The organism is bacterium (assembly GCA_026416715.1).
In the GTDB taxonomy this organism is placed as follows: Bacteria; UBP4; UBA4092; order JAOAEQ01; family JAOAEQ01; genus JAOAEQ01.
Genome location: JAOAEQ010000006.1, coordinates 1 through 57,671, shown reverse-complemented (window position 1 = coordinate 57,671; position 57,671 = coordinate 1). Strand labels below are relative to the sequence as shown.

At 42.1% G+C, this 57,671-nt stretch carries 47 protein-coding genes, 1 tRNA gene and 1 other RNA gene (1 of these 49 running past the window's edge); 28 read left to right on the top strand and 21 right to left on the bottom strand.

Annotated elements, in window-relative coordinates; translation table 11 throughout:
* The 13 genes from N3A72_03740 to N3A72_03680 form a co-directional block, all read right to left on the bottom strand.
* Positions 1-163, bottom strand: partial view of an electron transfer flavoprotein subunit alpha gene (locus tag N3A72_03740; protein MCX7918721.1) — the start only. Its footprint begins 1,103 nt before the window's first position; 163 of the gene's 1,266 nt are visible here — the first part of the coding sequence; it begins with the start codon at positions 161-163; the stop codon falls past the left edge of the window.
* A gap of 50 nt (positions 164-213) precedes the next feature.
* Positions 214-999, bottom strand: coding sequence for an electron transfer flavoprotein subunit beta/FixA family protein (locus N3A72_03735; GenBank protein ID MCX7918720.1), 786 nt, complete (start codon positions 997-999; stop codon positions 214-216).
* 108 nt (positions 1,000-1,107) lie between these two features.
* Positions 1,108-2,268: an acyl-CoA dehydrogenase family protein gene (locus N3A72_03730; protein MCX7918719.1), complete on the bottom strand. Its 1,161-nt coding sequence runs from the start codon at positions 2,266-2,268 to the stop codon at positions 1,108-1,110.
* A 20-nt stretch (positions 2,269-2,288) separates the two neighbouring features.
* Positions 2,289-3,338, bottom strand: coding sequence for a radical SAM protein (locus N3A72_03725; GenBank protein MCX7918718.1), 1,050 nt, complete (start codon positions 3,336-3,338; stop codon positions 2,289-2,291).
* A 51-nt stretch (positions 3,339-3,389) separates the two neighbouring features.
* Positions 3,390-4,091 (bottom strand): ribonuclease III, encoded by a 702-nt coding sequence (rnc, locus tag N3A72_03720; protein MCX7918717.1) that lies wholly within the window; start codon positions 4,089-4,091, stop codon positions 3,390-3,392.
* Between the two features lie 5 nt (positions 4,092-4,096).
* Positions 4,097-5,353, bottom strand: a complete 1,257-nt coding sequence (fabF, locus tag N3A72_03715) for a beta-ketoacyl-ACP synthase II (GenBank protein ID MCX7918716.1) — start codon at positions 5,351-5,353, stop codon at positions 4,097-4,099.
* Positions 5,354-5,555: 202 nt separating this feature from the next.
* Positions 5,556-5,798 (bottom strand): acyl carrier protein, encoded by a 243-nt coding sequence (locus tag N3A72_03710; GenBank protein MCX7918715.1) that lies wholly within the window; start codon positions 5,796-5,798, stop codon positions 5,556-5,558.
* 102 nt (positions 5,799-5,900) lie between these two features.
* Entirely contained in the window at positions 5,901-6,641 is a 741-nt protein-coding gene (gene fabG / locus N3A72_03705) for a 3-oxoacyl-[acyl-carrier-protein] reductase (GenBank protein ID MCX7918714.1), read from the bottom strand.
* Positions 6,632-7,585, bottom strand: a complete 954-nt coding sequence (gene fabD / locus N3A72_03700) for an ACP S-malonyltransferase (protein MCX7918713.1) — start codon at positions 7,583-7,585, stop codon at positions 6,632-6,634. The genes fabG and fabD overlap by 10 nt, the downstream gene beginning before the upstream one ends.
* A gap of 6 nt (positions 7,586-7,591) precedes the next feature.
* Positions 7,592-8,623, bottom strand: coding sequence for a ketoacyl-ACP synthase III (locus tag N3A72_03695; protein ID MCX7918712.1), 1,032 nt, complete (start codon positions 8,621-8,623; stop codon positions 7,592-7,594).
* Between the two features lie 15 nt (positions 8,624-8,638).
* Positions 8,639-9,649, bottom strand: coding sequence for a phosphate acyltransferase PlsX (plsX, locus tag N3A72_03690; protein ID MCX7918711.1), 1,011 nt, complete (start codon positions 9,647-9,649; stop codon positions 8,639-8,641).
* 106 nt (positions 9,650-9,755) lie between these two features.
* Entirely contained in the window at positions 9,756-9,935 is a 180-nt protein-coding gene (gene rpmF / locus N3A72_03685) for a 50S ribosomal protein L32 (protein ID MCX7918710.1), read from the bottom strand.
* A gap of 114 nt (positions 9,936-10,049) precedes the next feature.
* Positions 10,050-10,601, bottom strand: coding sequence for a DUF177 domain-containing protein (locus N3A72_03680; protein ID MCX7918709.1), 552 nt, complete (start codon positions 10,599-10,601; stop codon positions 10,050-10,052).
* A gap of 696 nt (positions 10,602-11,297) precedes the next feature.
* Between N3A72_03680 and N3A72_03675 the strand changes: the two genes are divergently transcribed.
* The 14 genes from N3A72_03675 (at position 11,298) to N3A72_03610 (ending at position 30,671) form a co-directional block, all read left to right on the top strand.
* Positions 11,298-14,462: a PAS domain S-box protein gene (locus tag N3A72_03675; protein MCX7918708.1), complete on the top strand. Its 3,165-nt coding sequence runs from the start codon at positions 11,298-11,300 to the stop codon at positions 14,460-14,462.
* Positions 14,463-14,473: 11 nt separating this feature from the next.
* Positions 14,474-14,836: a response regulator gene (locus N3A72_03670; protein ID MCX7918707.1), complete on the top strand. Its 363-nt coding sequence runs from the start codon at positions 14,474-14,476 to the stop codon at positions 14,834-14,836.
* Between the two features lie 156 nt (positions 14,837-14,992).
* On the top strand, positions 14,993-16,537 hold the full coding sequence (locus tag N3A72_03665) for a response regulator (GenBank protein ID MCX7918706.1): 1,545 nt from the start codon (positions 14,993-14,995) through the stop codon (positions 16,535-16,537).
* 457 nt (positions 16,538-16,994) lie between these two features.
* Positions 16,995-17,465 (top strand): MarR family transcriptional regulator, encoded by a 471-nt coding sequence (locus tag N3A72_03660; GenBank protein MCX7918705.1) that lies wholly within the window; start codon positions 16,995-16,997, stop codon positions 17,463-17,465.
* A gap of 14 nt (positions 17,466-17,479) precedes the next feature.
* Positions 17,480-18,817, top strand: a complete 1,338-nt coding sequence (locus N3A72_03655; protein MCX7918704.1) for a TolC family protein — start codon at positions 17,480-17,482, stop codon at positions 18,815-18,817.
* A gap of 100 nt (positions 18,818-18,917) precedes the next feature.
* A complete protein-coding gene (locus N3A72_03650) occupies positions 18,918-20,150 on the top strand; it encodes an efflux RND transporter periplasmic adaptor subunit (protein MCX7918703.1) in 1,233 nt (410 codons plus the stop codon).
* A gap of 84 nt (positions 20,151-20,234) precedes the next feature.
* Complete coding sequence (locus N3A72_03645; protein ID MCX7918702.1) at positions 20,235-23,297, top strand: efflux RND transporter permease subunit; 3,063 nt, start codon at positions 20,235-20,237, stop codon at positions 23,295-23,297.
* Between the two features lie 135 nt (positions 23,298-23,432).
* A non-coding RNA gene (ssrS, locus tag N3A72_03640) (6S RNA) lies at positions 23,433-23,615 on the top strand.
* 97 nt (positions 23,616-23,712) lie between these two features.
* A complete protein-coding gene (locus N3A72_03635; protein ID MCX7918701.1) occupies positions 23,713-25,512 on the top strand; it encodes an ABC transporter ATP-binding protein/permease in 1,800 nt (599 codons plus the stop codon).
* Entirely contained in the window at positions 25,512-26,615 is a 1,104-nt protein-coding gene (locus tag N3A72_03630; GenBank protein ID MCX7918700.1) for a glycosyltransferase family 4 protein, read from the top strand. The genes N3A72_03635 and N3A72_03630 overlap by 1 nt, the downstream gene beginning before the upstream one ends.
* A 119-nt stretch (positions 26,616-26,734) precedes the next feature.
* Positions 26,735-27,520, top strand: a complete 786-nt coding sequence (locus N3A72_03625) for a glycosyltransferase family 2 protein (protein ID MCX7918699.1) — start codon at positions 26,735-26,737, stop codon at positions 27,518-27,520.
* Positions 27,520-28,473 carry a glycosyltransferase family 2 protein gene (locus N3A72_03620; GenBank protein ID MCX7918698.1) on the top strand — a complete coding sequence of 318 codons (954 nt, stop codon included), beginning with the start codon at positions 27,520-27,522 and terminating at the stop codon, positions 28,471-28,473. The genes N3A72_03625 and N3A72_03620 overlap by 1 nt, the downstream gene beginning before the upstream one ends.
* A gap of 33 nt (positions 28,474-28,506) precedes the next feature.
* Positions 28,507-29,718: an O-antigen ligase family protein gene (locus N3A72_03615; GenBank protein ID MCX7918697.1), complete on the top strand. Its 1,212-nt coding sequence runs from the start codon at positions 28,507-28,509 to the stop codon at positions 29,716-29,718.
* Positions 29,719-29,720: 2 nt separating this feature from the next.
* A complete protein-coding gene (locus N3A72_03610) occupies positions 29,721-30,671 on the top strand; it encodes a hypothetical protein (GenBank protein ID MCX7918696.1) in 951 nt (316 codons plus the stop codon).
* A 67-nt stretch (positions 30,672-30,738) separates the two neighbouring features.
* Here the strand turns inward: N3A72_03610 and N3A72_03605 are convergent, their stop codons facing one another.
* A complete protein-coding gene (locus N3A72_03605; protein ID MCX7918695.1) occupies positions 30,739-31,266 on the bottom strand; it encodes a hypothetical protein in 528 nt (175 codons plus the stop codon).
* Positions 31,267-31,430: 164 nt separating this feature from the next.
* On the opposite strand from N3A72_03605, the gene N3A72_03600 reads away from it, so the two are divergent.
* A tRNA-Glu gene (locus tag N3A72_03600) sits at positions 31,431-31,506 on the top strand.
* 175 nt (positions 31,507-31,681) lie between these two features.
* On the opposite strand, the gene N3A72_03595 is transcribed toward N3A72_03600, so the two are convergent.
* On the bottom strand, positions 31,682-32,560 hold the full coding sequence (locus N3A72_03595; GenBank protein ID MCX7918694.1) for a hypothetical protein: 879 nt from the start codon (positions 32,558-32,560) through the stop codon (positions 31,682-31,684).
* Between the two features lie 291 nt (positions 32,561-32,851).
* Between N3A72_03595 and N3A72_03590 the strand changes: the two genes are divergently transcribed.
* From N3A72_03590 to N3A72_03540, 11 genes are all read left to right on the top strand, one after another.
* Positions 32,852-34,198 carry a TolC family protein gene (locus N3A72_03590; GenBank protein MCX7918693.1) on the top strand — a complete coding sequence of 449 codons (1,347 nt, stop codon included), beginning with the start codon at positions 32,852-32,854 and terminating at the stop codon, positions 34,196-34,198.
* A 106-nt stretch (positions 34,199-34,304) separates the two neighbouring features.
* A complete protein-coding gene (locus N3A72_03585) occupies positions 34,305-34,847 on the top strand; it encodes a prepilin-type N-terminal cleavage/methylation domain-containing protein (protein ID MCX7918692.1) in 543 nt (180 codons plus the stop codon).
* Positions 34,828-35,280 (top strand): hypothetical protein, encoded by a 453-nt coding sequence (locus tag N3A72_03580; protein MCX7918691.1) that lies wholly within the window; start codon positions 34,828-34,830, stop codon positions 35,278-35,280. The genes N3A72_03585 and N3A72_03580 overlap by 20 nt, the downstream gene beginning before the upstream one ends.
* Positions 35,258-35,992, top strand: a complete 735-nt coding sequence (locus N3A72_03575) for a prepilin-type N-terminal cleavage/methylation domain-containing protein (GenBank protein ID MCX7918690.1) — start codon at positions 35,258-35,260, stop codon at positions 35,990-35,992. The genes N3A72_03580 and N3A72_03575 overlap by 23 nt, the downstream gene beginning before the upstream one ends.
* Complete coding sequence (locus N3A72_03570; protein MCX7918689.1) at positions 35,989-37,911, top strand: helix-hairpin-helix domain-containing protein; 1,923 nt, start codon at positions 35,989-35,991, stop codon at positions 37,909-37,911. The genes N3A72_03575 and N3A72_03570 overlap by 4 nt, the downstream gene beginning before the upstream one ends.
* A gap of 9 nt (positions 37,912-37,920) precedes the next feature.
* Positions 37,921-38,763: a hypothetical protein gene (locus N3A72_03565; protein MCX7918688.1), complete on the top strand. Its 843-nt coding sequence runs from the start codon at positions 37,921-37,923 to the stop codon at positions 38,761-38,763.
* Positions 38,764-39,774: 1,011 nt separating this feature from the next.
* A complete protein-coding gene (locus N3A72_03560) occupies positions 39,775-40,374 on the top strand; it encodes a prepilin-type N-terminal cleavage/methylation domain-containing protein (GenBank protein MCX7918687.1) in 600 nt (199 codons plus the stop codon).
* A gap of 54 nt (positions 40,375-40,428) precedes the next feature.
* Positions 40,429-41,124, top strand: a complete 696-nt coding sequence (locus tag N3A72_03555; protein ID MCX7918686.1) for a type II secretion system GspH family protein — start codon at positions 40,429-40,431, stop codon at positions 41,122-41,124.
* Between the two features lie 6 nt (positions 41,125-41,130).
* Entirely contained in the window at positions 41,131-41,847 is a 717-nt protein-coding gene (locus N3A72_03550) for a prepilin-type N-terminal cleavage/methylation domain-containing protein (GenBank protein MCX7918685.1), read from the top strand.
* Positions 41,848-41,894: 47 nt separating this feature from the next.
* Complete coding sequence (locus N3A72_03545) at positions 41,895-42,461, top strand: type II secretion system protein GspG (GenBank protein MCX7918684.1); 567 nt, start codon at positions 41,895-41,897, stop codon at positions 42,459-42,461.
* A 229-nt stretch (positions 42,462-42,690) separates the two neighbouring features.
* Positions 42,691-43,380, top strand: a complete 690-nt coding sequence (locus N3A72_03540; protein ID MCX7918683.1) for a type II secretion system protein GspG — start codon at positions 42,691-42,693, stop codon at positions 43,378-43,380.
* A 263-nt stretch (positions 43,381-43,643) separates the two neighbouring features.
* On the opposite strand, the gene uvrA is transcribed toward N3A72_03540, so the two are convergent.
* The 6 genes from uvrA to N3A72_03510 form a co-directional block, all read right to left on the bottom strand.
* Positions 43,644-46,595, bottom strand: coding sequence for an excinuclease ABC subunit UvrA (uvrA, locus tag N3A72_03535; protein ID MCX7918682.1), 2,952 nt, complete (start codon positions 46,593-46,595; stop codon positions 43,644-43,646).
* Between the two features lie 225 nt (positions 46,596-46,820).
* A complete protein-coding gene (locus N3A72_03530; protein MCX7918681.1) occupies positions 46,821-48,056 on the bottom strand; it encodes a type II secretion system F family protein in 1,236 nt (411 codons plus the stop codon).
* 85 nt (positions 48,057-48,141) lie between these two features.
* Complete coding sequence (gspE, locus tag N3A72_03525) at positions 48,142-50,049, bottom strand: type II secretion system ATPase GspE (GenBank protein MCX7918680.1); 1,908 nt, start codon at positions 50,047-50,049, stop codon at positions 48,142-48,144.
* 98 nt (positions 50,050-50,147) lie between these two features.
* On the bottom strand, positions 50,148-51,218 hold the full coding sequence (locus N3A72_03520; GenBank protein MCX7918679.1) for a type IV pilus twitching motility protein PilT: 1,071 nt from the start codon (positions 51,216-51,218) through the stop codon (positions 50,148-50,150).
* A 162-nt stretch (positions 51,219-51,380) separates the two neighbouring features.
* Positions 51,381-53,081 carry a type II secretion system ATPase GspE gene (gene gspE, locus N3A72_03515; protein MCX7918678.1) on the bottom strand — a complete coding sequence of 567 codons (1,701 nt, stop codon included), beginning with the start codon at positions 53,079-53,081 and terminating at the stop codon, positions 51,381-51,383.
* 359 nt (positions 53,082-53,440) lie between these two features.
* The gene (locus N3A72_03510) at positions 53,441-54,850 is read right to left on the bottom strand and encodes a family 10 glycosylhydrolase (protein ID MCX7918677.1); all 1,410 of its coding nucleotides are present in this window, start codon (positions 54,848-54,850) and stop codon (positions 53,441-53,443) included.
* A gap of 721 nt (positions 54,851-55,571) precedes the next feature.
* Between N3A72_03510 and N3A72_03505 the strand changes: the two genes are divergently transcribed.
* Both N3A72_03505 and N3A72_03500 read left to right on the top strand, forming a co-directional pair.
* The gene (locus N3A72_03505) at positions 55,572-57,362 is read left to right on the top strand and encodes a hypothetical protein (protein MCX7918676.1); all 1,791 of its coding nucleotides are present in this window, start codon (positions 55,572-55,574) and stop codon (positions 57,360-57,362) included.
* 117 nt (positions 57,363-57,479) lie between these two features.
* Positions 57,480-57,671: hypothetical protein (locus N3A72_03500; protein MCX7918675.1), on the top strand; the 192-nt coding region annotated here is incomplete at its 3' end.

Genomic DNA, 57,671 nt, shown 5'->3' with positions numbered 1-57,671 from the left:
CCACTTTTTTCGATAACTTACGCGTCGTCGGCGTTACCGCAGAAGAAGCAGGAATCGCTTCCGGTACCGAGTCCCGGTCAACCATTTGCATTGCGCTAAACGGACATACTTTCACACATAACGTACATCCGGTACATTTGTCAAAAAGTATTTTAATACTCATATAGTCGTATAAATCCTAAAGTTAAAAAATTTAAATTTCAAACAACATTGCTAAATTATTTTTTGCTCACGTAACTTTGATATCAGCGTTTCGACCTGATGTTCAATTGTTCCGCTTAAAATTTCACCTTTTCCTTTCGGTTGCGGCGTGAATATCCGCGTGACTAAGGTCGGTGATCCTTTCAATCCAATTTCATCCGGATTAACCGCCAAATCGTTTGCGGTAAAAACTTTCGGTTCAAATTTTTTTGCCCGCATAAGCCCTTTGAGCGAAGGAATCCGCGGTTCATTAATTTCTTTAACTACGGTGATTAACGCCGGTAGCGGCATCTCGATAACATCATATCCTTCTTCCATCAGCCGTTGGACTCGAATGATTCCATTGTTAACATCTTCTACTTTTTTAACATACGCTACAAATGGAATCTGCAGATGTTCAGCTATTCCTGGACCAACCTGAGCTGTATCTCCATCCATCGCTTGTTTTCCGCAGATAATCAGATCGATATTTCCGAGTTTTCTGATAGTTGCAGCCAATGTTAACGACGTTGCCCAGGTATCAGACCCAGCAAACGCTCGGTCTGAAACTAATATTCCCTCATCTATCCCCATAGAAATTGCAGTTCGTAACGCTTCTTTTGCTTGCGGTGGTCCCATCGTGATGACTGTAGTGGTTCCGCCGAACCGCTCTTTCAATCGAATCGCTTCTTCGATTGCATACATATCAAACGGATTCACTATACTCGGAACCCCATCACGGATTAAGGTGTTAGTTTCCGGATTAATCCGTACTTCTGTAGTATCAGGCACTTGTTTTATACTCACGACAATATTCATAGTTAAAACCAACTGAAAAACGTAAAAACATAAGAACGTCAAAACATACCTGCGAAATCTTATGATATTTTCCGGTTCTTTTGTTCCTGCGTTCCTCTGTTCTATCGTTTACTTTTCCTTGCTTGCGCTTTCTTTAATTAACGCTAATGCGATGACATTCCGCTGAATTTCATTTGTCCCTTCATAGATCTGGGTGATTTTTGCATCCCGCATCCGTTTTTCCATAGGATAATCCCGCATATAACCATAGCCACCGAAAATCTGCACCGCTTCAGTAGTAACCCGCATACAGACATCTGAAGCAAACAATTTACTCATCGCGCATTCTTTCGAAACATTTTTTGCACCGCTATCAACCATACGCGCTGCTGCATATACCAATGCGCGCGCCGCCTCAATTTCAGTTGCCATATCCGCAAGTTTATGCTGAATCGCTTGAAAACTTGATATCGGTTGGTTAAACTGGACTCGGGTTCGGGCATACTCTATCGCCGCATCAAGCGCACCTTGTGCAATTCCAACTGCTTGCGCCGCGACACCAGGTCGTGCATTATCTAATGTTTTCATAGCTACCATGAATCCCATACCTTCTTTTCCAAGCACCGCGGATTTATGAACCCGACAGTTATCAAAAATCAATTCGCGCGTCGCGGAACAACGAATTCCCATCTTCTTTTCTTTTTTCCCGAAAGAAAACCCAGGCGTTCCTTTATCAACAATAAATGCGGTAGCACCGCGCGCTCCTTTCGTTCGGTCAGTCATCGCAATAATAGTATAAACTTCTGCTTCGCCGCCGTTGGTAATCCACTGTTTAGTCCCGTTGAGTATGTAATAATCGCCATCTTTCGTTGCAGTGGTTTTAATTCCCCCGGCATCGCTACCGGCATCCGGTTCAGTTAATCCGAACGCTGCAAGTTTTTTCCCCTTAGCGATGTCAGGAAGATATTTCCTTTTCTGTTCCTCGTTCCCAAAAAGAATTATCGGAAACGTACCGAGCGCGGTTGCCGCATAGCATACCGCTACCCCACCACAAGCACGCGAAATCTGTTCAACCGCTAACGATAACTCAAAACAACCGCCACCAAACCCGCCATACTCCGGTGCTATATATAACCCGAATAAATCCGCTTCTGCCATAACTTTCATTAAATCCCAAGGAAACTCTTCAGTTTCATCTAACTGCGCAGCGACTGGCGCAACTTTATCAATTGCTATCCGATACGCCAACTCTTGAATCATTTTTTGTTCATCAGTTAAAAAATAATCCATAGTTTTTAACTCCTTTTATTTTATATAGAAGAATAATTTAACATTGATATTTTTTCACCGGATTCTATACCTTTATGATTATCCCGCATTGCTTTTACCATAAGATTATCAATACGCCAGAGCTGTTTTAAGCGAGTGATATTCTGGTTATGTTGTCCACGGTAGATTGACAGTTCGTTTGCCGGGACATAAAATGATATTGTGCTGCTTGTTTGCCGGGCGCCGAACAGATTAGCCAACTGTTGATGCATTCGGTCAAACGCTATCGCTGATTTAACTAATTCACCAAATGCAGGATGGAATGGTCCTGCAATAATGGTTCCGGGTTTACCGAGTTCCGGGGTTGGCTGCAAGCCAAATCGCACAATAGGCACAGCTGATTGTTCACAGCGAATCGCTATCTCCTTACACCACGCTATAGCTTGGTCAAGAGATAACGGTTGATATTTCCCAGTATAATATAGTTCCGCTAACTCGGTATCTCGTAAAACGAGAGTCGGATGTAAACGAATAAAGTTTGGATGAACACTAAGAATTTTATCTATAGACTGCAATGCAGTTTCTTCAGAATCATAAGGCAATCCGAGCATCAAATGAACCCCGAGCTGAAATCCGGCAGAGATAACGTTTCTACAAGCAGCCAAGGCGGTTTCTGCGGTATACCCTCTTCTACTCGTTGCAAGAACCTCATTTGACAACGATTGAATCCCTAATTCAATGGTTGAAACATTATATCGTTTTAATCGAGCAAGGAGTGGTTCGTTGATATAATCTGGTCGAGTTGAAATTCTAACCGTAGCATTTTTTCCAGTCTTGCGGTTGGCTCGTTTAACCAGTTCGAGCAATTCTTGCTGCGTTGACCAGGCAAGGCCGGTAAAATTGCTGCCGTAAAACGCTATTTCTGGTTCAATCGAAGTTCGTTCTCCAGCGAGAAAAGAAACAATCTGGTCTTGGATTTCATTGTAGCTCGGACTTGACTTTATCCCGGTCACTGCCACTTGGTTACAATAGATACATTGGTTCGGACAGCCTTGTTGTGGTAAAAAAATCGAATAAATTCTAGGTTTCATTTAAAAAATTTAAACAATGATTACAGCGATAGATGTATCGCTTATAACCATTCAAATCGTTTTTCTAAGTTCTCTCCGTAATTTACGAAACCCCATCCGTGCAGCTTTTTGTTCCGCTTCCTTTTTACTTTTCCCTTTACCCATACCATAATCGAGCCCGCGAATTGTTACCTTAACCACGAATAATTTATTATGGTCGGGACCGCTTTGTCGAACCACCTCATAGCGCGGAGTAGCGCCACTTTCCGATTGGGCGAGTTCTTGCAGTAGCGATTTATAGTCCTTCGTATATGCATCATGGAGCACGGCATCCATTGTGCTCTGCAATTGTGACAGTATAAATTGTCGGGTTATTTCGATACCACCGTCAAGATACATCGCACCGACTACCGCTTCAAACGCATCGCCTAAAATGGATGCACGACTAGCGCCACCAGAACGCAGTTCGCCTTTTCCCAGGCGGAGAAATTCACCTAATTTAATTGCCCGCGCTTGTCGTGCTAATACCGCTTCACTTACCACCACCGCTTTCAATTTTGCTAATTTTCCCTCGTCCAGTTCCGGTTGCAGGTGATAGATATAATCTGAGATAATGAAATTAATCACCGCATCACCAAGAAATTCCAACCGTTCATTATCCTGGGTTACTCCCGGATGCTCTTCGTTCACATAGGAGGTATGCGTTAACGCTAGATTTAGCGTTTCCCGATTCCGAAACGTATATCCTAATATTTTTTCCAACTTGCTAAGCATACGTTCTATTCTTGAAACCGTTTAGCTAATATCGTAGCGTTATGGCCTCCGAAGCCAAGTGAGTTTGAGAGTATGACATCAACCTGTGCGTCACGGGCATGGTTTGGAACATAATCCAAATCACAATCCGGATCGGGAAATTCATAGTTTATCGTTGGCGTTAATTTATTGTTTACTATCGACAGGACACTCACAATAAACTCGACTCCACCCGCAGCGCCAAGTAGATGACCAATCATTGATTTTGTTGAACTCACCGCTAGTTTATATGCATGGTCGCCAAAAACCTTTTTTATCGCCATCGTTTCGAATTTATCATTTAAATCGGTAGAGGTACCGTGTGCATTGATATAATCTACGTCTTCCGGTTTCAAACCCGCATCCTGAATAGCAAGCGCCATCGCCCGCGCGGCTCCTTCTCCCTCAGGAGCAGGAGCAGTGATATGATATGCGTCTGCGGTCATCCCGTATCCAGAGATTTCCGCATAAATCCGCGCGTTTCGTTTCATTGCGTGGTCTAATGATTCAAGAACAACAACTCCGGCACCTTCTCCCATAACGAAACCATCCCGCTGCGCATCAAACGGACGACTGGCTTTTTCCGGTTCATCATTTCGCGTGGACATGGCTTTCATCGAACAGAATCCGGCTATTCCTAATGGCGTAATGGTTGCTTCTGCACCACCACAAATCATCACCTCTGCATCGCCGCGTTGTATGATTTTAAATGCATCACCGATCGCATGCGAGCCGGTAGCACAAGCGGTAGCAATAGCCGTATTTGGTCCTTTCAGCTTAAAGAGCATCGAAATCATACCACTTGCCATATTAATTATCATCATCGGGATTAGGAATGGAGAAACCCGTTTCGGTCCTTTTTCGAGCAATATACTATGTTGCCGCTCAAGCAAATCTAATCCACCAATCCCCGAGCCGATGATTACCCCGATTCGCGTTTCATCTTCCTGGTCTAAATTTAATCCTGCATCTTGAATCGCTTCTTTTGTCGCAGCAATCGCGAAACAAACAAAACGTTCGAGCCGTTTTGCTTCTTTAGCGTCAATATAATTTTCAGGCGCAAACCCTTTAACCTGTGCGGCTATTTTCGTCGGATATTCAGTGGTATCAAAATAGGTTATCATGCCAACGCCGCTTTTTCCTGCAACCAGCGCGTCCCACGTTTCCTTAACTCCTAAACCAACTGGGGTGATTAAACCTAATCCGGTTACTACCACCCGGCGTTTATTTGTATTCGTTACCATAGCTTATGAATTTTGATTACACAGATTACCTAAACAGAGTACCCGAATTGTACCCACCGTTAAACTGTGTAATTGCGTTTTGAAACATTATAAAGATAATTGATGAATGCGTAAAAGCGTACTGAGAATAGATTCTCTATTTACGATTCATACTATACCCAGCACGCTTCACAATCAAAATACTATCTTTCTCAACAACCACTTATTTTGCGGTTTTGGACTCGATATATTTAACTGCTTCATCAATCGTAGCGATTTTTTCCGCATCTTCGTCCGGGATTTCGATACCGAATTTCTCTTCGAACTCCATAATCAACTCAACTTGGTCTAATGAATCCGCACCGAGGTCATCAACAAATTTAGCGTTGCCAGTCACTCGGTCAGCATTAACACCGAGTTTATCGACAACAATTTGTTTCACTTTTTCAAAGATTTCCTCTGCCATAAGTGTTCTGACTCACCTCCCCCTTTAAATATCAAGTACTAAGTAGCAAGTACCAAGTACCTAACATATATGGTGTTTTGGACTTTATACGATGTTTTTTGCTTACATTACCATACCGCCGTCAACTTGGATAACTTGGCCAGTAATATAACTCGCTGCATCTGAAACTAAAAAGAGAACCGTATTAGCGACATCATCCGGGGTTCCGAACCGCGCGAGAGGAATATTTTTTAACATTTCAGATTTCACCTGCTCGGAAAGAACTTCGGTCATTCGGGTCATGATAAATCCTGGCGCAATTGCATTAACCAGAATTCCGCGAGATGCAAGTTCTTTTGCGGTTGATTTCGTTAGAGCAATAACCCCAGCTTTACTCGCGGCATAATTCGCTTGACCAACGTTTCCAATTAACCCAATAATCGAGGCAATGTTGACAATGCGACCACTCCGCTGTTTTACCATAATTTTACTAACTGCACGGGTACAGTTAAATGTTCCGGTTAAATTGATTTTCAAAACAGTATCCCAATCCGCATCTTTCATTCGGATTAATAACGTATCCCGAGTTATACCCGCATTATTAACCAGAATATCTATTCGACCGAATCGCTCAGCTACGGTATTAACAAACGATTCCACAGCCGCTGAATCGGAAACATCCGTCTGAGCAAAATAAGTTTTTCTTCCGAACGATTCGATTTCCCGTGCGGTTAATTGAACCGATTCAAGGTTGATATCAGTTAACGCCATATCTGCGCCTTGTTTCGCTAACGCAAGCGAAATCGCTTTTCCAATTCCAGCACCAGCTCCAGTTACAATCGCTACCTGTCCAGTTAAGAACATAGGTTATTCTCCTTAATTATTTGAATCGCAGTGTTTAATCCAGCAATGTTCTCGACAGTCAAGGTCATTACTTCTCGGTCAATCCGTTTAACCATACCACTTAATACTTTACCAACTCCAGCTTCAATAAAACACGTTATGCCGTTATCTATCATTTTCCGAACTGACGCTTCCCAGCGCACCGGCGATAACATTTGTTGCGTTAAATTCGATTGAAGTGTTTCTGCGTCTAGTGTATATTCTGCAGTAACATTCTGTACTACCGGAATTTTCGCCGGATTAAATTCGGATTGATGAATCAGCTCGGTTAATGTCCGAGCCGCTGATTCCATTAAGGGCGAATGGAACGCCCCACTTACCGGTAATAAAATCGCTTTTTTCCCTTGCGCAGAAATTAATTCGATTGCTTTCGCCACACTGGCGACACTTCCGGAAATCACGATTTGCCCCGGACAGTTATAATTTGCTACGCCTACATATCCGGTTCCTGCCGATTCTGCTTGCCGACAAATTTCCTGGACTTCCGATTCAGTTAGACTCAACACCGCTGCCATACTGCCCGGATTATCGGTTCCTGCACGTTGCATTAATCGCCCGCGTTCCGCAACGAGTTTTAATGCAGATTCAAAACTTAAGACAGCAGCAGCCGCTAATGCTGTATATTCGCCAAGACTATGTCCAGCAACAACCGCAGGGTGAACTCCTTGATCTACTAACAACTGAAACGCAATATATCCCACCGTAAATAGTGCCGGTTGCGCAAATTCAGTCTGTTTTAATTTCTCTTCCGGACCAGAGAAACATACATCGGTTAATGACCAACCTAATATCCGATTCGCTGATTCAAAAATCTCTCTAGCGGTCGGAGAAGAATCATAAAAATCTTTACCCATGCCAACCGATTGAGAACCCTGTCCCGGAAAAATAAATGCTAGTTTATTCATAGTAATCTACCACCTTATAACGCAGGACCCCCAAGTTAATCCCGCGCCAAATGCAACGAGAACAATAATATCATTTTCTTTAATTCTACCGGATTGTACCGCTTCATCTAGAGCAATGGGAATTGATGCCGCTGACGTATTCCCATATTTATCAATATTCACATACACTTTTTCCATCGGAATATTAAATCGTTCTGCTGAAGATTGAATAATTCGAATATTTGCCTGATGGGGAATCATCAATGAGACTTGGTCGCTATGAATCTGCGCATCGGCAAGCGCATGTTTAATAGATTTACCCATTGCTAAAACAGCAAACTTGAACACTTCGTTTCCTTTCATTTTAATAAACTGCTGCCGCTGTTCGAGTTGTTCTGCTGAAATTGGCGTTTTCGCTCCGCCCGCAGGAATAAAAATCAGATCCGCTGCGGAACCATCACTGCCCAGATATTCGGTTAGAATTCCTTTCCCATCAGGAACAGGTTTCAAAATTACGGCACCGGCGCCATCTCCGAAAATAACGCAGGTGTTCCGGTCTGTCCAGTCAGTAAACCGGCTTAATTCTTCTGCGCCGATAACCAAGGCATTTTTGACCATCCCCGTAATAATAAACCGTTTGGCGATAGAGAGCGCATATATGAATCCGGTACACGCGGCGCTGATATCAAATGCGAACGCATGTTTCGCACCAAGTTTTTGCTGAACATAACATGCGGTTGCTGGAAATAGAACATCACCGGTTATGGTAGCGACAATAATCAGTTCAATTTCAGCGGCGGTCATTTTTGCTTTTTCAAGCGCACGCTGTGCTGCGATTACTGCAATATCCGAAGTCGTTTGGTCTGGAGCAGCAATTCGTCGTTCTTTAATGCCGGTTCGGGTAGTAATCCATTCATCGCTGGTTTCAACCATCTTCTCTAAATCATGATTGGTTAATATTTTCTCGGGGACATACGAACCGACAGCAACTATGCCAACGCCACCCTGAATTTTTGCAGTATGTCCTGAACCTGAATGATGTGAAGTATCAGTTGTCATAACGATAAATCCCTATTATTTGGTTTCATTCTCAATATGTTGTTGGACTTTTCGAAGCTCTTCGATTATATGCTGATTGACTTCATCGGTAACAAACTCTGCGCCAACCCGAATTGCGTTCATAATCGCTTTCGGAGACGACCCACCGTGACTGATAACGCAAGTTCCGTTTAATCCAAGCAACAGAGCGCCGCCATATTCAGAATAATCCATTTTTTTCGCAAACGACCGAAATGCTTCTTGAACCGGTACTTGCGCAGAATCGGTTCCAGCTAAAAAGAACTGTTTTGCGGTTGACATAAACATTTCAGCAAAACCTTCTGCAAATTTCAGAATAACATTTCCGATAAACCCGTCGCAGACAACAACATCAACTTCACCGCTAACGATATCTCTTCCTTCAACATTGCCAATGAAATTTATCGGTGCTTTTTCTAACAGTTCGTAGGTTTGGAGCGTTAATTCGTTTCCTTTCGTTTTTTCCTCGCCAATACTTAACAATCCGACTCGGGCATGCTCACGCTGGAATACTTTTTCCGCAAACACTTTTCCCATTACCGCAAAATGTACTAAATGCTGCGGACGACAATCAACGTTCGCTCCGACATCGAGAAGAATACAGAATCCCTTTCTAGTGGGGATCGGTGCCGCTATTGCCGGTCGGCTAACCCCTTCTAACCGACCGAGGGTAAAAAGCGCCGCCGCCATAACCGCGCCGGTATTCCCTGCGGAAACTACCGCCGCCGCTTTCCCCTCTTTTACCAGCTGCATACAGATATTGATCGATGAATTCTTCTTCTGTTTCAAGGCAACGGATGGCGATTCATGCATATCAACTACTTCCGGCGCTTCAACGATTTCGATGCCGGAAACATCCGATTGCGACCGGCTTATATACGGTTTAATTGCCTCTGTTTGTCCAACGAGTAAGATACCGACCTTAAACTTATTCGCTGCAGCAATTGCTCCTTCAACCACACTTGCCGGAGCGTTATCTCCACCCATAGCATCGACAGCGATTCTCATGATACGTTATGCAACGAAAGAACGAAAGAACCGAGGAACCAGAATCTTATGATGACCATATTTTCTTACGTTCATCCGTTCTTAAGTTTTTTTCGTTAAGAAGTAATTACGCTTTCGTTTCAATAATTTTTCTGCCCTTATACTCGCCACAATGCGGGCAGACCCGATGCGGCGGTTTCGGCTGTTTACATTTCGGACAGACCGATATCCCCGGTTGATTTAATTTATAATGGGTTCGACGTTTATCTCGTCGTGATTTCGACGTTCGACGTTTTGGTACAGGCATATTCTACCTTTCTATAGAAATTCGATTACACAGATTATTAACGGTAGATTACCCAGATTTATCCGTTTTAGGTTTTACTCTAGATAATCAGTCAAAAAATCGGTGGAATCATAATCATATTTTGGGTTTAATTTTCTGTTTTAATACAGCAAAGGGATTCTCTTTGTCAATCGGAGGACAACTGCATTTCCCTTTGTTTAGGTTCGCCCCACATTGAATACATAATCCCGCGCAATTTTCGCTACATAACGGCTGCATCGGAATCGCTAGTTCCAGTTCCTGTCGTATTTCATCAATCAACTCAATTCTTGTTCCGGTATAATACACAATTTCCGCGGCATCCTCTTGGAATAGTGTCTCTTCAGCTTCAAACTCCAGATTGATCGCAGTAGGAGTCGCAAGTTCTGGTTTCTGTCGAAGTTCATAGCTAAACGGTGCCGTAATCGAATAGACAAACGGTTCTAAACATCGGCTGCAACTTAATTCTACTGAGGTGGAACTTATCCCGTTCAGTAGGATATTGTTGCCAGTTTTAATGAACTGGAGTTGGGTCTTAACCGGAGTTATAAGGTGTAATAAGATATCAATCGCTGTAAATATTTCTGCAGGAGTTAGAAATTCTTGGTAAGACGTTCCCTCCTCCAGCAGCGACAAATCGATAACCATAATTCTCCCTTCAAAATCTGCTACAAAATCGAGATTTGATGCGTGCTAGATTCAGGACGTAGACAACAGCCAGCACCTCCGTTGCTGGAATGCCAAAAGCACAAATCCAAATTTCAAAAAGGGTTACAAAGTATGAGTTATGCGTTTTAGATTTCCGCTGCAACGGCGCAGGTTGTTCTCTAAGTCCTGCTCAACAAAATTAATAATGAGGCTACCGCTTTTTTAAATTTTGAGCATTTATTATAGAGGAAACAGCCAGATATTGTCAAATCTTTTATCAAGGAAAAGATTAGCTTGCCTCAAAACATTACTAGTATAACCCAGCGAAAGATTATCGTTGACCCCAAAAATTATGGTTATAGGAAGACCCAATGCGATAACTATTGTTTAGTTGCAAGGAAAATCAGTAAACGCTATAATGGTTTCAAATTCCGGCTTACCAAAATGCGGAATGCCTAGTCGTAACAAGCGCCGAAGTTTATATAACCCGCTCCGGCTGAAAGGTGGTCGTTCATTGTGAATGATACTATTTCATTAAACCAATCCACCATGCAGTCAGCCATTATCCTACCAATAGGATTCAAGCGCCGAATCCTGATTCCAATAAAAACAATTCTTAACTGCTCAATAAGGTTATTCAGCAATCCAATCGGTTTAGACTTCAACAACTTCCCTGGAAAAACTCATCAAATATGTTTGACTTTGCTGCTGTTAACTTTATTGGCCAGTGTCGGAATAGGTGTCCCACGAACCGTTCGAGTTGGAGTTTACCAGAATGAACCGAAAATTTTTATGGATAACAACGGCCAACCAGCGGGGATATTTATCGACCTGCTGAAAAAAATCGCTGAACAAGAACGTTGGAACCTAGTGTATGTGCCGGGTGAATGGAGCGGTTGTCTCCAAGCGCTTGAACTCGGACAAATTGACCTGATGCCGGATGTCGCTTATTCTGAAGAACGAAGTACTAAATATGATTTCCATAAGACACCGGTTCTGGAAAGTTGGTCGAGAATATATGCATCTTCAGATAACCCGATAAATACAATCGCTGATTTGAATAACAAGCGGATTGCTGTGTTGAAAGGATCTATTCAGCAGAAGGTTTTCCAGCAGTTAATGGATGGATTCGGATATAAGGTTACCATAATTCCTACCGAAACGTTTCATCAAGCGTTTGCTATAGCAGCAAATCGTTCCGCTGACGCCGCTATTTCCAACCATTTATTCGGGGATTACTTCTATCAGAAATATGGATTGTTCAAAACAACGATAGAATTTAATCCAGTTAAGTTGTATTTCGTTACAGCTAAAGGGCGTAACCCCGACTTGCTAAAAGCGATTGACCGTTATCTCAATAAATGGATTCCGGAGCGTGGTTCTCCGTATTACACTACACTCGGTAAATGGTCTGAAAAACCGCCACCGTACCGTGTGCCGAAATATGTTTACTGGATAATTATCGGGATTGTAGGATTACTGTTGGCTACTGGTGGAATAGCTTGCCTACTATGGCGGCAAGTAAGAGCAAGAACGGAACGTCTCGAGCAAGCGAACGCAAAACTTCAAGAAAGCGAACAAAAATACCGAGAGTTAGTTCAGAATGCAAACAGTATCATTCTCCGCTGGAATCGGGAGGGGAAGATAACGTTTATAAACGAGTTTGGGCAACAGTTTTTCGGATATCGGGAAGAGGAACTTATCGGAAAGCATGTTATCGGAACCATTGTTCCTGATACTGAAAGTTCCGGTCGAGACCTGCATCGGCTGATGGAAGAAATATGTTCGAATCCGAAGGCGTATGAACATAATATTAATGAAAATATGCGGCGAGACGGTACTCGCGTCTGGATATCCTGGACGAACCGAGCCATCGTTGATGAACAGGGGAAACTTGTTGAAATATTTAGTATTGGCGCGGATATCACCGAGCAGAAACGGTTTCAAGAAGCATTGCAACAAAGTGAGCAGAACTATCGAGAAGTATTCAATGCGACCAGTGAAGCAATTTTAATTCGCAATATAGATACGTTAACGATTGTTGCGGTTAATCAAACTGCGTTAAAAATGTATGGGTATTCCGAAGATGAATTTAAACAATTAACCATTAACGATATTAGCTTAGGTAAATCGCCGTATTCCCAGCAGGAAGCGATGGGTTGGATTAAAAAAGCAGTTGAAGGAACCCCGCAAATTTTTGAGTGGATAGCCAAGAAGAAAACCGGTGAATTATTCTGGGTTGAAATAACGTTACAGCGGTCTCGGTTCAGCGGGCAAAATTGTATCCTTGCGGTAGTGCGAGATATTAGTAAACGCAAACAAACGGAAGCGACGCTCCAGAGTGTATTTCAAGCGGCACCGGTAGGTATCTGCGTGATGAAAGACCGGCGGTTTCAAAACGTTAACGACCAATGGATTAAAAGTTTCGGGTATTCAGAAGAGGAGCTTTTGGGAAACACCACACGAATTCTCTACGAAAATGATGAGGAATATCAGCGGGTTGGCCAAGAGTTATATGAACCGCTTAAAGAGCAAGGGGTAGCGACAACAACGACACGGCTTCGTCGGAAAGACGGGGTATTTCGCGAGGTTATTTTAACCGCAGCAGCACTGCAACCGCATGACCTATCCGCAGGGGTTGTGGTTACCATACACGATATCACCGATGAGAATCTTGCAAAAAAGGCACTTATAGATAGTGAACAGCGGTATCGTAATCTAATCGAAAAATTCAACGATATTGTATTTATCACCGACCTAACTGGGAAAATGCTATATGCGAATCCGGCGTTAGAACGGTTGACCGGATTTACCGTTCAGGATTTTGCTACGCCGCAAAATGACACGTTTTTTAATCATTATGTAGATTCAGAAAGTATCAATAAGTTCATTCAAGATTTTATCAAGAGTAAAGAGCCGAATTCGGAAACCGTTGAAAGTATATTTAGTGATAAATATGATAAAGTTCATTGGCATTCGTTTGTAATTACGAAAACCGAATATCAAGGGCAACCTGCGTTGCAATTTGTAATTCATGATATTACTGAACGCAAACAAGCAGAAGAAGAGATTCATCAATTACTGGTTCAAGTTCAGCAAACTGCGGTAGAATTAGAGAAACGGGTTGCAGAACGAACCGCAGAGTTATCGGCTGCTAAAGAACGAGCTGAAGCTGCTGACCGGATTAAATCCGCATTTCTCGCAACCATGTCGCACGAATTGCGGACTCCGTTAAATTCAATTATTGGGTTTACCGGAATCTTGCTCCAAGGGCTAGCTGGACCATTAAATGATGAACAAACCAAACAGTTAGGCATGATACAGAGTAGTGCGAGCCATCTCCTTGCATTAATTAATGATATTCTAGATATATCAAAAATCGAAGCTGGTGAACTAGAGGTATATTTGAAACCATTCAATTTCCGAAAGTCAATAGAAAAAGTGATTATGTCAGTTCGCCCGATGGCTGAAAAAAAGGGATTACGGTTACTTACCAACATTTCACCTGAAATAGACGAATTGGTTAGCGACCAACGTCGGATTGAACAAATCTTATTGAACCTATTGAGTAACGCAATCAAGTTTACCGAGACTGGAACCGTGACAGTAGAAAGCGAAATAGTCAATAATCAGGTGGTGACCCGTGTTATTGATACCGGAATCGGGATTGCAGAAGAGGATTTGGAGAAATTATTCAAACCATTCAGTCAGATTGATACTGGGACAAGTCGTGCACATGAAGGCACCGGATTAGGATTAGCTATCTGTAAAAGACTCATTGAAAAATTAAATGGTACGATTACTGTGCAAAGTAAATTTGGTATAGGAAGCACTTTCACGGTAACTTTTCCTCTTACATAAAGGAGAGCGCGATGGCAAAAAAAATCCTTGTTATCGAAGACAATGAACAAAACATCTATCTTATGACATTTTTGTTAGAAAAAAACGGGTTTGAAGTGATTCAAGCGCGAACCGGAAAAGAAGGCATTCAACTCGCACGAGAAGTTCAGCCGGACGCAATTCTGCTCGATATCCAGCTACCGGAACTTGACGGATATGCGGTGGCAAAGGAATTACGGAGCAATCATATGCTCAAGCAGGTGCCGATTATTGCGGTTACTTCGTATGCCATGGCAGGGGATAAAGAACGGATTCTTGCTGCTGGCGCTACCGGATATATCGAGAAACCTATAAACCCGAACACTTTTATTCAGCAGTTACAGGAATATTTATAACCATTACCTATCGGGGATAGGGGCTAGTCAGTTTCTGAAAGTGAATAGCCCTGAGCTTAAGTTCAACAGAAACAGTGCATAACCAATCCAAGGGTTTTGAACTTGGAAGCCTTTGAATATGCAAGGGTTGATAGATAATAATGGGAGGGTTTACCTATGAATAAACTTAAAATTTTAGTGGTTGATGATAAAGCGGATAATCGGTATTTGCTGGAAAAACTGCTGCAAGGTAATGGATACGAAACGGTATCAGCATCGAACGGAGCTGAAGCACTTGACCTAGCGTTGAAAATTCCGCCAGATTTGGTGATTAGTGATATTTTAATGCCGGTTATGGACGGATTTATGCTCTGTCGAGAATGGAAGAAGAACGAGCGATTGAATAAAATCCCGTTTATCTTCTATACCGCAACCTATACTGACCCGAAAGATGAAGAGTTTGCGATGAGTTTAGGTGCAGCGCGATTCATTGTCAAGCCGGAAGAACCAACGCGATTCCTAGAAATTATACAAGAAACCATAGAAGAATTTAGAACTGGAACTATAGAACCAAGTGAACCGATTAAAATAGACGATTCGGAGTTTACTAAGGGACATCGCGAAGCATTATTTAGGAAACTAGAAGATAAAATCATTCAGGCACGAACCGCTGAAGTTAGGGCAAAACAGTATGCTGGAGAACTTGAGAAGAATATCGCAGAATTAAAGCGGACAGAGAAGTTACTCCAGCAAGCAAATCTCGTTGTTGAAAATAGTCCGGTAGTACTCTTCCGCTGGCGAGCAGTTGAAGGCTGGCCAGTAGTCTATGTTTCTCAGAACGTGATCCAATTTGGATACACACCAGAAGAGTTATTATCAGGAGCTATACCCTATGCTTCGATTATCTATCCAGAAGACTTGGAGAGAGTTGCAGCTGAAGTCCAGCAATATTCGGCTACTGGAGTTAGTAGTTTTCAGCAGGAATACCGGATTATTACCAAAGATGGCGACATCCGCTGGATTGATGACCGTACTACAATCGAACGAGATTCAACAGGGAAAATTACGCATTATCAAGGAATTATTATTGATATCACTGAGCGGAAAAAATCGGAACAGAAAGTAATTGATGCCTACGCAAATCTGCAACGGATACTTGAAGAGACAGTTGGCGCATTATCTTCTGCTTTGGAATCTCGCGACCCGTATACCGCTGGACATGAACGACGCGATGCGCAACTCGCCTGCGCCATCGCGCAAGAGCTAAAGTTATCTGAACAGCAAATCGAAGGGATTCGGATTGCATCGTTACTGCATGATATTGGGAAAATGGCAGTTCCGGCAGAAATTCTGGCGAAACCAACGAAATTAACTGAACTCGAATTTAGTTTGATTAAGATTCATCCTGAAGTCGGCTATAATATCCTGAAAGATATTGAATTCCCTTGGCCAATCGCACAGATTGTATATCAGCATCACGAACGGTTGGACGGTTCCGGATACCCCCGTGGGTTGAAGGGAGACGAGATTATGTTTGAAGCGAGGATTCTTGCAGTAGCGGATGTGGTGGAAGCTATGGCATCGCATCGTCCGTATCGCCCTGCACTTGGTATCGAAAAAGCTTTGGAAGAGATTATCTCACATTGCGGTAAGCTATATGACCCGAAAGTTGCGGAGATTTGCCGATATATTTTCCTTGATAAAGGGTTTAAATTCGAATAGGATTACCTGCTGATTTGCGTGAAAAACCGAGCAGAATATTAAATGTTATTATAGCTTTATTCGGAAAATGCTCCAATTAAAATAACTTGTGGAAAGGAATCAAAGCATTCGCTTACTGCCTTAATCCCACCCCAGTATCAGTCATTTTTCGGTCAATCCTTATTTATCATTTCAATATAATAATATCATTTCGTTTGTAGAATATTGAATATATTGGAGTTAATTAAAAACGGTAAACAAACTAACATTTTAACCTTTGCTTATAGACAAAGAAAGATGAACAATTATGGAGTTGAACCCGAATTGAACCGCTCAATTCGGGTTCAACTCCACTATTTAATCTATGCTAAACGTAAAAAATAACTTGACAACATTATTTAACCTATTATATAATTAATTACATAAAATATTTTATTAATTAAATATTTTGCTTGTTAATGAAAGTAAGTGTTTGATTATGGAGCTGATTGAAAAAGATAACCAATTAAATCAGCAGATTGAACGATTTGAGCAATTAATGACGGAATTAATACACTATCTCCATGCAGCGAATCCGCCGAATTTTATTGATTCCGATTTGACTGAAGGACAATGTATTGCTGGGTCTATTCTCTTTCAGTATGGCGCATGTAATATGAACGAAATTGCGAGTCGATTAGGTGTCTCTATGAGTGCTGCGACCGGAATCATTGACCGTATGGTGAAACATGGCTACGCTGAACGACAACGAGATGAGTCTGACCGGCGGCTAGTTCGTGTTCAGTTAACCGAAAAGGGAAAACAAATAATATCAGAATTTAATCAGCATAAAATGAAAGGACTTCGGCAGGTACTTAGTGTATTGAGTGAAGAAGACCGAATAGCGTTTCTAGGATATATCCAGAAAATCGTTGATGCGTTGCAACAGCAGAAGAAGCAGAAGAATTAAATCATTTATCATTTATGGCAAATAGAATCATACTATCAATCCCTAAAGCTATGCAATTTAAAATAGGAATAATAGTTATCATTGTGCTTTGTGCAATAAATGCAATTGCACAACCGCAGGTTGATATTCCAGCTTCACTAACACTCGACCAAGCGGTTGAACTGGCGTTAGCCCGGAATCAGGATATTGTTTCCGCTCAAAAAGAAGTTGAAAAAGCAAAAGCGACTGTGCGCGAAGCGCGATCTGCGGCATTGCCGCAGCTGAATCTCCAAGCGGATGCGCTCCATCTCGTTGATGCTGATAAAGTATATAGCGGCGAAGAAATGAGCAGTGAACAATATAGTATTTCAGCAACGTTAAATCAAGCAGTAAGTACCTTTGGTCGGGTATCAAATGCGCTCCGTGGCGCTAAACTTTATGTTCAGCTAGCGGAATCAAAATTAGCGGTAACGAAACAAGCGGTAACTTTCCAGATTACGAAAGCATTCTATGACGTCTTACTCGCGAAACAATTAGTTGCGGTTAATCAGGAAGCGCTGGAAATCGCGCAATCGCATTTTCGTAGCGCCCAGCTTCGCTATGAACAAGGGGTGGGTAGTGAATTTGAAATGTTACGCGCGCAGGTTCGAGTTGCCAATTTAGAACCGGGGTTAATTGCAGCGAACAATAACTTGGTGTTGGCGAAACAAAATTTTAATACGCTGCTGAATATCCCTCCAGAACAGCCGATTGAACTTATCGGAGAGCTTGTTTATACCGATTATCTGCCGAACAGCGAAACCGCTTGGGAAGTAGCACAACGAAACCGACCGGATTTATTGATTCTCAAACAGATGCAACAGATTGCAGAGGTGCAATTGAATTATTATAAAGCGGGGTATCGGCCAAATCTCTATTTGGTTGGGAATGTTACCGACCAGCAAGTTAAATACGGTTACTATCCGAATGATTGGATTACGAGTTGGTATGCCGGATTAAGTTTCCAGCTCCCGCTATTTGACGGGTTTAAAACTGCCGCTCAGATTCAGGGAGCAAAAGCTGAACTGGAGAAAGCCCGCACCGCATTGACGAAAGGGCTTTTATCAGCTCAGGTTGAAGTAAAGCAAACCTGTTTAAGGATTCAAGAAGCGCGCGCGATTGTGGTTTCAGCAGAAGAAGCGGTAAAGTTAGCTGACCGAGCATTAACTATGGCGAAAATCAGTTTCGAAAACGGTCGAGCGTCAACGCTCGATGTCGCTGATGCACAGTTAGCATTGACTACGGCAAAAACGAATTTCGCACAAGCAGTGCACGGATATCAGGTAGCGCTAGCGAAACTGAAACTAGATATTGGTCTAGATAAATTACCGTAATAAAATTCTTCACCACCACGGCACGAAGACACAAAGCAAAGTTTAGCCATCAACTTCGTGACCGAATGTCTTGGTGGTGAATTATTCTAGAGGAAAATTTATGAGAACGATTAAACTCGGGGTTATTCTCTTACTATCATTTTTCATATTCATTTTTATTGGTTGTTCAAAGCAGAAAGCTGAAATGAAAGATCCGAATGCGGATGCAGTGCATGTAGAAGTTGCAGAAGCGATACAGCAGGATTTCCAGCGTGTATATCGTGCTAGCGGTGAGATTGAACCGATACAATCTGCTGCGGTAAGCCCAGATATTTCTGGGAAACTGGTGAAATTACTAGTGCAGGAAGGGAGTTATGTTCGAAAAGGGCAGGTGCTTGCGCAATTAGATGATATCCCGCTCACTGCACAATATGAACAAGCGAAAGCGGCGTTGAAACTAGCGGAAGCGAATCTTGAAAAGGCGCGAACCGGGGTTCGGCCACAGGAATTAGAAATTGCTAAACAGGCAGTTCAGCAAGCGAAAGTGACACTGAATATGTCAACCACTGACTTAGCGCGAACTGAGAATCTCTATAAAGCCGGAGTTGCCACGAAACAAGAACTTGATGCTGCAAATGTTCGAGTTAAAGTTGCAATGGCACAATATCAAACTGCATTAGAAAACCTTAAATTAGCGGAAGAAGGTGCGCGAAAAGAAGATAAACTCGCTGCGGAAGCAGGATATGAACAGGCGAAAGCTGCAGTTGAACTGGTTAAAGACCAGTTAGACAAAACTCGGATTAGAAGTCCATTTGACGGTATTATCACCAAAAAATACCATGATATCGGAGAAGTGGTTATGCCGAGCGTACCGGTATTCCGAGTAGAAACGGTAAATCCGATGAAAGCAGTTATACGCATTCCCCAGGAAGATGTTGGCCAGATTAAACTCGGACAAATGGCTTCAATCACGTTACCAACGTATGAAATAGTAACCGGTAAAGTTTCGTTAATTTCCCCAGCAGTAGAAGCGGGAAACCGGTCAGTTAAAATCGAAATCAGCGTTGATAATCCAAACCGAAACATTAAATCAGGAATGTTTATCCGTGCAGAGATTCTTATTGACACATTCAAGGGTGCGATAATTATTCCGAAATCTGCAGTTCAGAAAACTCCGGATGGGAAAAATCTTTTTATCTATACCGTGCAAAATAACTTGGCGAAACGGACGCCGATAACCGTTAAACTTATCCAAGATGAAACCGTCGTTGTTGACCAAGGCATCACTGCTGGAGTTAAGGTGGTTATTCGAGGCGCCGACCGATTAACCGATAATACCAAGGTGAAACTATAAAACGAATGACTTGAATAATAGCGAATTAGCCGAATAAACAATGTATTTGCGGGATTCGTTATTATTCGTTCTCTTCGTAAATCTATGAAATTAGCTGAAGTATCAATCAATCGTCCAGTGTTTACCACGATGGTCATTCTTGCACTCATCGTGTTTGGGCTGGTTTCGTTGCAATTGTTAGGCATAGACTTATTTCCGAACGTTGATTTTCCGATGGTTACCGTCACCACCATCTTGCCCGGTGCAGATCCGGAAACTATGGAAACCCGAGTAACAGATGTTATTGAAGAAGCGGTGAATACCTTAAGCGGAATCAAGACACTACGCTCGAGTAGTTCGGAAGGGGTAAGTATGGTGTTTATTGAATTTGAACTGGAAAAAAATGTTGATGTAGTAGCGCAAGATGTTCGGGATAAGGTGGCGAGTATTCGGTCAGAGTTGCCGAAAGATGTTGAAGCGCCGATAGTTGATAAACTGGATTTACAATCATCACCAATTATCGGATTAACCCTGTCTGGGGATAAGTCGGTTAAAGAGTTAACCCGATTTGCAGATAAAGTAGTTAAGGAACGGTTACAACAGATTATCGGGGTTGGTGGCGTGAAAATTGTTGGGGGTCGCGATCGGCAGATTCGGGTTTGGTTGAATGCGAATAAAATGGAAGCGTACCAGTTATCCGCGCCGGAAGTAGTAATGGCGTTAGGGTCGGAAAACGTTGATATCCCTGGGGGACGAATTGAATCGGAAGTGAGAGAGTTGGTGGTTAAAACGAAAGGGGAGTTCGAAAGTCCAACCGCATTTAACGATTTGGTTCTTACCTATCGAAACGGCTTTCCAATAAAATTAAAAGATATTGCGACCATTGAAGATGGGGAAGAAGACGAACGCAGTTTATCGCTCCTGAATGGCCAACGAGCGGTAGCGCTTTTGATTCGACGTCAATCAGGAACCAATATGGTTCAAGTAGCACATCGGGTTAAAGCGGAAATTAAGAAAATTCAAGAGTCGCTCCCTCCTGGCATGCATATGGAAATCGCACAGGATATGTCAACCTATACTGAAGAATCAGTTCGCGATATCCGGTTCCATATTATATTCGGCGGGTTACTTGCAATAGCCATTGTCTTCGTTTTCTTACGGAATATCCGAACAACATTAATTTCAGCCGTTGCTATTCCGACATCAATCATTGCCACCTTCTCGTTTATTAAAGCGATGGGGTTTACCTTAAACATGATGACTTTGCTCGGGTTATCGCTTTCGGTTGGTATGCTAATTGATGATGCGATTGTCGTGCTTGAAAATATTTATCGGCATCGGGAAGAAGGAATGGAGCAGAAAGAAGCTGCACGGTTCGGAACCGCAGAAATCGGACTTGCGGTTATGGCAACGACCTTTTCAATTGTCGCAGTATTCGTTCCGGTAGCGTTTATGCGCGGGATTGTCGGTCGGTTTTTTTATGAATTCGGATTAACGGTAACGTTTGCGGTACTCGTCTCACTTTTCGTTTCGTTTACCTTGACGCCGATGTTAAGCTCACGATACCTGAAAATGGTAACACAACATAATAAAGCATTTATCATTCTCGAGAATTTTTTCAATGCACTGGATACAAACTATCGGAAACTGTTAACGTATGCATTATCGCACCGGCGATTGGTAATTGTTTCTGCAATAATTATTTTCATCGGTAGTCTTGGTTTAACCCTGTTCATTGGGAAAGAATTTGAACCGCCGTATGATCGCGGTGAATTTAATATTGTCGTGAGAACTCCACTCGGCTCCTCACTTGCCGAAACCGCAAGAATTGTTCAAACGATAGAACAGCAGGTAAAACAATATCCGGAAGTAAAATATTTATTCACGACAATCGGCGGCGGGGAACAGGAACGCGTTGACCAAGGGACGATTTTCGTTAAACTCATTGACCGAGACAAACGCAAACGGAGCCAACAGGAGTTGATGCAATTAGTGCGAGAGCAATTTAAGATTCAGAACAGTGTCAAGATATCGGTTGAAGAAGCGGAACGTATTGGCGCTGGATTCCGGGCAGCAATGGTTCAGTTTAATATTCGCGGGCCGAACCTGCAAGAACTGCAGCTAATCTCAAATCGGATTATTGCGGAGTTGAAAGACACCCCTGGATTCGTTGATGTTGATTCAAGTTTTGAAAGCGGAAAGCCGGAACTCCGCATTTATATCGACCGGGAGAAAGCAGCAGATTTAGGGGTATCCGTTGGAGCGATAGCTTCAACAATCCAGACACTTATCGGCGGACAAAAAGCAACCGATTATAAAGAAGCCGGCGACCGCTATGAAGTGCGGGTTCGACTGGAAGCAGTTGATCGGCAGAAAGCGAGTGATATAAATCGGCTGATTGTGAAAAATAAAGATGGGAAAACGATTCAACTCGTGAATGTTGTTAAAATAGAAGAAGGGACAGGGCCGGTTGAAATCCAGCGGCAGAACCGGCAGCGGCAGATAACGGTGTTGAGTAACTTGGTTCCTGGGAAACCGCTCGGAACTGCAGTCCAAGAAGTGAAAGCTATTGCGGATAAAATTGGCATTCCGCCGGGATATACGACCGACTTCACTGGCATGGCAGAAATTATGGCAGAGTCGTTCACGAATATCGGATTTGCATTAGTTCTTGCGATTATTGTCGTGTATATGATACTGGCGTCACAATTTGAAAGTTTTATTCATCCATTTACGATTATGCTTTCTTTGCCACTATCTATTGTTGGCGCGTTAGGTGCGTTACTATTGACCGGAAAAACGTTAAATATTTTTAGCTTAATCGGGATAATTATGCTGATGGGATTAGTTACCAAAAACGCTATTCTATTGGTAGATTATACGAACACGTTACGGAAACGCGGGATGGAACGAAACGAAGCGTTACTAAAAGCTGGTCCAGTTAGATTGCGACCGATTCTGATGACGACTGCAGCGATGATTTTCGGAATGCTCCCGATTGCGCTGGGGTTAGGGTCGGGCGGCGAGATTCGTTCTCCGATGGCGGTCTGTGTCATCGGCGGGTTGATTACGTCAACGATGTTAACCTTGATTGTCGTCCCAGTTGTCTATACCATTTTAGATGATTTAGGTCGAAGGAAAAAGAACATACCATCAGAAACCTCCTAATGCAGGTTGTTAACTCTACCCAGATTCCTGAGTTTCGTAATCCTAGTTTTTGCAATAGACGTTCTTCTTGTCTTATATGCGGAGTTCACTATTGACAGGTTTGCAGTCGAGTGCTACACTATTTGGTAAAGCTTAGGTTTCCTGCTATGTTCGTGTAGAATTACAATTTTTGATCCAACACCGTTTAATAGGGGAACTGATTGCGTTACGCGGGATGCAAGTTCTGCGGTGACAGAAAAGCGCGAAGCGTAAGCGGAGGTGCCCACTTTGATTAAATGGTTCAAAACGTGGTTCTCACGGCATTACAGCGGGAAACCTCTTTTAATTTATAAAGTCGATGCAAACGGATAGTAACGGATGCCGACGGATAGTGTAATCAGTGTAAATCCGCAGAAATCTGTTTGAATCGTTTTTTATGGTACAACGTGTTCTCCATTACGCCTGGCGATATCGCGGTCGGATTATCATTGCATTGATTAGCACCGCCGCAATCTCGGTTCTAAATGCGTTATCGATCGGAACGCTCCAACCATTTCTCGACCTATTATTTCCCGAATCCGGCACAACAACGTTATCTCTTCCAAAACCAATAGTGCATATTTTCGGCGACTGGTTACAGCAGGTTAGCCGATATCTGATTACCCACCGCTGGCAAGCGTTTTTTATAATTAGCGGCTGGCTATTAATCATTACTGCTTTGAAAGGGATATTTTCTTATCTTCAAGAGTATTTCAGTGAATATGTTAGCGCAAGAACGATGTTTGATATTCGAACGGATTTATATGAACATCTCCAGGGATTGTCGTTACGGTACTTCAGCAAATCATCTACCGGCGAGATGATGTCAAAACTAACCTATGACGTAGATTTACTGGGGAATATCGTTACCGCAGTTTTTGGGATTGCAATTCGCGAGATTGTCGTTATCCTAGGGTTGTTAGTTCTTCTCTTCATCCTCCACTGGCAACTCGCGCTGATTTCGTTAATCCTATTTCCTATTGGGTATTATCCGGTAGTTCAATTTGGGCGACGTATGCGGAAACGGAGTTCGGTATTGCAACAAACTCGTGCTGAAGTCAATGTGGTTCTGCAAGAGACAATTTCTGGAGTCCGTGTCGTAAAAGCATTTGGTATGGAACAATACGAATCGGAACGGTTTGCGCAGAAAGCGAAAAAGCTATTTCAGCAGACGATGAAAGTGAATCGAATAACGGCGTTAGCCTCACCAGTGATGGAGTTTCTCGGTGCTGTTGGGGTCGTTATTACATTCTGGTTTGGCGCATATTTTGTTTTTAAAGGACAGCTGACTGTAGGAACATTTGCTGCATTTTTAGTTGCGCTCGGCTCGTTCTATCAACCTATCCGCAAGCTTACCGAAGCGAATAATATGCTGCAGCGGGGATTAGCTGGAGCCCAGCGGGTATGTGAAATCCTTGATACTCCATCGGATATAAAAGAGCATCCGGAAGCGAAACCATTATTACGCATGCACGATTGCATTGAATTCAAAAATGTATCGTTTGCGTATGATAAGGAGCCAATCCTACACAATATCAATTTAACCGTTAAAAAGAACCAAATTGTTGCTATCGTTGGCGCGAGCGGAGTCGGCAAAACCACGCTGGTTAATCTTCTTCCCCGATTTTATGACATCACTGATGGAGCTATCGAAATAGACGGTCAGGATATCCGGCTTGTAACCATCAAATCGTTACGTGACCAGTTCGGAATTGTTACGCAGGAAACGATTCTGTTTGACGATACAGTGTTTAACAATATCGCTTATGGACAGAAAGAGTTTGATAGAAATAAGGTGATTGCTGCGGCGAAACTTGCGCATGCGGATGAATTTATCCAGCGCTTACCGCAAGGATATGAGACAAGAATCGGAGAACGCGGGTTCACGTTATCCGGCGGAGAACGGCAACGGATCGCATTAGCGCGTGCGATTCTCAAAGACCCGGCTATCCTGATTTTAGATGAAGCGACTTCAGCGCTGGACACCGAATCCGAACGGTTAATTCAAGAAGCGTTAGATGGTCTGATGCGAAATCGAACAACGTTTATCATTGCGCATCGTTTATCTACGGTTATGCGAGCGGATGTCATTATCGTACTTGATGAAGGGAAAATCGTTGAACAAGGAACGCATACCGAATTGCTACAAAAAAATGGGGTGTATGCGAATTTATATCGCTGTCAGTTTACCACATAATGAAATCGTTCACCATCTTACATACAGAATCAGCGACTGGATTCGGTGGTCAGCAGATTCGTATTCTTGATGAACTAACTGGGTTAAGCCAAAAAGGATATCGGATGCTGCTTGCAGCGCCGGAATCTAGCCGAATCTATGCTGAAGCGAAAAACCGCAGCATTGAAACGTTCCCGGTTCCTTTTACGAGAAAAACGATTGCTAGTTCCTTCTATAAAATTTTATCCATAATCAAGCGGCAAGAAATAAATATTATTAATACGCATAGTTCTCGCGATAGCTGGCCAGCGTCAGTAGCAGCGAAAATCTCTTCTCGAAAGCCGAAATTAATCCGAACCCGGCATATGTCGTATCCGATTAAAAACATTGGGTATAATCGTCTTCTCTATGCGCGATTGCCAGATAAAATTATTACTACCGGAGAAGCGATTCGCCAGCAAATGATTGAAACCAATTACATTCCGGCCGAGAAAATTGTTTCTATTCCCAGCGGGATAAATTTAGCTTTATTCGACAGAACAAAATATAATCGCATTGAACTTCGGCGGAAGCTCGGATTAAAAGCGGATGAACTTGGTATCGGCTGTATCGCTTTATTGATTGAATATAAAGGACATAAATATCTCATTGATGCTATCGAAAAGATTCGACCGAACTATCCCAATATCAAGGTTTTCATTGTCGGAGAAGGTCCGTTATCAGATACCCTAAAGCAAATGATTACGAAAAAAAAGCTTGCCGACCGGATTCAGTTACTCGGATTTCGTGAAGATATCCCTGAGGTTTTAGCCGCACTCGATATATCCGTTTTGCCTTCGATAGGAACAGAAGGCGTTCCGCAGGTGTTAGTTCAATCCGCAGCGATGGAACTACCGATTATTGCCACTAATGTCGGTGCAATATCTGAAATTGTCCAAGATGGAATCAATGGATATCTCATATCCCCCAGGGATAGTGAGGGAATTGCCGAAAAGATAATCGAATTAATCAGCCAACCGGATCGTCGGCAGAAAATGGGATTAGCTGGTCGTGCAATAGTTCGCGATAAATTTCAGCTTGAACAAATGCTTGCAAAGATTGAAACGGTATATCAGAGCATTTAATCAGGACGAATGGCGGAAGATATACTGGGGAGACTACGAACGAGATAATATCTCGTTCGTAGTTACTCCAGAACAAGTTTGTTTCCCAAACAGGGGATTTTCAAAGATAATAGTATTCTATGCGACCGGTATCGGTGTGTATTATTGCCTATAACGAAGCAGATAAAATCGCCCGATGTTTGCAGAGCGTATCTTGGGCAAACGAGATTATTGTCGTTGATTCGGGTAGTAGCGACAACACAATCGAAATCTGCAAGCAATATACTGATAAGATATACCATCGGGATTGGACTGGATATGTTGACCAGAAGAATTATGCGATGTCGCTAGCGAAATATGATTGGGTTTTATCGGTTGACGCTGATGAAGAAGTCTCGCCAGAACTTAGTCAAGAGATTCAGCGGCTATTCCAGTCCGAAGTGAACAATTTTGTGGGATATAACATTCCGCGCTTAACCTATTATTTAGGGAAATGGATTAAACATAGTGGGTGGTATCCGGATGAACAATTGCGGTTATTTCAAAAAAATAAAGCGAAATGGGTTGGCCGTGAACTCCATGAACGGATACAGGTTGACGGTAGCATCGGACGGTTGAATAATGTCATCTATCACTATACATATCGCGATATCTCAGAACATCTTGCGACGATCAATCACTTTGCGACACTTTGGGTAGAAGAACAGGTAACGTATGGTAAGGGGAAAAAACCGAGCGCAGGGAGATTGGTTCTCCATCCGGTTATAAAATTTATCGAATGCTATTTCTGGAAACGAGGATTTCTTGATGGAAAACACGGGTTAATTATAGCCGGATTCTCGGCATATTACATTTTTTTAAGAAATGTGAAGTTATTCGAACGGCACCTGGAACTTGGAGTAAAGGAAACACGGATGACCGAATAATGCGACCCACGATTTCTGTTATCATTGTCAATCGGAATACGCAACCGCTATTAGCTGAATGTTTAGCTGCGGTTGATACGACCATTCCGCCGATGACCTACGAAACGATTGTTGTTGATAACGGTTCAAGGGACGGAAGTGTTCCATTTTTAAAATCGAGAGAACCACAGGTTCGGTTGATTGAAAATAAACGGAATACAGGGTTCGCGCATGCGGTAAATCAAGCGATATCAGTAGCGACTGGGGTTTATCTGCTGATTCTCAATACGGACATTATTCTACCTGCTACTGCAGTAGCGTCAATGGTTACGTTTATGGAGCAAACTCCAGACGCTGGAATTATCGGCGGTCAACTGTTGAATACCGACGGTACCAACCAGCAGTCAATCGCGCCGTATCCTTCGTTAGCGACTGAGTTGCTCAATAAAAGTATATTACGCTTATTGTTCCCTAAGAAATACTACCATAAAAATTCGGTATATCAAGCTCCGGTAGCGGTTGAAACGTTGGTTGGCGCAGCGGTTTTAGTGAGAAAAACAAGCATCGAGCGGATTGGGTTGATGGATGAACGATTCTTTTTATATTTTGAAGAAACGGATTGGTGTCGTCGATTCAATCAAGCTGGGGAAAAAGTGTATTTTCTCCCTACGGTAAAAATTGAACATAAACAAGGACAAAGCACCCCGCCATCGCTTAAGATACGAGCGCAAATTGAATATTATATTTCGCGCTATAAATATTTTAATAAATACCATTCAACACCAACGCAAATACTGCTGTATTGGGGATTGATAACAAAACTGATCGTTGAAATTATCAGTAACTTTTTGGTTAGCTGTGTCACCTTGTTTTTAGTTAAATCGAGCCAAAATAAAATGAAAACGAGTTGGTCAATTTTACGTTGGCATTGGCAAGGGCGACCACAGAACGCTGGATTAAGCGAGCTAGAATAGAACCATAGTATCCATTACCGTATTCGATGAATTATGCTTGCACCAAAACTGCTATATTATAGTTTCCTTGGTGTATTTTTCTTTCTGCCGATAGCTACTGCGCCTGGCGTGATATTCGCGGTTCTAGCGATTTTAATCTGGCTAGGTTCCGGACTTTTCTGGAAGGAGAAATCACGATGGCTACATCAGCCGTGGTTCATACCTGCAGTGATTTTGATGCTTCTACCTTGGCTGGGCTTGCTTTATTCGGAAAATCTACCGTATGGACTAAAGATAGCGAAAAAAAGCTATTTATGGTTTACAGGATTCGCTCTCGCTTCGGTAACCTTTACGGAAAAAGAGAACCCAAAGAAATTAATCAGCGCTTTTCTCATTGGGTTGGCGTTCAATGCGAGCGTTTCGATTCTGCAAAATATGCCATTTTTTAAAGGATGGCTAGAATTATTACCACTCCATTTTGATTTTCCGGTTGGATTTCTCGATTTAACCGGACATATTACCCTTTCGCTATTTCTCGTTTTTGGGATACTTCTCCTGTCGTTTTATTTTCAACGAGTAACCACACGAACTTTTCAATCTATCATCATTGCCGGGATAGTGTTATATTTTATCGACCTAATCTTAGTTCAGGGAAGAACCGGATATCTCGCTTTTCTGTTTTTAAGCCCGATATTATTTTCCAATGTATTTGGAGAAAAGCGACGGAAACTCATTTTGTTCTGTATCCTTATTATCTTTATTCTGTTCGCCATAGCACCACCAGTTCAGAAACGAATCCAAGAAGTAGTGAACGAAGTTAAACAATTTCAAGCCGGAAATCCAGAGACATCTATTGGACATCGGCTTTATTTTTGGAAAGGAGCATGGAAAATATGCCTAACGCATCCGATTATTGGAGTCGGTACCGGTGATTATGGACTTGAAATGAAACGACTGCAAGCTGCAAACGTTTTACCACCAATAAGTATTGAGATAACCCATGCCCATAATACTTTTTTACATCTTGCGGTATCATTTGGCATATGGAGCGTGTTTGTTCTATGTTGGCTATTAGGGATATTACTGAAAACAGGATTGAAATATCGCCATACTGAAATCGGATTTATGGTTTTAATTTTTTCCTTAATTTATATCATCGGCAGTTTCACTGATACCCTGATATATCGGCATCAAACGCTGTATTTATTTGCGCTCATCGTCGGATTACAATCCGCATTAAATTATTCACCGAAACAGGAAACTTAACCATGAAAAAGAAAATTCTCATTTCGCTCGGAATCTTGCTACTTATCGTTCTCCTAATCATTTTCATTTGGTGGTATTCTCCGGTTACGAGAATAAATACCAACCAGTTTATCCCAGCTGAAAAATATATCGAACTACGTTGTATGACCGACGCAACCCATCCGCTACGCATGACCGGAATAAAAATCGTGATGGATAAAGTGGAACGACAATCACTCACCGGTCTAAAAAAATCCTTAGTCCGATTTGGAATTACTCAAGCGTTTCCAGAAGAAATCCGTGTTGTGTTTTGCAAAGATACAATGAATCACGAAAACAACCTACTGGTGATAGTTGATTTTGGTCGGGGAATAAAGTTGGTTCGGCTAATGAAGGATACCCTGATCCAGCGAATTCTAGCAAATCCTGCGGTGCAAGAGAAAACCGTTGGGCAATATTCAATTTACCATATTAATCCGAGCGGAAAAACAAAGTTCAAACCACAAGCGTGTATCTGGATTGACAGTGGATTGATTATTAGCACGGATGTGAATTTATTGACCGGATTGGTGAACGGTTATCGGTCAGAAGCGGGTATCATTCCAACCGGGAATCTCCCTGATGTGACTTTTTCAATTGATAATCAAAACAAAGAATTAAGTTTCTGGATTCAAGAACAAGAGAAAAAACTGGAATATTCGATTTTCCCGACTATAGATAGTATTGAACGAGTTGAAGGAACTTTAACCATGCAGGATATAGATAAAGGAACTGGTAAAATCGTTTTCTCTATGAATAAAATGGTTCCGCCGGAGAAACAAGCGGAAATCGAATCGGATATTGAATTTTTTAAAAATGTTCTTCGTCGGATTGTTAAAGCCCAAGATATAGATTTAACCGCAGCGGTTACGACACAGAATAATATCGTTCAGGTGGATTATCAGCTTACCGGATTAAGTCGGCTAAAGTTGTAATTAGTCCAGAAGCCGATTGAATCTAACGGGGGAGTTATATTTGATACAATAGTATAATCTCGATGGGTTAATTCTTCTTTTTAGTTGGTTTCGGCGTTCGTTTACCCTTTTTCTCTTCCGCTGCCTTTTTCTCCTTTTCCGCCTGCACCTCTTCATCGGTTGGTAGATACCGGCTAATCGTCGGGGTAAACTTTTTGGTATTCCCTGAAAAATCTACATCCATTAAATAGTAATAATAGGTTTTTCCTTTATAGACTTCTTTATCAACATAAACATAATCATGCGGTTCGCTGGTGGTTCCGTGTCCACGGATAATTGTCGGATTGATTTTTTCAAAAGGACCATCTTTCGATTCTGCTCGATATACATTGAATCCATAATTATCCTGTTCACTTTCTGTTCTCCAACGGAGTGTGATAACACCTTTTTTCGCTGAATCTTGTGCTACAGTAGTTGTTGTTTCGCTCACTGTAGTAGAAATGCTAACCGTGGTGGTAGTTGTAGAAATAGACGGAGGTAACGACGGAGATAACCCTTCACCCAAAACGAGAGCGGAACATATTAAGCTCATGAAAATAAGAAGAAAAAATCGCATAGTTGACCACTCGAATTTGGTAATAATAGAATAGAACCATCACCCTAATTATATATAAGTATACCGAACGAATGTTTCTCTGCGCAAGGGTTCTATCTTACCGCAATCATATGAATTATGCTATATTATTTATCATCATACATTTAGCAGTGAGATTATCGCTTGGCGCTATCGTCTAGAGGCCTAGGACGGGTGGTTCTCAGCCATCAAACCAGGGTTCGAATCCCTGTAGCGCTACCATTAGCATTAAAACAGCAATTCGAACATCAAAAATCCAAACAAAACCAAGGTGTTCACCGTGGCGGTCGCTAGGTTCGCTGAGATTATCTTTTAGGAATAACCCCAAAATTTTTTCTGCAGTCTCTGCGCGCTCTGCGGTTAGACGTGATTCGGATTTCGGTATCCGGAAAAGCTTCTAAGGCGCATATGCTTGGCGAAGCGGAATAATGCTTCGGTCGAACGGGCGATAATTTTCGATACTGCCGACACGCGCAAGTCGCATCCAGTCCCGCAGAACTTTCCCACCACTATCAGAGAAATATTCGGTTAGATATCCTACTCCGCTGGAATTCGATGAAAAATATTCAAACCCAATTATTTTTCCCTCCGGATTTCGCACCCAGCGGATAAAAATAACTGAATGACCGGTTCCATTATTTCGACTATAATCGCAGAAATCGCCAGGCTTCGCTTCTTCCCAATCAGTTATTTTTTTCCCGAGTCCATAAAACTGAATCGCTTTTTGCGGACTATCATCTACTCCTTCAATATACCATAGCTGGAGAAAATTAAATAAATCATAGAATGTCATATTATTGAAATTATCCGGGTCAATTCCTTTCTGCATATTGCGCAGTTTCATTGCCCGATAGAAAATCTCAAACGTTAACCCGCAACAATAACTGCAGCGGGAGCCGTTCGGATGTGCCCAAGCAACTTTTCGTCCGCGATAATAAAGGTCTTGCGTTACGCCAAGATATTTATCATATTCTAACGGTTTACAGCGATAAGGATATTCTCCGGTTCCAAGCGGATATGCATCAATAACCTTAAGCACATACGGATTCAAATCACCGTCAGCATCATCCAGCACCGGTGTTGCTCGGGCTAGAAATTTATCTACTGGCGAGAAATTTCTGCCATCAACTGGATACGGTCGAACTTCATCACTTAATGCCGGGTTTATCGGTTTTTTCGTTTCCGGTTTTTTTATTTTACCAAACGTTGCACAACCATTTAATACCATGGTAATAACCACCATTACCACTGGAAAAAAATAATATTTTGGTTTCATATAGTTCATCCTCCATTCAAATTATTGTCTATGAGTTAGGACAATTCAAAAAATTTATTTTGTAGTTCTTGATAATTTATACCTATCTTACCATACACTCGCATAAATACCAAACTATGACACCATACATCGGTGCATATTGCGTTTGATTCTTCCTTAGGTGGAATATTTTTTTGAACTTAAGAAAGAAAATTTTTACTCGGAATAAATTACTGGATATGGTATAATAAACCATCTAAAAAATAAAAATCATATTCGACCGAGCGAACATTGCGTCGAGTAAAAATCCCTATGGTAAATAAAATCCTAAAAATACTATTCCAAACAAAGTATTGTTTATACTATTGTTCATTAATTCTTGCAGTTTATTTCCCATCGAATCTTAGCGCCGGAGAACCGTTTTCATTAGAAGCCTGTATAGAATATGCAATTTCGCATAATCCGGAATTATTGTCTACAAAAAAAGATATTGCAATTGCAAAATCGAGTTTACAGCTAGCGAAATCGGCACAATTACCAACCATAACCGGAAGTGTCAGCTATCAGGATTATGAAGATTTACCGATAATCGTCACTTCGTTTGGTGAATTCCCTATGGGTTGGAAGGAAACCTACGATATCCAACTGAGCATCTCGCAACCGCTGTTTACTTGGGGGAAAATCAGCAGGTCTATTCAACAGGCGAAATATCGGGTTCAACTTGCACAAGAAGCATATCGGTTGAAGGAATTAGAGATAATCTATCAGGTTAAGCAGGCATTTTATACTGTTTTATTAGCACGAGAGATGGTTCGCGTTAACGAACAGTCCGTTGCAGTAGCGGAAGCGCATTTACAACATGCACAGTCGCATGTTCGTGCTGGGACAGTATCGAATTATGAAGTACTCCGTGCTGAAGTTGAATTGGCTAATGTCAAACCAGAATTAATTAAATCGGAAAATAATTTAAAATTAGCGTATGCAAATTTAGCGACAATTTTAGGATGGAAAGAACCGAGTTCGCTTGAAATTACCGGCCGTTTTGAGATTCCGATTGGATTAGATACTACTCAAACGAATAGATATACTATCGCAACGAGCATAGCTTTTCTAAACCGACCGGACTGGAAAATCGTCTTATTAACTGAAAAGATAGATGAATTAGCCATACCGATAGCTGCTGCAGGAACGAAACCGACGGTTGCACTTGCTGGAATTCATGATCGGAAATCGTCGGATTGGGACTCGGATATCGGCGGTTGGAATTATTATTCATATATTATGCTTGGAGTAACGTGGTCACTCTATGACGGCTGGGCGACGAAATCGAATGTTGCTATTGCACAAGCCAATCGGGAGAAAACCCGATGGCAAAAGGAACAGTTAGCATTAACCATTCAACTTGAAGTAGAACAAGCAATATTAGATTTAGCCAGCGCAAAAGAAATCATTATCTCCCAACAAAAAACGATTGAACAGGCGAAAGAGAGCCTGCGATTAGCGCAAAGTCGATATCAAAATGGCGTTGGAACCCATTTAGAGGTTCTCGATGCAGAAGTTGCGTTAACTCGTGCAGAAACGAACTACGCGCAAGCGCTATTTAATTATGGTATCGCAGTCGCGAAACTCGAAAAAGTTACTGGGACTTCTCGTTACTAAAGGCAACATGATATAAAAACGATTACCCAGATTATCGTATTTGGTACCAAATCTTGAAAAGTTGACGGTTCTAAAGAAATGGTATAAACTACCTTTAAGGGAATGTATGAAGATTAAACAGAGAAAAGGTTTTACCGTGACCGAAGTTATGGTCACGTTAATTATTATCGGGATTGCTACAGCAGCGATTCTGTATAGCTATACGCGATTTATTGCGGGGTCAGCAGTAGATGCTGCTGCTCGCGATATTAAAGGGACACTGGATTTAGCCCGAAATTTTGCAATTGCCGTTAACTCAACACATCGCGTAACATTCCAGCTCCACGACCCAAATCCGGGAACAAGTGGGGTTGGAAACCGGCAGAGTTTCTGGATTGACCGTTATGCACTAGATACCGCAGGGAATCCGTTTTGGCAGAAACAAGTCACTGACCCGAGATGGGTACCAGACTCGGTGCTCATAACCGATGTTTCTGATAGCACTGCCACGTATGAGTATATCGAGTTTTATCCTGATGGGACTGCTCAAGCGAAAATAATTCATCTTATCGGCAGAAATGATAACCAAAGTATAGCTACGAACTTTTATAGTATAGAAGTATATCCAAGCACAGCGATAAGTAAAATCTATGCGCATCAGAAGAAATAACCAGAGAGATTACAGCGATAAAAATAGGATTACAGCAAAATCCGTCATCAACCAAAAGGATTGCATTGTAAAGGTCAACGGTAACGACAATCTGGAATTCGGGTATTCGTTGACGGAAGTGCTGATTGCGTTGACAGTGTTTACCGTCGGTTTGTTAAGTTTAGTGCTATTATTCCCGCATGGGATAACAGCGGCAAACCAGACTACCTGTTTAAGTATTGCAACATTATTAGCGCAACAGAAAATAGAAGATGTTAAACGAGACGATGCCGTCTGGCCTGTTGGAACCAATAAAGGACCGTTACCGTTCCCATTAGAACCCAAATTTAAATGGTCTATTACCGTTGTAGCTGGTGGTGGAGGCAGTCGTATCGTTACCGTTACCGTAACCTGGGATATTAATCGAAGTTATGAACTGCAAACCAGTATCTGAGATGACTTGCACATTCCGAATATCGAATTCAAAAGGATTGACATTAACAGAAGTGTTAATTGCGTTAGCGATAACCGCGATTATCGCCAGCGCAATCTATATTACATTCCGAACCATACTAGGCGGATATAATAAAGGAAAAGCGCAGGTGACGATGGCAGAAACTGCTCGGGCAGCACTTTCTCGGCTTACGGATGATTTACGCCATACATCAGTTAGTACTAGTCAGCTTTTTCTCGTTTCAAATGATAGCACTTCGGGGAAAAAAGGAGATGGTATTGATAATGATAACGATGGACGAACAGATGAAGAAATTCGAGATGGTATAGATAATGATGGTGACTATAATGCCGGAACCGATGATTTAGATGGAGACGGTGCTGACCTAGATGATTTCCATATTGATGAAGATTGTACCTATGATAAGGATACCATTGATTTCTATACCATTAGTGGAAGTCATCTTGTATATTATGTTGATACTTCGAGTCGTCTAATGCGCAAGAAGGATACTACGGAAGACCCGGTAGCTTTTTCGGTAAAAGAGTTTAATGTTCTCTGCTGGGATACCACAACAACGGTATGGCACCAGAGCTGGAATTCAGGTACGACCGCAACCAAACCGAAATCGGTATATATTGCGCTCACGATTGAAGATGAATCCGGTCAGATTATACCACATACATATACGACAATGGTAACATTGCCATGAACATAGAAATCCAAAATCCACACTGCAAAATCCAAAGGAAAACTGGCGAGAACGGTGCGTCGTTATTATTGGTATTAGCGATTCTAACCGTACTAGCGATAATCGGGAGTTCGTTTGTCTATTTTATGCGAACAGAATTGGTTGCAGCATCGAATTTCGCTGACCGATATAAAGCGGACTATATCGCAGAAACGGGAATAAACAATGCCCGGTTAGCGCTGATAAGTTCGTTGACCACAGAGCGGGGAGAATTAGCGCCGTATGGAACTGAACCGAGTAGTTCTAGTACCGCGCAATTTCTCACGCGCATGGTCTCTCCAGGAGCGAAAGTTCGTACCGTTGGATTAAGTCTAGAACAGGTTACTACTGTAACTAATCCCAAGGTTAACGTGGTTGATGAAGAAAGTAAGCTTAATTTGCTTGTTGCCTGTGATACCGAAAAGTATTCAAACCACGGGGGATTAGACCTGAAACGATTTTTAAACTATCGCCTTGACCGTGCCGGATTTATCAACGCTAGTTATCTAGCGGAAACGGTTGCACAGAAATTATATACCGCATATTACGCAAATCAGATAACTTCCCTGGATATCGTCAAAACGCTCGTTGGTGATTCAGTTTATAATGCGCTAGCGGATTATCTAACCATTTATTCTGCTACTCCCAATGTAGATAAATATAATCAGAAAAGAGCTGATATTAATTCAGCTACAGCGGCGCAACTATATAGTAAACTTACGATAGCATTAAATCCCGCCCGCGCGGCACAACTTGCAGTCAATATCGTTGATTTCCGCGATGCGGATAGTATCCCGACCTTATTAACTGTTCAGGGAACAACCTATCGTGGGATTGAACAGATGCCGTATATCAACGAGATTATGGCGTATTCATTAACTCCGGACGAATATGGAAACGATGGACAATATATCGAACTTTATAATCCGTATCATGAAGAAATAGTTCTCGATGGATGGAGAATAGAAGGAACTTTTGGGAGTATAGATTTGTTTGGCACAATCCCCTCGCGTGGATATTTTATTATCACTGACGAATATCAAGACGATGCGGAGTATGATGGCGGAACGCCAGATGGATATTGTTTTATAAATAATTACGGAAGTGTGCCGAATAGTCAACTGGTAGTGAATGAGCATTTAAGTTTATCAAAAACTGGGGATATCCTTCGGCTCTATGATGCTAACGGTAATTTAATTGACGAAGTGAGGTATTCGAACGCAGAGAAGAATATTTCTTGGGAAAAGAATGACCCGCGTATCCCTGATTTATTCCCCAAATCCGGTGGAACAGCGTTTGCACAAAATCAAGCTTATGCGCCGCCGTTTGGCGCCGCTGATGAATCCGCACTAGCGTATATTTCAAATCTACCTTTTGGTGGTATTGGCGATTTGGGGTATGTCGGGATTCCAGAACCGAGTATTCCGTGGGTGACTGTGAGTATTGATTCTGAATCGAATGGAATACGGTTTGCGGATATTATTGACTTTCTTTCCGTGAATTCTGAATCGCGATTGCTCGGTCAAGTAAATATTAACACCGCACCGGTAGAAGTTTTAATGGCGCTTCCGGGAATGACCGCAGCGTTAGCGGAAGAGATAGTTAGCCATCGAACTATTACGGGACGATTTAATTTGATAACTGATTTAACCGCGATTCCTGGATTCTGTGGTCGTGACAATTTCGATGATGACAATGATGGAATAGTCGATGATGAAAATGAAAAACAAATATGGTTTCGGCAGTTGGCAGATTGGATTACTGTCCGGTCGAATGTTTTCAGTATTCGTTCTTCAGGAACCGCAATGAAAGGTACGGTTCCAATATCAACCAGTTCTCTGCTAGTGGTGGTTGACCGGTCGGTTCAATCCGGCAAAATTTTATTTCGAAAACGGATTTAATTACATGATATGACTCCCGCGACGGTTAAAAATCGATTCCAGCACTGTTTTATCTTGTTAATCGTTGCAATCAGTTTTATGATATCCATCAGTGGATTAAGTTTCGTTGTAGCGCAGACTACCGAGTCTGAAACCGCTTACGATCTAAGCGAAACCGCACGACGCGACCGTCGCTACGGAATCGTGGAAGGTAAGGGCGGTGAAGGATTTCGTATACCCTCACAACGACCATTAGTAACCGCACCCGTTCCACCGGTTCCGGTTCCTCCACCTCCGACTAATCCAGCGCCGGTATCTACGCCGGCACCGGCGGTTCCGTCGTTACCGCCAACAACCGCCGTTCGCGGTTCCGGGAGTAATATCGGGTCGGTAACATTATTGTTTAATCCGTTATGTTTACGGGTTAAGGAAGGAACGGAGTTCGCTCAAGATATTATCATCAATAATCCCCGCGGAACAGGTTACGATTCTGCGGAATTTATGATAAAATATAATCCGGAATATTTATCTGTAGTTAGTTTTCCTTACGGAGCACAACCGAAAACAATAGAATCTCGAATCGTTCCACAAAAATATCCATCAGCGAAAATCGTAGCGAATGAAGTTGATGAGGGTAAAGGAATTATCCGATTTAAAATAGTTAACCCAACCGGAAATTTCTATCATTCAGGGTCAATAGCAACCATTCATTGGTTAGCAAAGAAAAAAACGTTTGGAACGAAGATATGCTATGAATTTGTGAGCGAAAAAGACCAGATTGGAACCGCGATAACCCAGCAAACACGAGATGTGTTAGGTGCGCCCGGAGATCCAACCGATGGCGTGGTATCTGCAATAATATCAATAGATTGATATCTGATATGTAAAAAATGATTGACAGAATTGTGCAAACGTAATATATTTAAGTATAGAAAAAAATATTAAATTTATGATTTTTCTATACTTCGGCGCATCAATTTGCGCTGATTTGTTTAAAGTTTACAGTCTATTAAGTAATTAAGAGAACGGTTATATATCACCGTATATTTTGTCTAATTATGAATAAAGTATCTAACACCGGTTTCACCTTAATGGAAATATTAGTTGTTGTATCCATTATAGCAATTATGGCAACGTTAGCGACAGTAAGTTGGCAGACAGTAACCACGCGTGGGAAAATCAGCNCTGCGTATGAAGAAATGCGGTTATTAGCTACCGCTGAGACGTGGGCGCATAATGATACAGGTGTATTCTGGAGGTTTAGCGACCTTGCTTCACCTGAATTGCCAGCAAAAGATGTCTATGCTGATTTTCTCGGCGGCGGAGTTCCGTTAGCTGACCCTCGCTTAGGTATAACAATTAGTTCTACAGCCTGGCACGGTCCATATCTTTCGCCGCAGGTTGCGGAGAAGAAATTGTTTGAGGGTGATATAGTCGTTGATGCTTGGGGCAATGAACATCCGATTACAGCATGGCAGATTCTACCGGTTTTTAAAAAAGGTGACCCGTGTGATAGTTGGGGGAACCCATATCGCCTTGTTTTACTTAAAAGCGACTCTACTTCGTCCTATACAGTCAATTCAACAGGACTGTTTATTATCAATCCTACTGATATTCCGACAACAGCAATGATAATTAGTAACGGACCAAACGGTTGGCCAGAATATGTTATTGAAGAAGCTGGACAAACGTATCGATTTAAACAATTAACGTTATCAGATATTACTACGGTAGGAAGCCCATATTATCGGCAGAGTCCGGCGAAACGACGTGTAGACGATTTAATTTATTTATTTTAACTCGACTTTTCTATTATAGAAACAATAAAGGTAAAATCTATGGTTTAATCACTGTAATCGCTTAAAAAGAGGGAGAAAATCGTTTATGGGGTTCATGACCAAATTTAATAATAATCACAATCGGTATGGGTTCACTGCCGCTGAGATTGTGACCGTCGTAGCGATAGTTGCGATTTTAGCGCTGATAGCAATTCCTATTTATTGGAAAAAAACCGAAGAAACAAAAATTACCGCTGCTCGCGATGAAATGCAGCAGATTGGAAAAGCAGAATCGCTAGCGTATGCGGAAACTGGCTATTTCGTTTTTCCGAGTAATTTAATGCAGGTTCCCCAATCGCCATACGCAACGGTAACTGTTTGGAGTTATGATACTTGGTTAGCTGCTGGACAATGGTCAAATTATTCTACCGGCTATTTTGTTAACGGTGACCCGATGCAACCGGTGCTAGCGAACGTTGGCGATGCATGGAAAGGACCATATTTGCAATATCAGAAGTTTGATACGACTCTGAATTTGCCGCTTGACCCATGGGGGAAACCCTATCGTGTTTATGGTTCGCAAGACACTGCATATAATATACCCGCCGGAGTGATTTGGAGTAGCGGACCGAATTATGTTTTTGAAAGTGATTCCACGGCACCGTGGGGACCGCCGGTCGGCGATGATATTATGTTGAAATTTTAAAATCCGAATAAATTGAATACGTGAGTTACGTGAATAAAAACGGAGGCTTCTTGTATGATGATATATCCAAAATATCAGCAGAAAGGATTTACGATTTTAGAAGTTTTAATAGCCGTTATTATAGTAGGCGTTCTGGTAGCGGTAGCTGTATCGCGATATACCCAGCGGTCAGATGAAGCAAAATATGCCACCGCTCGGTCAGAAATGATGCAACTGGTTAAAGCAGAACAAGCGGTTGAACTGGATACCGGTTATTATGTGAGTTTACGTGTATTAAATGATGTTCATAGCACGATACCGTCAAATAATACGATGGGATGGATTGAATATGCAATAGAATATGAATATGGTTATGCAATCGAAACGTCAGGAGCGTATTCGTTAACGAAAACGAATGCGAATTTAGCTGGTGAATGGCAAGGTCCTTATATCCAGTTTAAACAGAAAGGACCGAAATCGAATCTGCTAGGGGTATATACCAATGATAATACTCCTGAAGAAACCATGCCACTGTCGGAAACAAAATATGGTATTCCCCTTGACCCTTGGGGGAGTCCATATCGTTTATTTGGTCCTGATAATGTCGCTCGGGATAATCGATACCCATTCAATTATGGAGTAAAAGAGGTAGACCCGCCGTTAACCGGTGCTTTAGATCGGTTCGCTATTTTGAGTTATGGAAAAAATACAACGTTAGATTTTAATCCGTTAACCGGATATCTTGGTGATGATATTATCGTCTATTTCTAAAAATATATGATTACACAGATTAAAAAAATCCGATTCCACAGATTTGTTAACAATATAACATTATATGGTAAGTATGGGTTTACGTTTATTGAAGTACTAGCGACAGTCGTCGTGGTTGGAATCATTACCGTTATTGCGTTTTCGGTATATCAGGGAAAACGAGATGAAGCGAAAAAAACCGCGGCGTATGCCGAAATGCGGCAAATAGCTGAAGCGGAAAAAATGGTTGAAATGTACTATGGTTATTTTGTTCCATTGAGTGTATTAAATGATGTGCCGGGATATCAATCGGATTATCCGGCGGTTAACGATCCGGATTGTATTGGGAACCGGCCATTTAACGATGGTGGTGGGTATTATGTCATTGCATCTGATACAACTGCATTAAGTGGACAGGAGCCCGAGTATGCTAGTCCAGTAAGACGAATTCGAGATATGTTAAAAGGAGATGCACAGAAATGGAAGGGTCCGTTTGTGAATTATCAGCGACAGGTTCCACTCTACGATTTATCCACAGGAGGAATGCCGATAGATCCTTGGGGTGGAACATATCGGCTTGTGGCATATAGTGTGACAAAACAAAATCATCGTGAATTTGATTATCGCGGGGTTCAGATTATCCTTAGTTATAGTGTTGCCACCATAGAACAATTTGCTATCGTTTGTACGGGCAAAGATGGTTGGATTAATACCGGAGATGACCTGGTATATGAGTTTAAATAGTACGAAGCTTCAGTATTTTGTGTATAGAAAGGAGGGGAATAATTTATATGCAAAAAGGTATAACCTTAGCCGAATTGGTTATCGTCTTACTAATTATTGGGATATTAGCAGCAGTTATTCTGCCGGTTATCACCGCTAAAACTACCGAAGCACGGTATACCCAAGCGATAGCCGACCTCGATGCGATAAAAACCGCTATCGCCTCATATCAAAGCGATGTCGGAATGTATCCGCCATCAGATCCATCGTTTGACGGCTGTGCTTTAATGCGGAAGGCATTAGTTGTTGGTTTAGCGCCCGGGAATCCGTTGTGGAAAGGACCGTATTTGGATATGAAGCTGGAGCGAACGGATTCGAACGGGAATATTTTAGACCCGTGGAATAATCCGTATATTTATGTTGCATATTCCGACTATACCGTAGCGCCGGGAACAGAAGCGACTTATGGACCTGATACCGGCGGATATTTCAATCCAAACACCTATCAAATATTCTCGATGGGTATGAACGGGAGCACGGATACAACGTTAAGTGCGGATAGTGCTTATGGCAGACGCGGCACCGATGCCGACGATATCAATAATTGGTATGGCGACGAACGCAAACGGCATTAGTCTTTATCAATAGCACAACGTCCTGGCAAAAAAATCTATACCAGCTGAATTGATGAATGGGTGAATGGGTATAATTTTTTCCCATTCTCCCATTCATTGTATTGCCAAGGTGATATTGGTTATAAGTCGTGCTGTATTTGTTATATTCGGTGAAAGGTAGAACAGATAAAAAGAGTGGTCTTTTATGCAGAGATTACAATCAAGGGTTGTTCTATTAAAACCAATAAAAATGTTAGCTAACACAAGGAAACGTAGTTCTCCAAAAAGGAATTTCGAGATAAAAAAACACGTTCAATTATCAGGATTTACTGTCGTGGAAATGCTAGTAGTGCTGCTCGTAATTAGCATACTAGCCTTAGCAATAGTGATGGTAGTAAATGGGAAAATCACGGATGCGAAATATTCGCAAGCGATAGCTGATTTAGATGCACTCCGTTCAGCCATAACCTTATATCAGATTGATTTAGGAAACTTTCCGCCATCAACCTGTTCTGCAGATTCGATATATCGATATGGTAATGCGGTTTTATTAAAAGCGTTGACCGTAAGTATGAGCGGAAATGCGGCAACCGCTTCACCGTTATGGCGTGGACCATACTTGGATATTAAAAAAATGCGACTCTCCGCAGATGAAAAACTTATTCTCGATCCTTGGGAGAACCCGTATAGTTATATTGTTTATACTGATTATTCAACCGCACAAGATTGGATGTCAAGCACCTCTAGTAATACTTATTTCGGAACGTTCAATTCGAACGGTATCGATACCTATGAAAATCCATTAACCTACCAGTTATTTTCGATGGGAAAAAATGGTTTTACAAAAGAAACTACTGCAGGCCCGGTGGCGAACACCAGTTGCGGCGGAAAAGATAGCGATGATATTAATAACTGGTACGGCGATGAACGAAACCATTAGTTAACCGCTAAATTTCAACTAGAATCACTGGTTGCTTCTTATTGCCAGTTCCCGTTTATTCGTTAATTCTAAAACAACTCCTATTTTGCATTCGGACTGAGTTATGGACAACAGTCCGATTCTATTGAAAAAGCTTATTTTTATTTCCCTTATCGAAAGTTAGTGGCGAGTCAGTGCAAGGAAGTGAGTAACCCTGAATACTGCGCGCGCAAAGTTGTATATACAAAACGAAGAACTTCTATAGCAAAATTTGGATTCAACGCTTATTTCTGATTAAGTATTTGTTTTAGGAATCTGCCGGTATAAGATTGCGGTACTGCTGCTACTTCTTCAGGTGTGCCGATAGCTACAACCTGTCCGCCAGCATCACCTCCCTCTGGACCGAGGTCAATCAGATAATCAGCTGTCTTGATAACATCAAGATTATGTTCGATTACCATAACCGTATTACCTGCATTAACCAGACGATTCAAGACATCGAGTAATTTTTGCACATCAGCAAAATGGAGTCCTGTTGTCGGTTCATCGAGGATATATACCGTTTTCCCTGTTGACCGTTTGGTTAATTCGGCAGCAAGTTTAACCCGTTGCGCTTCACCACCGGAAAGCGTCGTAGCACTTTGCCCGAGCTGAATATACCCAAGCCCAACGTCAAATAAGGTTTGCAACTGCCGTTTAATTCCCGGAATATTCGCAAAAAAATCTAGCGCATCTTCAACGGTCATCTCTAACACTTCAGCAATATTTTTCCCTTTATACCGAATAGATAACGTTTCTTGATTAAATCGCTTCCCGCGGCATACTTCACATTGAACATATACATCCGGTAAGAAATGCATCTCGATTTGGAGCATTCCATCACCAGAACAATTATCGCACCGCCCCCCTTTGACGTTAAAACTAAATCGTCCAGGTTTATATCCGCGAACGCGCGATTCCGGTACTTGGGCAAAAAGAGCTCGGATATCCGACCAAACTCCAACGTAAGTTGCAGGATTCGACCGTGGAGTTCGTCCAATCGGCGATTGGTCAACATTGATTACTTTATCAATATGTTCCAATCCGAGTATACGGTCAAACGAACCGGGTTTTTCCCGTGCTTGATAAAAATGTTGCGCTAATGCTCGATAGAGAATATCGTTTAGCAAGGTACTTTTTCCAGAACCAGATACCCCCGTGATACAGATAAATACTCCAAGCGGAAATTTAACATTAATCTTTTTCAGATTATTCGCGCGAGCGCCGATAATTTCTAAATACTTATCTGACCCGCGACGTCGTGTTTTGGGAATAGGAACACTTAATTTACGCGAAAGATATTTGCCGGTAACCGAATTCCGCGTCTGCATAATTTTCTCTGGGGGACCCGATGCAACGATATATCCGCCATGTTTTCCAGCACCCGGTCCTAAATCTACAACCCAATCCGCGGTTCGAATTGTTTCTTCATCATGTTCAACTACGATAACTGTATTTCCAAGGTCACGAAGTGAACATAGGGTCGAAAGTAGTCGCCGATTGTCTCGCTGATGCAGTCCAATACTTGGTTCGTCAAGAATGTAGAGTACCCCGACTAATTGTGAGCCGATCTGTGTTGCCAATCGAATTCGCTGCGCTTCACCGCCAGCAAGCGATGCTGCAGAGCGATTGAGCGTAAGATAGTCTAACCCGACATCTACGAGAAATCCGAGCCGGCTCTTAATTTCTTTCAAAATTCGCGCCGCTATCTGTTGTTCTTTTTCCGGTAAGGAAAGCTGCGTAAAAAAAGATAACGCGGATTTAACTGAAAGAGAACAGAGGTCCATAATTGAATAGTTACTGATTTTAACCGCAAGGATTTCCGGTTTCAATCGTTGTCCTTTACAGACAGGACATGGCTGTTCTGCCATAAATCGGAATATCTCGTGTCGGATATATTCCGATTCCGTTTCTTGAAATCGGCGTTCTAGATGCGGGATAACTCCTTCAAACTCGTTCTCCCAGAATCGTTTCCCCGGATGACGCACATAGTTATCGCCATCTTTCCCATAGAGAATAATTTTCTTTTCCCGGTCAGATAATGTTCGAAACGGTGCATTGAGATTAATATTATATTCTTGTGCGATATCTTCGAGGATACGATAGTAATATCCACCGAGTCCCGTGTTTCCGGAAGAATAATATGCGGCAATATGACTCCACGGAACAATTGCTCCTTCACGGATAGATTTATTCTGGTCAGGAACAATGAGTTCGGGGTCAAGATTCGTGCTGGTTCCGAGTCCGTGACATGCAGGACAAGCGCCATGTGGGCTGTTGAAAGAAAACATGCGCGGCTCAAGTTCCGGGAAGCTTATTCCACAATCGAGACACGCTAAATGTTCAGAATATATCAATAGAGGATGAGAGAAAACTGTTTCATCTTTTTGTTCATTCGCCTTTTCATTCTTGATGATTTGAATATAGACGATTCCGTTCCCGAGTTTCAGTGCAGTCTCGATTGAATCAGCAACTCGCTTTCGATAGTTCATTCCTACGTCAGAAGATCTACCCTCTAACATTTTGCCTTGAGATGGTTGGCGTTCGGTTTGTTGCTCCGCAGGAGAAACGAGTCGATCAACTACCACTTCAATATCATGTTTTTTAAATTTATCAAGGTCAATAGATTCATGAACATCTCGAATCTGCCCATCAACGCGAACCCGAACAAAACCCTGCCGACGAACATCGTCGAATAGTTTTTTATATTCTCCTTTGCGTCCACGAATTAATGGCGCAAGAATAATAAATTTTGTTTCTGCGGGGAATGAAAGGATATTTTCAATAATCTGTTCAGCAGATTGTCGGGATATCGGTTTTCCGCAGGAGGGACAATGGGGTTTTCCGATTCGCGCATATAATAACCGGAGATAATCGTATATCTCGGTTACAGTTCCAACGGTTGACCGCGGATTCTTACTAACCGATTTCTGCTCAATACTAATTGCCGGAGATAATCCTTCAATAAACTCAACTTCAGGTTTATCCATCTGTTCAAGAAATTGTCGAGCATATGCCGAAAGAGATTCTACATATCGGCGTTGTCCTTCCGCATAGATGGTATCGAAAGCCAACGATGATTTTCCGGAACCTGAAATGCCGGTAATAACAATCAGTTTGTTTCGCGGCAGAACCAGGTCAATATTTTTCAGATTATGTTCCCGCGCTCCTTTTATGATAATTTTATCTTTCATCATACTTATATATAGAATTAATGTTTTCCGACTATTTATCAGCAAAAAAATAACCACAAAAGCACGAATGTTACATTACATCAAGATAATAAATCCTTGTTTTGTTCGTGAATTTGTGGTTCAGATAGCGCTAGCTTGCGACGAAAACAACATACAATGCATAACCTACGGTCAGGATTAAGTCAGATAAGCTCGATGCTATCAGGATGAATGAGAAACTCGGATTATTTATTTAATCGCATTGACGATATTAAACAATGGGAGATAGAGAGCAACGACGATAAACCCGATGATAATTCCAAGTCCGACAATGAGTAACGGTTCAATCAGTGAGGTAAGTCCTTTAACGGTATCATCCACTTCGCGTTCGTATGATTCAGCAACTTTATTCAGCATAGTGTCCAGTGCTCCGGTCTCTTCACCAACCGCAATCATATGCACTACTAACGGCGGAAATACCGGAAACTTCGATAGCGGTTCGTGGATAGTTTCACCTTCACGAATTGAATCGTGTACCTGTTGCATTGCCCGTGCGATCACTTCGTTTCCTGAAGTTTCGCGGACGATTTCGAGCGCTTGCAGAATTGGAACCCCGCTGGTGATAAGCGTTGCTAGGGTTGCGGCAAACCGAGCGATAGCAATCTTATTGATTAACTGACCAAACACTGGTAGTTTCAATTTCGCAGAATCAATATAAAATTTCCCGGTTGAAGTTTTATTTGTATACCGATATGCGATGATTAAGCCGATAATACATGAGAAAAATATGGCTGCACGAACCGGTTCAGTCAACGTTTTGCTAGCTTCAATTAAAAGCATCGTCGGTAACGGGAGTTCTGCGCCAAGCTCTGCATAAATCGCGACGAATCGGGGTATAATCCCAACTAGGATGAAAGTAATAATGATCGTGGCTACAACCATAACCATAACCGGATACATCATTGCAGACCGAATTTTACTTTTGAGTGCCTGCGCATTTTCCAAAAATGTTGCAATTCGTTCCAGAACTACTTCCAACACACCACCGATTTCACCTGCTTTCACCATATTAACATACAGTTTCGAGAACACCTTTGGGAACTGCGCTAAACCTTCCGATAAATTTCCGCCCGCCTCAATTCCTTTGGCTAGTTGAACAATGATTTTTTTCAGATTTGCGGATTCAACCTGTTCTTCCAGAATGTTCAGACTACGCAATAACGGGAGACCAGCTTCGATTAACGTAGCTAATTGCCGAGTAAACGTAGAAATATGTTTCGATTTAATCCGACCAAAAATAATTTTTAATACCGGCAGTGTACCAAGGTCTAACTGAGTAACTTTCGTTTTAATTCGGGTTACTTTCGTCGGAAAATAACCCATACCGCGCAATCGTTCAATGATTATGTCTTCCGATTCCGCTTCGATTGAACCTTTAACCGTTTTTCCGGCTTTATCCAGCGCTTCGTAATTAAATTTTGCCATACGTAAAATCCTGATTACACCGATTTGTAAATCAATTACACCTCTTAAATAAATCTGTGTAATCTATTTGTAATCTGTGTAATCATTATTTAGTCTTCCTTGCTTCTTCTCCCGCAGCAGTTATTTCATGCTGCGGTTGGACTTTTTGTCCCGCTTCCCTGTCCGATTCAGATATCGTAGATATTGTCGATACTCGCGGTGCTGTTTCCGGAGGAATGTAGTCACCGACTGCTTCCGGTATTCCTATTTCGACCCCATAGGTTACGCGGAGCACTTCATCCATCGTGGTTATTCCCGCGAGTACTTTCTGCCAACCATCTTCCCGCATAGTTTGCATACCATTTTTTCTCGCTGCACGGGCAATATGCATCGTTGATGCTCGTTCTAGAATCAAGTCGCGAATTTCATCGTTTACCTCTAACAATTCAAAGATTCCAATTCGACCTTTATATCCGGTATAATTACAATCTTCACAGCCACGACCGTGATAGAAAGGAATCCCAGCAACATCAGCCGGATCGATCCCCATTTCTTTAAATAGAGAAGCTTCCGGAGTATATTCGCTGCGGCAAGCAGGACAAATGGTTCGAATCAATCGCTGGGCGACAACCGCTTCCAGCGTTGAAGAAATCAAGAATGGTTCAATATCCATATCAATCAATCGGGTAATCGTTGAAGCGGCATCGTTCGTATGTAAGGTTGAAAGCACCAAATGACCGGTTAACGATGCTTGAATAGCAATTTGTGCTGTTTCCAAATCACGGATTTCACCGACCATGATGACATCTGGGTCTTGCCGAAGAATTGACCGCAAACATCGCGCGAAGGTTAATCCGATATTTTCATTAATATTTACCTGAACAACTCCTTCAAGTTCATATTCAACCGGGTCTTCCGTTGTAATAACTTTCAATTCAGGAGTATAAATTTCATTTAATGCTGAGTATAACGTCGTGGTTTTTCCACATCCAGTTGGACCGGTGACTAACAAAATCCCATTTGGTTTATCGATAATCACTTTTAGTTTTTCGTGTACTTCCGGGAGCAACCCAATTTGTTCCAACCCCATCATCATCATTGATTTATCTAGAATACGCATCACGATACTTTCGCCCCAGACAGTTGGAATCGTCGATACACGAAGGTCTATTTGCCGACCAGCAAGGTTGAGCTTGATTCTACCATCTTGCGGCATGCGCCGTTCTGCGATATCCATTCCCGCCATAACTTTGAGTCGGGAACAGACCCCGAGCTGAAGATGTTTCGGTGGGGGTGGTAGCTCGTGGAGCACGCCATCAACCCGATACCTGACTCGAAACGAGTCCGAAAATGGTTCTACATGCAAATCGCTCGCACGGTCCTTAATCGCTTGTAAAAGCAATAGGTTAACCAATCGGATAACCGGTTCTTCATGGGCTATTGCTTCCAAATCAGTTAAATCTATCTGCGTCGTATCCGGTCGAATATCGCGCATCTCTTCTGTCTGCTGTTGCATTAATTCGACTACTTTCTCAATCGTTTCTTCGCCGATGCCATAATACATATTAATCGCATCGTTTATATCTTCTTCAGTAGCAATTGCTCCTTGTACCGGTTTATCCAGCAACAGTCGCAAATCATCTAAAATTTTCACGTTTAATGGGTCTGAAAGCGCTACTAGCACCGTTCCATTTTCCTGTTTCAGCGGGAAGATTTTATAGGTTTTCGCAACCGTTAATGGGATTTCCTTCAATAATTCCATATCAATCGGATAATTACCAATCTCGACGAACGGCATACCGGTCTGTTCGGATAACAACTTCAACATTTCTTCTTCAGTTGGAGCGAAAGCTTCAGTTGCGTATGCACTTGTTGCTGTAGTTAACGATTGCGCTTGTTCTTCAGCTGGAGTTAATACGATTGGTTTGAAAACATTATCCGCTTCTTCTTCCGGTTTAACCACCGGGTTATTTTTCGGGAGATTAGTTGGTGGCGTATTTGGTGATGTTGCCATAACGTACTGTAAATGCGAATATCGAAATCCGAAATAAATACGAACTAAATCAACTCATTTTGTTTCGATATTCGATATTCGGATATCGAATTTGCCTCTTATAATAGTTTCGTTCGTAAATCTTCTGGGTCCTGTGCGCGTTCCAACGCTACTTCTGCAGTAATTTCACCTTTCTGATATAACTCCAATAGGAACTGGTCCATACTTTTCATACCTAACTTTTGTCCAGTTTGAATTGAAGATAAAATTCGGTTTGTTTTCCGTTCTCGAATCAAGTTGGCTATTGCTGGCGTACAAATCATAATCTCGTATGCCGCAATACGACCTCGACCGCTTGCTCGGGGTAATAGCTGTTGACTAATCGCCGCAACTAGCGATACCGATAACTGCATCCGAATTTGTTCCTGTTGATTCATGGGGAACGCATCGATAATTCGTTCAACCGTTTGCGCCGCAGAAATCGTATGCAATGTTGCAAAAACTAAATGGCCAGTTTCCGCAGCGGTAATCGCTGCTTCCATGGTTTCCAAATCCCGCATTTCACCGACCAGAATAACATCCGGGTCTTGTCGTAACGCATGTTTTAACGCTGCTGCGAACGACGGTGTATCTACGCCCAATTCCCGATGGGTTACGATACCTTTTTTATGCGGATGATAATATTCAATCGGGTCTTCAATGGTGATAATATGCGCATCGCGATTTTCATTAATCCAATCAATCATCGTCGCTAACGTCGTGGTTTTTCCGGACCCAGTCGGACCCACGACCAGAATTAGCCCACGGGGTCTGCAGAGTAATTCTTTAATAAACGCTGCTGGTAACCCGAGTTGTTCAAAAGTGAGAATTTTATAAGGAATCAACCGTAACGCAATACCAATTTCACCGCGGGTTCGGAACGCGGATACACGGAATCGTGCAATATCTAAAAATGCATAGCCGAAATCCGCACAACCTGATTCGATTATTGCTTGCTGATGTCGCGGTGGCGTGATTTCTTCCATAAGTCGTTCCGTATCCGCTGGGGTTAATACTTGGTTTCCAATCAGTTCGAGTCGTCCATCGAGTCGCATCGTTGGCGGTTTTCCAACGGCGATATGTAAATCAGATGCATTGTTCTCAACAATGAGCTGTAATAATTCATGCATCGTAACTTTTTGTCCAGCCATATTTCCAACTCCAGTAGAAATTCGAATATCGAAATCGCAAATCCGCAAAAAAGAAATATTCTCCGGTTTGTTACTCCATGATAATCTTAGCGCACTCCGCGATTTCCGCGGTGACATCCTGATTGTATTTCGATATTCGATATGAAAATTTCAGATTTGCTTTTATGCGATATCAGTTGCGGTAATCCGCATAACTTCTTGCGGGGTTGTTTGTCCGAGGAGAACTTTTTTCATACCATCTTCTCGCAGGGTTCGCATCCCGTATTTTTGTGCAACCTTTTTTATCGTATTTGATGCTGTTCGCTCCAACACGAGTTGTCGAATCTCCTCGTTTAATACCATTATTTCATGAATCGCCGTCCGTCCTTTATATCCGGAATAGTTACATTTTTCACAGCCACGACCACGATATAATACTAAATCATCGCGCTGCTCCGGTGGCGGATTTACCAGTTTTATGGTTTCCGCATCCGGTTTATACGGTTCTTTACACGAGTTACAAATTTTCCGAATTAACCGTTGGGCAACCACCGCTTGTAAACTTGACGCAACCAAGAATGGTTTAATTCCCATATCAATTAATCGGGTAGTTGCGCTTGGTGCATCGTTGGTATGTAAGGTGCTAAATACTAAATGTCCGGTTAACGCAGCGCGAATCGCAATTTCTGCGGTTTCCGTATCCCGACATTCTCCAACCAGAATAACATCGGGTGATTGCCGCAACATATGTCGCAGTCCGACTGCAAACGTTAACCCGATATCAGTATTAACCTGCATCTGGTTAATTCCGTTAATTTGATATTCAACCGGGTCTTCTACCGTAATTAACTTTTTATCCACTGTATTAATTGACGATAATGCTGCGTAAAGGGTCGTGGTTTTTCCGGAACCTGTTGGTCCGGTTAGCAGTAAGATTCCATTCGGTTTACGAATCTGTTGTTGGAATATTTCGATATTATCGGGTAAAAAACCGACATCTTCTAGCCCAAGTAGAACTGTGCTCTGGTCTAAGAGACGCATGACGATACTCGGACCGTATAACGCCGGCAGCGCAGAAACACGCACATCTAAATTTTTCCCTTCGATATGCAGTTTAATCCGTCCATCTTGCGGGATTCGTTTTTCCGCTAAATCCATTCCGGAAAGAATCTTAATTCGGGAGATAATCGCGTTCTGCCATTGTTTCGGTGGCGGCGTCATTTCGTGCAAAACGCCATCGATTCGGAACCGAACCTTAACTCCACGCGCAAACGGTTCGATATGGATATCCGATGCGCGATCATGTACCGCTTGTTTGAATAATAAGTTAACCAGTTTAACTACCGGCGCTTCTTCCGCTAGTTTCTCTTCTGGTAATTCATAATCCGTCGTCATTTCGACCGATTTCCGCTCTTCTTCCGTAACTTTTTCTATCATCTGTTCGATGATATTCCCTTCATAATATTTCTTTATTGCCCGTTGAATCTGCTCTTCTTTCGCTAGTACGCCTTTTATATTACAGCCGAGCATAATTTTTAAATCATCGAATATCTGGACATTCAACGGGTCAGCCATCGCTACGGTAAGCGTATTATCCGCATATTCTATGGGGAAAATATGGTAAAACTTTGCGGTTTTTTCCGGCACGCGTTGAACCACATCCGGTGGAACCTGGATAAAATCCAAGTCTACAATTTTCATGCCCATTTTTTCCGCTATCGCAGAAAGGATTTGTTCCTCAGTAACCTCACCGGATTCGATTAACGTCTGCCGTAACGATTGCCCAAGTTCTTCAGAATGAGCTACCGCATCGGAAATCTTATCGGAAGAAACCAGCTGCGCTTCTTCCAATATTTTCACAAAGCTATCTTGTTTGGTTGCCATATTAAAATAAGATTTTGTCTTTGTTGCGGATATTCTTACAAAGTAAAAGTTTATCCCAATATTAGACGATTGTCAAGTGAGAAAAGTTTATTCAAGATCACTTTATCCCGCAGGGTATAATCTACTGCTATAATTTATATAAAACCCGAAGTCGCATTAGAAAGATAGTGGTGACAACTCGGTTTCCGATGAATGAATAGCCCCGAACGTAATTCAGAGAAAAATAACACCAAAAACCGTCAGGTTTAAATCCAAATTTTTGAGCGGTCAAGGTTGAACATCAAAACACAAGGTGTCTCCTCTGTTGCGAGGTTCGGGATATACGCCAACGATGGTACTTCTTGCTTTTATTCGAGGTATCAGTTATTATCATGCGGAGCTTGTGCCGGGTGCGAAAAACATTCCGCTAATATATGCCACCAATCGTATTCCTCAATATATACCAAGTCGAAGATACCAACGCCATTTGTTTTTTGCTGACACATCTGGACCGCCCGTTTGAACAGCTCTGGATTCCCTTTATAATCCAGAACATAGATGGTGCCGTAAACGTAATTCGCATCATTAACCGCTGTTGCAACCATTTCGCAGGCTCCCTCAACACAATTCCATTGTTCCCACGCTTGACTCATACTTGGTTCGGTGCGGCCTATAGGTCGTCCTTGTTTCGCGAGTAATTCCGATTTTGTTATTTCCTTATAATAACAGCCGGGACAGAAATAATCGAGTAGTTCTGCGTATCCGGTTTTGCGATACCGTGGCGATATCCAATCTTTTGTCCAATCTGCGTTCGGCTGATATGTCTGGCTCGCCCAGTTTACACCGACCTCATAATAACTCGGATACCACGAACCAGCATAGGTTCCCAGCGCAATTGACGGTTTAGTGCGGTTAACCAATCTGCGCACTTTCTTAAAAAACTCATAAATATTTTTCGCGCGCCAATAAATCCAATCCCGATAATATTTTCCTGGGGTACGAGTGGAATCAGAATTCAGGACATAGATATCTTCTGGCCAACGAGTTAGTTTTCTCCCGAGATATTGCTCAAATCGCTTGCGTGAAAAATCAGAAAAATCAGCGTTAATACCATTATATCGCACACGGTCAAGTATCAATCCATCAATATCATACTTCAGCAGGATTTCTTGAATTATATCCAGTTCATATTGTTGCACTTCAGGAAGTATCGGATTGACCATCGCCGCATAACCGGCTGGACTAGCTGTTATCGGAACCAACCCTTGCGACGTATAGATGGTGCTCTGCCATTCAGGATGAGATGCATATACCGGTCCAATCTTAAACAATTTATGTCCTTCACAAAAGACATTCAAACCCGCATGGACTTTCAATCCACGCCGATGTCCTTCTTCAATCACAGTTTGCAATAAATCATAATCTGCAGGATACGGTTTCCCTTTCCATTCAGTTAATCGTGGTGCAATTTCGCTACGGTAAAGAACACACCCGCTCAATGGTTTAACATCAACCACAATCGTATTAATTTTAACGGTTGTACATTTATCGAGAATCCGAATTACTCCTTCCCGGGTTTTTAAGGTTTCCAAGTTTGCTGTTGCATCGAACCATAGTATTCGCCCTTCTTTACCCTGCTGTTTAGCTATGTCGAATTTCGTAACGGTTTTTCGACCCTGGGAGTTTTCAAGAATAGAATTCATTACTAGCGGACGAATCCCCAGCGCCATGCCCGCAAGCAGAAGATAATGTACTATTATACAAATCGGGAATAAATAGTGTTTATTCATCAGACTTGCCATACGTTGGTTTTTTAGCAGAAACACCTGTATATCTACCAAATAAAATTTTATCACGATTTGGGCTGGTGCCGCTAGAAAATGAGCATACTTAAAGCATTACTCAAACTTCAGTTTGATTGTTTCGCTGAAAGCAAACTAGATTTTTGCATGGTTTGCTCGATAACCATCACTGTTCTAATTTCTAATGAAATAAATAGGGATATTGTTATGAGTACTTGAGCAAACTCCAGCGTTCGGGGTTTGCTTTGGTGCTTTAATATACTCTGCCAAAACAAAATAATAACATAACCTATAGAATAAAAACGGAAGCAGTAAATTACAAGAATGACAACCGCTGATTGTTGACCTATATTAAACTCTATTTGAAAGACGCAAAAAAGTGGTTATTTACTTGACAAAATCACCAAGAATACCTATTATTAGTTTATAAATTTAGACTTGATTTTAATCTGGGTTTGTCGAAAAAGACCGGTTGAAATAATATCGCTGTTCGCTAACTAACCAAAATGTTGCATGAGAACCACGGCATAGAATCCAGTCCGATTCTAGTCATGCAGCGTATTCGTATTCTCCTATCGCAAGATGGGGACAAGTCGGTGCAAGGTAGGTGAGTGGCTTCGCACTTAAACTCGGGATAAGCTAGTGAGCACTACCGCATGTTGGTATTGAGTTCTAATCTAATTATGTTAAGAAGGGAGGGGAAATATATATGTATAAAATAATCGGGGTTGTTTTAATTGGACTATGCTGGTTATGCAGTTCGGTTATCGCGATCGAGTTCATCTTTTCTCCAGAAGAAGGATTCACACTTAGCGCACATCGGTTCCAGAAATATGATGTTATTTCTACGGACGGCGCAGGAAATTATACTGCACTAGTTGCATCGTTATCCGCTGTCTTACCGAAAAATGTTAGCATTGATGCTTTGCAATATTATGGGCCGAATAATTTGATTTTTTCGATTGGCGAAGATGCAGTCATTCAGGGAAATCTCTTGTATAAACGCGATTTACTCCAATGGAACGGTTCTACGGTCCTGTTAATTTGGGATGGAGACATTCTTCCTGCCCAGGTTAATCTCGATGCGGTTGATGTGATTTCGTTAAGTCCGTTAGAGTTTTCGTTTTCGCTTGCGGAATCCGCAACGCTCCCCGGAGTTGGTTTAGTGCATAAGAGCGATATGGTTCACTATCTTGCTGGCAGCGGGTTTACCGGGAAAGATTTCGATGCGCTCGCGCGCGGTATTCCAGCGCAAGCGAATCTGGATGCAGTTATGCGGATTTCTAGCACGCAATGGGCATTATCATTTGATGCGGAAAGTTTGCTGCCCGCAGGAAGCGGTACTCGGTTTAGCAAATCGGATTTAGTTGCTTATAACCCGACGAGTTATGTTTTTAATACCACGCCGCTGTTTAGTGCACGAGCGAATAATCTTCCAGCACAGGTTAATATCAATGCGATATCGAATGCAATATACATTCCGCCATATTTAAATCATCACGGTTCGTTTACCACGGCTAGCGATACCACCCAATGGCTATTCGAACCGTATGGCGATGCGGTGCCGCCGGGTCCGGGTGCAGGTAGTCTCACCTGGGAGAACAATTATTCCGGACAGACTGGTGTTCTGCGGTTATCCCAGACCCCGGGTCAGAAAGGAAAGTTAACCCAAGTATTCAGTGTACCGAGTTCCGGCTGGTATACCGCTTCAGCGTTAGTGGCAACGGATGTCGCTGACCCGACCAAACAGCAGAAAGTATATCTCTATCTGCAGGAGTTAATGAGTGATACCACGATTATTGCTACTAGCAATACGATAATTCAGCCGGGGAAAGGTGGGTTTGCTGGTACTGGAATATGGCGGCAGATAAAAACCTCGTTTTATGCGACGGCGACGTTATTGAGTGTCCAGCTGGTTGGAATCAATCCGCCAGCAACCGGATTAACGAGTAATTTATATCTAGATGAAGTATGGGTCGTTGCTGGTGCACCGCAACCGACCGGAACGGTTACCTTAACCAACGCAGGGTTTACTTCCGACATTAGTGGATGGTTAGTAGAACCGTATGGTGATGCGAATCCTACTCCGGGCGCTGGTTCGTGGAGCTGGTTAAGCAATCTGGATGGACGAACCGGAATACTATCCGGATATCAATCCGCTGGACAGAAAGGAAAATTGACCCAAGCAGTTGATTTCCCGCATGGAACGAACGATGTCATCGGGTCGCTCTGGGTATATAGTGGCGCTGGAACAATTAACGATACCCAGAAAGTGTATCTCTACATCTATAGTCTCAATACGACCAGTGGGAGTGTTATTATCGAAAGCGGGAACGCGATTCTGCAACCAGGTAAATGGGCACAAGGAGTATGGCGTGAACTGAAATTCGGGTATAAACCGTTAACCGGATATCATTCGGTACAGATTGTTGGTATCAATCGCCCAGGGAAACCGACCCTATTTATCTATGTTGATTCGGTTGATGTTAAACAAGACTAAACGAAGGACGAATAAAATATTGAAGCTAGACAAACAAGATTTTGGATTAATTTTTATTTGTCCTTCAATTCTAAATTCTATGGTGCTTGATACTTCTTAAAAGGAGGGTAGTACCGTATGAAACCGAAACTAACACTTATCACTTTATTGGTGCTGTTCACTAATAGTTCATACGCTGCTGGGCTCATTGATATTTCCTACTCGCCATATACGATATCGAAGCCGGGGTCGTATATCGTAGTTGCGGATTTATATACCCCGCAGAATTTGAACTGTATTACCGTTGCGACCAGCGATGTTACTATCGAC

Coding starts and splice junctions, on each gene's coding strand:
- N3A72_03590 (MCX7918693.1), top strand. CDS start 32,852: ATGGTAAATAAAATCCTAAAAATACTATTCCAAACAAAGTATTGTTTA.
- N3A72_03540 (MCX7918683.1), top strand. CDS start 42,691: ATGTTAGCTAACACAAGGAAACGTAGTTCTCCAAAAAGGAATTTCGAG.
- N3A72_03625 (MCX7918699.1), top strand. CDS start 26,735: ATGCGACCGGTATCGGTGTGTATTATTGCCTATAACGAAGCAGATAAA.
- N3A72_03655 (MCX7918704.1), top strand. CDS start 17,480: ATGGCAAATAGAATCATACTATCAATCCCTAAAGCTATGCAATTTAAA.
- N3A72_03570 (MCX7918689.1), top strand. CDS start 35,989: ATGAACATAGAAATCCAAAATCCACACTGCAAAATCCAAAGGAAAACT.
- N3A72_03605 (MCX7918695.1), bottom strand. CDS start 31,266: ATGCGATTTTTTCTTCTTATTTTCATGAGCTTAATATGTTCCGCTCTC.
- N3A72_03555 (MCX7918686.1), top strand. CDS start 40,429: ATGATGATATATCCAAAATATCAGCAGAAAGGATTTACGATTTTAGAA.
- N3A72_03585 (MCX7918692.1), top strand. CDS start 34,305: ATGAAGATTAAACAGAGAAAAGGTTTTACCGTGACCGAAGTTATGGTC.
- N3A72_03575 (MCX7918690.1), top strand. CDS start 35,258: ATGAACTGCAAACCAGTATCTGAGATGACTTGCACATTCCGAATATCG.
- fabG (MCX7918714.1), bottom strand. CDS start 6,641: ATGTTCTTAACTGGACAGGTAGCGATTGTAACTGGAGCTGGTGCTGGA.
- N3A72_03670 (MCX7918707.1), top strand. CDS start 14,474: ATGGCAAAAAAAATCCTTGTTATCGAAGACAATGAACAAAACATCTAT.
- N3A72_03505 (MCX7918676.1), top strand. CDS start 55,572: ATGTATAAAATAATCGGGGTTGTTTTAATTGGACTATGCTGGTTATGC.
- N3A72_03680 (MCX7918709.1), bottom strand. CDS start 10,601: ATGGTTATCGATTTGTCGCTGCTGGAGGAGGGAACGTCTTACCAAGAA.
- N3A72_03630 (MCX7918700.1), top strand. CDS start 25,512: ATGAAATCGTTCACCATCTTACATACAGAATCAGCGACTGGATTCGGT.
- N3A72_03710 (MCX7918715.1), bottom strand. CDS start 5,798: ATGGCAGAGGAAATCTTTGAAAAAGTGAAACAAATTGTTGTCGATAAA.
- N3A72_03650 (MCX7918703.1), top strand. CDS start 18,918: ATGAGAACGATTAAACTCGGGGTTATTCTCTTACTATCATTTTTCATA.
- uvrA (MCX7918682.1), bottom strand. CDS start 46,595: ATGATGAAAGATAAAATTATCATAAAAGGAGCGCGGGAACATAATCTG.
- N3A72_03615 (MCX7918697.1), top strand. CDS start 28,507: ATGCTTGCACCAAAACTGCTATATTATAGTTTCCTTGGTGTATTTTTC.
- fabD (MCX7918713.1), bottom strand. CDS start 7,585: ATGAATAAACTAGCATTTATTTTTCCGGGACAGGGTTCTCAATCGGTT.
- gspE (MCX7918678.1), bottom strand. CDS start 53,081: ATGGCAACCAAACAAGATAGCTTTGTGAAAATATTGGAAGAAGCGCAG.
- N3A72_03730 (MCX7918719.1), bottom strand. CDS start 2,268: ATGGATTATTTTTTAACTGATGAACAAAAAATGATTCAAGAGTTGGCG.
- plsX (MCX7918711.1), bottom strand. CDS start 9,649: ATGAGAATCGCTGTCGATGCTATGGGTGGAGATAACGCTCCGGCAAGT.
- N3A72_03545 (MCX7918684.1), top strand. CDS start 41,895: ATGCAAAAAGGTATAACCTTAGCCGAATTGGTTATCGTCTTACTAATT.
- N3A72_03510 (MCX7918677.1), bottom strand. CDS start 54,850: ATGAATAAACACTATTTATTCCCGATTTGTATAATAGTACATTATCTT.
- N3A72_03735 (MCX7918720.1), bottom strand. CDS start 999: ATGAATATTGTCGTGAGTATAAAACAAGTGCCTGATACTACAGAAGTA.
- N3A72_03560 (MCX7918687.1), top strand. CDS start 39,775: ATGGGGTTCATGACCAAATTTAATAATAATCACAATCGGTATGGGTTC.
- N3A72_03595 (MCX7918694.1), bottom strand. CDS start 32,560: ATGAAACCAAAATATTATTTTTTTCCAGTGGTAATGGTGGTTATTACC.
- N3A72_03520 (MCX7918679.1), bottom strand. CDS start 51,218: ATGGCTGGACAAAAAGTTACGATGCATGAATTATTACAGCTCATTGTT.
- N3A72_03580 (MCX7918691.1), top strand. CDS start 34,828: ATGCGCATCAGAAGAAATAACCAGAGAGATTACAGCGATAAAAATAGG.
- N3A72_03725 (MCX7918718.1), bottom strand. CDS start 3,338: ATGAAACCTAGAATTTATTCGATTTTTTTACCACAACAAGGCTGTCCG.
- fabF (MCX7918716.1), bottom strand. CDS start 5,353: ATGGTAACGAATACAAATAAACGCCGGGTGGTAGTAACCGGATTAGGT.
- N3A72_03550 (MCX7918685.1), top strand. CDS start 41,131: ATGATTACACAGATTAAAAAAATCCGATTCCACAGATTTGTTAACAAT.
- N3A72_03695 (MCX7918712.1), bottom strand. CDS start 8,623: ATGACAACTGATACTTCACATCATTCAGGTTCAGGACATACTGCAAAA.
- N3A72_03620 (MCX7918698.1), top strand. CDS start 27,520: ATGCGACCCACGATTTCTGTTATCATTGTCAATCGGAATACGCAACCG.
- N3A72_03660 (MCX7918705.1), top strand. CDS start 16,995: ATGGAGCTGATTGAAAAAGATAACCAATTAAATCAGCAGATTGAACGA.
- N3A72_03565 (MCX7918688.1), top strand. CDS start 37,921: ATGACTCCCGCGACGGTTAAAAATCGATTCCAGCACTGTTTTATCTTG.
- N3A72_03665 (MCX7918706.1), top strand. CDS start 14,993: ATGAATAAACTTAAAATTTTAGTGGTTGATGATAAAGCGGATAATCGG.
- gspE (MCX7918680.1), bottom strand. CDS start 50,049: ATGGCAACATCACCAAATACGCCACCAACTAATCTCCCGAAAAATAAC.
- N3A72_03645 (MCX7918702.1), top strand. CDS start 20,235: ATGAAATTAGCTGAAGTATCAATCAATCGTCCAGTGTTTACCACGATG.
- N3A72_03530 (MCX7918681.1), bottom strand. CDS start 48,056: ATGGCAAAATTTAATTACGAAGCGCTGGATAAAGCCGGAAAAACGGTT.
- rnc (MCX7918717.1), bottom strand. CDS start 4,091: ATGCTTAGCAAGTTGGAAAAAATATTAGGATATACGTTTCGGAATCGG.
- rpmF (MCX7918710.1), bottom strand. CDS start 9,935: ATGCCTGTACCAAAACGTCGAACGTCGAAATCACGACGAGATAAACGT.
- N3A72_03610 (MCX7918696.1), top strand. CDS start 29,721: ATGAAAAAGAAAATTCTCATTTCGCTCGGAATCTTGCTACTTATCGTT.
- N3A72_03635 (MCX7918701.1), top strand. CDS start 23,713: ATGGTACAACGTGTTCTCCATTACGCCTGGCGATATCGCGGTCGGATT.